Here is a 56,761-nt window from a genome sequence, read left to right on the forward strand (position 1 = left end):
GACGTCACCGACGGCGTCGCCCTGCCGGAGATGGGCGCCTCCAGCGGCTCGATCGGCACCTCCTCCTCGTCGTCCAGCACCTGCTCGGCCTGCTGACCCACCCTCACCACGGATTCCCGGAAGGATTCGACATGAGCACCGACGGCATCAAGAACCAGGACGTGGACCAGGCGTTCGAGGGCTTCGACGCGGACGAGCTGGAGACGCTCGACGTCACCGACGGCGTCGCCCTGCCGGAGATGGGCGCCTCCAGCGGCTCGATCGGCACCTCCTCCTCGTCGTCCAGCACCTGCTCGGCCTGCTGAGCCCGCGTGACCGCTTGAGCACGACAGCGTGAACGCAGAAGGATGCGCCTGCCCGGCCTCGGCCGGTCGGGCACATCCTTGCGTTCGGGCAGTGGGGGACGTCAGCCGCGCACGGCCAGGTGGTACGACGAGGCCCACAGCACCACCGCGCTGCTCAGCCCGACCACGATCCGCACGGTCTCGCTCGACAGGCCGGCGGCGACGAGGACGAAGCCGACGACCGCGACGGCCGTCAGCAGCGCCGCCGTCCACCGGTACTGCCACTGGTCGTACAGCCGGGCGAGCGGAAAGAAGTGCAGTCCGACGACGAGGGCGATGCCCGCCGGGACGGCCTCGGCGTGTCCCGAGGCGTTGGACACGGCGATGACGGCGAAGATGGCCACCAGCTCGACGGAGTTGACGATGCCCACGCCACGCGCCCAGTTCGCCGGCAGGCTCACCATGCGGGGCGAGGGCGAGGCGCCCTGGCGGTACCCCAGGTAGATCGCCACCGCCGTGAGCACGAGCGCCGCCACCTCGATACCCAGCGGGACGACGTCCGTCGCCGAACCGGTCCCGGAGGCCGCCGCGACGGCCCACACCAGGGCGAACACGGAGAGCACGAGAACTCCCCTGCGGCGCAGGTTACGGGTGAGGGCGAGGCACTCGGCGTCCGTCGCGGAAGGGGTGGGGGGCGTTGTGGGGGACGTAGATGTCACTCGCGGAGAATACACCGGCCCATCCGCCTTCTTGGCGGTTTTCGGCCAGCCCTCCGACGCCCCTGAAACGGAATAGAACATTCCGATCACTCGGCTCCGGCCGAGCGTCACGGAAACGATGACGTATGTAAGCGCCGGACCGTTTTCCCTTCCGACTCGAATTTCCGGCGCCAATGATGTGACTCACGTTCTCGAATTCATTGCGGTACTTCTCGGAAGGTGAAAGGACATGGGGGTTGACGCTCCGGAGCGCATTGCCGTGAGGCCGGATTCCGCCGGCCTGACGGGGGTGCGGCTCCATACCCGGATGCCGGTGACACCGGCCTGGCTGGCGCGGCACGTCGTCCCGGTCGCCCGCGAACTGGGCGAGCGGGGCGTACCCGGCGTACAGGTGCGGCGTGGCTGGTTGCACGGACCGCACGTCGACGTGCTCGCCCCGGTCGGGGCGGGGGCGCCCGGCGGTGCCGTCGACTGGGCGGGGATCGAGGCCCGGCTGGACGCCGGCCCCCTCGACCCGGCCCGGGCGCTGACCGAGGAGGTGTACCTGGAGCAGGCCCGGGAGTTCGGCCGGCTCGAAGCGGTGGAGCCCCCGTACCTGCCGCTGCGCGAGCACGGCGCGGTGCTGCACGTCGCCCCCGGCGACCCCGCGCTGCGCTCCCGGGAGCCACGCCTGGACGCCCTGCGGACCGTGGTGTACGGCGCCCTCGCGACGCCGGTGCTGTCCACGATCGAGGACCTGGCCGAGGACCCGGGCAGCGGCACGGTCCGCCTCGCGGAGGCGTTCGCCGCCCTGGTCGACACCCATGCGCTCGGACCGGCCTACGGGGTGTTCTCGCCCCGGTCGCACGTGGAGGCGTTCCTCGCCTGGGCGGCTCCGCGCAAGGACATGCGCCCCGTCTTCCAGGAGCGCCTCGCCAAGGAGGCACCCCGGCTCCGCGAGGTCGTCGAACAGCGGCTGAGCGGCGCGGTGTCCCCGGCGGCCGCCCGGTGGCGCACCGCGTTCGCCTACGGCGCCGGGGTCCTGGACCACGCCGTCGCCACGAGCGCCCTCACCCCGGACCTGCTGGACTCCGTCACCGACGGCGTCGACCGCAGCCGGATGGGCCCGCCCGGGGCGGAGACGGCGGTGCCGCGCGGCGAGCAGCCGGACACCGATTTCCACCGGACCGTGCACGGTTCCGGGGCGATCAGCACCCCGTCCCCGTTCTTCGCCGCCTACCGCCTGCTGACGAACCTCTTCTACCAGCAGCTCCCCCTGCTCACGGTCTCGCCGATGCAGCGCTACTACATGTGCTTCGCCCTGGCCGAGACGGTGGACGAGGTGCTCGGCAGCAGCTGGCGGGAGCGCCTCACCACCACGGAACCGACGGGAGCCACGCGATGACCAGCCCCGAGCCCCAGTGGTTCCTGCGCGTCAACCCGCTGCGCAGGGCCCGCCTCGCCGACCCGGAACAGCGCCGCCTGCTGGATGAACTCGCCTGCGCCGAAGCCGAGTTGGCGGAAGCCGCCGAGGTGTGCTCGCAGGAGCTGTACGAGCGGATCGGCGCGGCCGCCTCGGACACCGAGCGCCGCGAGCTCATCGCCCTGCGCCGCGCCATCCACAACGGCCGCGGCCCCAAGAAGACGCCCGAGGGCCCGGAGGCGACCCCCTCGGTGACCCGCTGGCTGGCCGCGCACGCCGGGCGGGAGCGGCTGCGCGCCGCGATCACGGCGGGCTATCCCGCCGCGGCCGACCGCGAACGCACGGTCCTGGCAGCCCTGTTGGGCGACGGCGACCTGCTGCGTTCCCTCGCCCTCGTCGCGCCCGAGGTGCACCAGGAGGCCGAGCGCTACCGCGCCGCGGTCGAGGGCCCGGGCAAGGTGTCCGCCCGCACCCGCAAGTCGGAGCGCGGACTGATCCAGTACGTGACCCGGGCGATGGTGCGCACCAGCCCGCTGTCCCGGTTCACCGCGGTGGGCATCGCCGAACCGGCCCCGGCCGGCGACCCGGAGGCCGTGCGCCCCGGCGAGGTGCCCTTCACCGGCGCGCGGGCCGTGCCGGGCCTGGACCGGGTCATGCTGCACTACGTGCTCGGCGGCCTGCCCGCCGACGGCACGGACCTCGCGGGCCTGTGGGTGGGGATGCCGCCGACCTCGGCGCCCGACCCGGAGACGGGCAAGCTGTACTTCCTGAAGTTCTCCGACCAGGGCATGCACCGCCTCGCCGTGCCGCTCGACGGGCCCGTGGGCGATCTGCTCGACGCGCTGTCCATGGGGCCGCGCAGGTTCCCGGCGGTCGTCGCCCACGTCGCCCGCCGGGCCGGCTGCCCCGCCGAGGAGGCCGAGCGGCGCGTCCGGCAGGCCCTGCACCAGGGCGTGCTGTGCACCTTCGGCCGGCCCGAGGAGCAGACCGCCGCCGGCGACTACGACGACCTGCTGACGCTGCCCGAGTCCGAACAGCGGCCCGGCGTCCGGGAGCTGGCGGGCCGGGTGCGGGCCGGACTGCCCCGGGTGACCGAGGCGCCGGCCGCCGAGCGGGGTGCGCTGCTGGCGGAACTGCGCGGGGACCTCGGCCGGTTCAGCCAGGCGGTGGGCCGCCCGGCGCACATCACCGTCGAGGAGGACTACGTCATGCCGCCGCTGAAGGTGGCGGCCGCCGACTGGCACGCCCCGCTGGCCGACCTCGGCCCCGCGGTGGAGCTGCTGACGGTCTTCGACTGGCTGCACGACGTACGGGTCCTGATGACCGCCGCGTTCGTGGAGCGGTTCGGCGCCGGGGCGAACGTGCCGCTCGCCGAGCACGCCGCGTTCATCGTCGGGGAGGTCTCCCGGCGGGCCGCCGCGATGGCCGCCGTGTACGGGCCCGAGGGCACCGGGCAGGCCGCCGCGCTGTCCGGGATCGGACCGGCCGACGGCTGCCTGGAGCGCATGTACCTGCTGCGCCGCGAGCTGTCCGAGGAGGTGCACGCCCTCCTGACGAAAACGGCCCAGGCCGGTGAGGAGACCCTGAGGCTCACCGCGGGGGACGTCGCCGAACTGACCCGGTCGCTGCCCGACCGCTTCCGCAGCGACCCGCTGATCTACGGCGTGCTGCTCCAGCAGGCCGGCGACCAGCTCGTCCTCAACGACGGACTGCCGGGCCACGGCATGCTGTACGCGCGCTTCCTGGAGGCCGACCGCCGCCAGGGCGGCCACGCCCTGCCCCGCCTCGCCGATCACCTGCGGCGCTTCTACGGCCACGACGGCACCCGCCTCACCGAGGACCTGGGCCTGCACCGCCTCAACGTCAACGCGCACACGCCGGTACTGCCGGGCGGCCTCACCTCCGAGGACTGGTTCGGCCTGCGCCTCGCACACGACCCGGAGAGCGACACGCTGCGGGTGGAGGACGCCGACGGAGCCCCGCTGCGGGTGCTGCCGCTGGGCACGGGCCACCCCGGTCTGTTCCCGCCGCCGCTGTCGGTCGCCTCCGGCCTGGTGATCAGCGGCCGGCTCTTCAACAGCCTGCCGAACTCCTGGCACGCGGCGTCCCCGTGGGACGCCAAGCGGACCCGCGTCGCGCCGCGCATGGCGGTCGGCGACGTCCTCATCGGGCGGCGGCGCTGGTACGGCGGCGCCGAACTGGACACGGCCGTGGCCGCGGGGCCCGACGAACACGAGCGGCTCCTCGCGCTGACCGCGTGGCGGGCCCGGTACGGCGTCCCCGAAGAGGTCGTCATCAAGTCGGCGCCGGAGGACGAGGGCCCGCTGTCGGTCGGCGCCCCCGACGTCCAGTCCAAGCGCCTCCAGCAGAAGCCGCAGTACGTCGATCTGTCCAGCGCGCTCGCGGTGCGGGTCCTGCCGCGGATGCTGGAGCGCCGCGGGGCCGGTACGAGCTACCTGGAGGAGGCCCTGCCCGGCGTCACGGACGGCACGCACGCGACGGAGTGGGTGCTGGAAGTGGGGCGCAGGGCCGGGGGGCGGTTCGTGTACGACCCGGTGAACAACGGCGAAGCGGAAGGGGTCCGGCCGTGACAGTGACCGATCTGGACAGGAGCCTGGCGGGGACGGTCCGCGCCGCGGTGCTCAAGGCCCGGCCCGGGCTGCACTACGCGCCCGTGCCGGGGGGTGTCTACTTCAGCGGGACACGCGGACAGTTCGTGCTGCGCGGCTCGGAGCTGCTGTACGCGGTGGCGGACGGCTGCGTACCACTGCTCCGGGCCGGCACGACGGAGGACGCCCTGGTCGCCGGGTTCGGCACCGAGCGGGCCCGGCCGGCGGTACGGCACCTGCTCGCCCAGCTCCGCGAGAACGGCCTGCTGCTGGACCCGGCCGCGCTCACCGAGCCGGAGCCGCCGGCCGAGGTGGCCGCCCGCCACGCCGGCACGCTGGCGCGTCTCACCGCCCGCCTCGACGACCCGTACGCGGCGTTCGCCCGCCTGCGCCGTGCCCGGGTACGACTGCACGGCCCCGAGACGGCGACCGCTCCGGCCCTGCGCGGACTGCGCCGGGCGGGCGTGACCGACGTGACGGCGACCACCGTCCCCGACACGTCGAGGCCCCTGGTCCCCGTCTGCGACCCCGCGATGTTCGCCGACCCCTCGCTGCTGTCCGGCGGCGGCTCCGTAGGCGGCCCAGGGCCCCTGATCCCCGCCGGCACCCCGGCGACCCACGGCCCAGGTACCGCAAACCCCGTCGGCGACCCGACGGCGCGCACACCCGAAACCCTGACCCCCGCCGGCGACCCGGCGGCGCGCACACCCCAGACCCTGACCCCCGCCGGCGACCCGGCGGCACACGAACCCACCACCACGACCCCCGCCGGCGACCCGGCGCGGCACGGGCCCACCACCACAACTCCCGTCGGCGACCCGGCGCGGCACGGCCCAGGTATCGGCAATCCCGTCGGCGACCCGGCGGTGTACGGATTCGGTGCTGGAGCTCCCGTCGGCGAACCGGCGGTGACAGCATCCGGAGGAACCGAGGGCGTGCCGCGGGTCGTCGTCGAGTTCCTCGACGGTGACCGGGCCTGGACCGAGCAGGACGGAACGTTGCACGTGCCCGTGCTGCTCGGTCCCGGGCCGGTGCTCGTCGGGCCCGTCGGTGTGGCGCCCGGCGTCTGGGAGGACTTCCGGGACCGGGCCAGGGCCTGGGCGGACGCCGAGGGCGTCGAACCGGCGACCGGGCCCGTCGCCCACGCCCTCGCGGGAGCCCTCGCCGCACAGCTCCTGACCGACACCCTCACGGGTGTCGCGGAGTCCGGTGAGGCCCATGTCGTCCACGGCCCCGATCTGACGGCCGACCGCGTCACCGTCACGGGCGCCCCCGTGCACGAAGCGGTCGCCGTCCGTCTCGGCGACGCCCCCGCCGAGCCCCTCCCCGCACCGGAGGCCGCGCTCGAGGCCGCCGGTGTCCTCACCGCCCGCTGGACCGGCCTGTTCGCCTCCGCGCGGGGCGAGCACCTGCCGCAGATGCCCCTCGCCCTGCGCGCGGCGGAGCACCGGGCCGACCGCACGGGCACGGTCACCGCCTGGGCCGCCCACCAGGAGACGGCGACCATCGCCGCCGCCCTGGCCGCCCTGCGCGACCGCGCCACCGGCACACCCGGCACCCCGGCGGCGGGCCTCACCCAGGAGCACTGGCTGCTCGACGGCGCCCTGCGTCACCTCGCGGGGGACCAGCAGGCCTTCGTCCCCGACGCGGACGCCCCGCTGCACGCCGAAGGCCGGCGCATCCGCGCCGAGTTGCGGTCGCTGCTCGGCGGCACCGCCGCCCTGCTCACCGTGGCCCGGTACCCCGGTGTCGGCTGGCCGCTGGCCCAGGTCACCGTCGACGGGCGGCCGCTCGGCGCCGGCTGGGGCCCGACCCCCGCCGAGGCCACGTACGCCGCCCTGTGCACGGCACTCGCCGCCGCCCAGACCGGCGGCACGGCCGGCCGGCTCTCCACCGACGCCCTGCTGACCGCGGACGACACCGCACGGGCCGCGCTGCGGGAGCAGCTCACCGCGCTCAACGGCTACCGGGGGCAGCCCCGCCGCACCGACCCGGTGCTCGGCGAACTCCCCTTCTGGCACGGCCCGGTGACCGTCCCGACCGACCGCACCGCCGAGGAGTCCGCCGATGCCGACCACTGACCCGACCACCGCGGTGCACGCCGGTCCCGCCCTGCACCCGACGGCGCACGACGACTGGCTGCCCGCCCTCGCCCCACTGGCCCGCGCGAGCGGGGCCACCGTCTCCGTCAACCTCGGCTGGGACCTGGCCTGGGAGCGCGACCGCCTCGTACAGGCGCGTGGACCGCACCTGTCCGTGCGGGTGTACGACGACGAGGTGATGGTCGGCCCGCTGTGGATGCCGGGCACCACCTCCGGCTGTGCCGCCTGCGCCGAGGTACGCGAGCGCACCGTCCTCGACCACCCCCTCGTGGGCGACCTCACCCAGGCCACGCGGGTCCCCGCCGCCCCCGCCCCCGTCCTGCCCGACCTGCTGCGCACCGGCCTCGAGCACCTGGCGGGCCGCCCCCTCGCACCCGGCGAGGCCTACTCGGTGACCGTCCGGGGCACCCGCCGGCACCGCATCGCCCGCAGCTTCCACTGCCCGGTCTGCGGCCCGTCCCCCGAGGACCTGGTGAGCACCGGCCCCCCGGCGCCCCGTCCCCTGCGCTCCCGGCCCGCCGTACCCGGGGACGCGACGCGCACCGCGGCGAGCCGTCTCGTCGAGCCCGGTTTCCTGCGGGACCGGCTCGTGGACGACCGCTTCGGGCCGGTGCGCGCGATCCTGCGCGAGTCGCACGCCCCGTTCGCGATGAGCATGGCGGTCGTCGCGGACGCCCCGGCGATGGGCCACGGCAGGGCGCGTACGTTCGCGGAGACCGAACCGGTCGCCGTCCTGGAGGCGTACGAGCGGCTCGGCGGCTACCCGTACGACATCCCCCTGGTCACCGGCCGCTCCTACCGCGAGGTCGCCGGGCAGGCCGTGGACCCGGGCAGCCTCGGCCGCTACACCGCCGAGCAGCTCGCCCATCCCACCAGCAGGGCCACGCCGTTCACGGACGACACCCCGATGGACTGGGCCTGGGGCCACGACCTGGCCGACGGCACACCCCTGCTGGTCCCGGCCGACCACGCCTTCTACCAGTACGAGTACGCCTTCCGCCGCGACCGGCGCGCCGCCCGCGTGGCCGGTGCCGCGCACCGCAGGCACTACTTCTTCGACTGCTCCAGCGGCTGCGCGGTCGGCGCCAACTACGAAGAGGCCGCCCTGCACGCCCTGTTCGAACTGGCGGAGCGGGACGCGTTCCTGACGTCCTGGTACCGGGCGCGCCCGCTCCCCCACGTCCCGGTCTCCACGCTCGCCGATCCCACGAGCCGGGCCATGGTCGAACTGATCAGGGCCCGCGGTTACGACGTCCATCTCCTGGTCGCCACCCGGGACATCGGCCTGCCGGTGGTGTGGGTGATCGCCGTGAACGAGAAGGATCCCTTCCCGGCGACCTTCTCCTCGGCCGGTTCCGGGGCCGAGCCCGAGTCCGCGATCCGCGGCGCCCTGCGCGAGGTCGCCCAGCTGGTCACGAACCCGGTCGACTGGACCCGCGAGCAGGTCGAGCGGATGGTCGAGGACCCGTGGCGCGTGGAGGAACTGGAGGACCACGTCCGGTTCTCCTCCATTCCCGAGACCCGCGACCGTGCCCTGGCCGGACTCGGCGGCCCGGCCGTCACGCTCGACGAGGCGTTCCCCGACTGGCCGGGCCGACTGGAGCGCGCCGCGCACGGCGATGTGCGCGAGACCCTGCGGTACGTGGCCTCGCTCTTCGCCGACGCGGGCCTGGACCGGATCGTCGTCGTCGACCAGACCAGCCGGGAGCACGCCGACGCCGGCATCGCGGTCGCCCGCGCCGTGGTCCCCGGCATCGTGCCGATGTGCTTCGGCCACGCCCAGCAGCGCCTGGACGGCCTGCCCCGGCTCCGCGCCGCCCTGCGCGGCACGGGCCAGGAGCACCGGGCGATCCCCTACGACCCCCACCCGTTCCCGTGACGGCCCCCGCCGAGACCTGGGTACGGCGCGCCCCGGTCGACCTCCCGGGCCCCGAGGGCGACAACAGCATCGCCCGCGAGCCCCTGTGGTACGCCTACGGTGCCGGGGACGACCGCCCGGAACCACCGCCGTGGACCTGGGCGAGCACCCCGCCCCCCGACGCCCACGTGCCGCCCCCGCCCCCGCGCCCGGCGGGGCCGGCGACCCTGCTGCCGACGGGCACGACCGACCGCCTGTCGGCCCTGCCGTACCCGCAAGTCCCAGCGCCCGGCCCTGCCACACCGGACGCCCTGCTGCACGCCCTGACGGCGACGTTCGCCCCGCTGCGCCGTGAACCGGAGAACCCCTACAACGAGCACCGCCCCTACGCCTCACCGCGCTGCCTCTTCCCCGTCCACGCCTTCGCGGGCGACGACGGGGCCTGGCGCCTCCTGGAACCCACCCACCACACCCTCACGGGCCCCGGCACGGGCACCCCCACCCGTATCGCCCTGACCGGCCGCTACACGTCGATCCCGCTGGCGTACCAGTGGTTCCGGGGCTCACTGGTGGCGATCGAGACGGGCATGGTGCTGCGTGCGCTCAGCCTGGGCCTGGAGCTCTTCGGGGTGCCGGCGACGCTCACGCCCCCGACCGAGTCCGGCCCGGACCTGCTGCGCGAACTGGGCGTGGAGCACACCTGGGAGTGGTCTCTGCCGTGGCTGGTCGACGTGGGCGAGCCACATCCCCCGACAGACCGGCCGTCTTTGCAAGAGACCCCGGCCCCTGCGGATGATCCGTCCCTCAGCCATGTGATCCACGTCAACAGACGTGCCTCCAGGGGCGCGGGGCAGCATTCGATATGCGGCTACCGCCGCGTGGGCGCGACAAGCCACAACACACCTGCACCTTTCACCACAGCCGTACCCCCCACCCTCCCCCCTTCCCCTCACACCCCCACCTGGTCGGAACTCCTCTGGCACCGCCACTCCGGCCGCATGCCGAGATCCCTGCACGGCATGGACTCGGCCCGGTGCCGCACCCCCCTGCCCACCCGAGCCCTGACCACCGCCCTGGCCTGGCTGGGCGTCCCCCCACCGCACCCGACCCTCGCCGCCGCCTTCGACGCGGTCACCGTCACCGCGGTCGTCCAGCACATCGACGGCCACACGCCCGGCGTCCACCGCGTCCACCACGGCACCGCACACCTGCTCCGCGAAGACCCCACCGCCCCGGCCGGCCTGGAGGCCAACTACGGCTACGGCCTGACGCCGGTCAACGGCTGCGGCATCGCCAATGCCCCCCTCACCGTCTTCTTCTCGGTCCGCCCCCGCGAGCTGTTCGCCCGCTTCGGCCCCGCCGGCTGGAGCGCCGCCCAGCACGCCTGCGGCTGGGCGGTCCACGGACTGTGTCTCGCCGCGGCCGCCGAAGGCCTCTTCGCCCGGCCGGTCCGGGCGTTCAAGGAGATCCAGACCAAGGAGGTCGTCGCCCTGGACGAGGACGAGACGATCGTCCTGTCCGCTGTGGTCGGCGTACCGCGCGAGACCGGGGGTGCCGTGCTGGACCTGCGCACGTAAGGCCCTGGAACAGCCCCACCGACCGACAAGGAACGCGTATGCCCACCACCGCACCGCACGACTGGAGCGCCTGGCACCTGCACCTCGCCACCACGGCCCGCAGCGCTCACGACCGGGTCCTGACCGACGTCATCGGCCCGACGGTCGGCGAACTGCCGCCCGGCACGCCCTGGTTCTTCATCCGCTACTGGCAGTCGGGCCCTCACCTGCGGCTGCGGATCGCCGGCCTGTCCCCGGACGCGTACGCGCGCGCGGAGCAGGCCCTGCGCGACCGGCTCGCCGTCGCGGGCCGGCTCGCGCCCGGCGAGGAACCGCTGGCACGGGAGACCTACCAGGAGGGCGCGGCCCGGCTCGCCGCCGCCGGCGAGACCGGTGTCAACGCCACCGTCCAGGCGCTGCTGCCGCCCGGCGTGCACCGCGCCGACTACGACCCCGAGTACGAGCGCTACGGCGGCCGCACGCTGATGCCTGCCGCCGAGGCCCTCTTCCACCGCTCCAGTGAACTCGCCTTGCGGCTGGCCCCGCTCGTCACGAGTGAGGCGCGGCGCGCCCGGCTCGCCCTGCGCGGCACGCTGTCCGCCGCCGTCGCCCTCGGCGGCCCGGCCGAGCGCGCCCACTACTTCGCCCGGGGCCGGGACGCCTGGCAGGCGTGGGCGCGCGACGCCGGGCACCCGGGCGAGCTGCTCGAGAGGATCACCGAGGTCGACCAGGACCCGGCCGCGACGGGCGTCTCACCGGACGCCCATGGGCCGTTCACCGACTGGTACGAGGCCCTGACCGCCCACGCGGCCGAGATCCGGCGCCACTCGCCGGTCCATCCCGGCATGATCCTCTTCTCGCACGCCCACATGCTCCACAACCGTCTCGGCCTGAGCATGCTGGAGGAACTGCGCACCTACGCCTGGCTGTCCCACGTCTTCCCGGCGGCCCCGGTAGCGGCCCGGTCATCCGGCCCGGCGTCCACGTCCGCCCCCGACCCGGCCCCCACGGGGTGAATCCCCCGCCCCCGTGGGCGCCCACGCGAGAGGCCCGGCCGGAATCCCCTCACCGGCCGGGCCTCTCGGCGTGCCCGCTCATCCCTCCCGTACGAACTCGGCCCGCACCCGCACCCGCAGTTCCGCTCCGACCAGGCCGCGCATGCCGCCGACCCCGCACGCGTGCCGGTCGACCAGGGCGCCGGCCCGTACGACGGCCCGCTCACCCCGCACGGTCAGCTCGTCGACCGTGAACGTCACCGGCGTGGCACGGCCCTTGACCTCCAGCAGGCCGGCCAGGCCCAGGCCGTCCTCGTCAAGGAGTCGTTCCCCGGTGAGGCGCAGCTCGGGATAGCGCTCGGCGTCCAGGAAGCGCGGGCCGCGCACGGCCGTGTCCCGTTGCGGGTTGCCGCTCTCGAAGCCCGCCGCGCCGGCCGCGGCGTCGAGGCGGAGGAGCCCACCGTCCGTGCCGAGCTCGGCACGGCCCGAGCGCACCGGGACGGAACCCCGCACGGGCAGGAAGAAGAAGTGGCGGCCGGTGAACTCCACGGTGGAGCCGGCCGGTTCGAGGCGCCAGGTCCCGCGGAGGGCGGGGTTCGGACGGGTGGTGTGGTCCACGGACATGGTGGGGCCCTTCTGATGGCCGGGAAGTGGGGGTCGGCGGCGAAGCGCCGAGGGGGCCTCCGGGAGGCCCCCTCGATGTCGTCGGGTCGCGTCGGCTCTACTCGGGGCGCGGGTCCCAGCGGAAGCTGCGTACGGCGATCAGGGCGCCGACGACGCCCCAGGCCGCCAGCACGGCCAGTTCCTTCCACTGGACGCCGGCGCCGTGCGCGAACGCCGCGAGCATGGCGTCGTTGAACGGCTTCACCGGCAGCACCCCGGCGATGGTGTTCATCACCTCGGAGTGGATCGGGAAGTAGCTGCCGGAGATGAACACCAGCGGGAACTGGATGAACTGCACGACCGCGGGCGCCGCTTCGGAGTTTCGGATCAGCGAGGCCACCCCGACGCCGAGGGCGCAGAAGCTGGCCGCGCCGAGCACCAGGGTGAGTGCGAGGACCGCCCATTCCGCCGGCCACTGCACGCCGTAGAGCCGTCCGACGCCGATCACCAGCGCCACGTCGACGACGCTGACGACGATGCAGTGCACGAGCAGGCCCGCGAAGTACACCCAGGCGGGCAGCGGGGTGGCGTGCAGCCGCTTGAGGACGCCGGTCTGCCGGCGCATGGCGAGGACGATCGCCAGCTGGCCGTAGCAGGCGCCCAGCACGGAGACGGCGGCGATGGTCGGCGTGTAGTACTCGAGGCCGCTCAGGCCGAAGAAGAAGTCCTGGCCCTCGCTGCCGGCGAACACGGCGCCGAAGACCGAGATGATCACGATCGGCAGGACGAAGGTGAACACCATCGACTGCGGGTTGCGCCAGAACGACAGCTGCTCGTAGCGGATCTGATGGACGAGCAGGGCGAGGGAGCCGCGTTCGTCGGGCCGCTCCCGCCCGGCGCGTGGGGCCCGACGTCCGGTGGCGGTGGTCGTGGGGGGCAGGGTGCTGGTCATCGGCTGCTCCGTCCGGGTCGGCGTCCTCGGCGCGCACGCGCCGCCGAGGACGGTGTGCGGTCCCGCCCGGTGGACGGGGACGAGGCGTCCTGCTGTACGTACGAGCTGGTCATCCCCAGGTAGACGTCCTCCAGGGTGGGCTGCTCGACGGTCAGCCGCTCCAGCGGTGTGCCCCGGTCCAGGGCCCAGGAGGTGAGCCGGTGCAGGGCGGCCGTCGGCTCCTTCGCCTCGGCTGTGACGAGACCGTCCTCGGCGTCGCTGACCGGGATCGGCACGTCGTCGATGGCAGCACCGGCCGGCAGCGCGAACCGGATCCGGGCGAGGGCGGTGTCCCGCCCGCCGATGGTGTCGGGCGGGCCCGTGGCGACGATCCGCCCGGCGGCGATGACGGCGACGGAGTCGGCCAGGGCCTGCGCCTCGTCCATGTAGTGGGTGGTCAGCAGGATGGTCGTGCCGGCGTCGCGCAGGCTCCGTACGACCTCCCAGGCCCCGCGGCGGGCGCCCGGGTCGAAGCCGGTGGTCGGCTCGTCGAGGAACAGCAGCTTCGGGTCGCCGATCACGCCGAGGGCGAGGTCGAGCCGCCGCTTCTGCCCGCCGGACAGGTCCTTGACCTTCGCGTCCCGCTTCTCCTGGAGCCCCACGAGGTCGATGACCTCGTCGACGCCGCGCGGGGCCGGGTAGTAGCCCGCGTTGCGGGCGATGGTCTCCCGCACCGACAGGTACGGCTCGACGGCGATGTCCTGGAGGACGAGGCCGATCTGCCCGCGCAGCACGCGCCCGTCCGCCTTGTCGCCGGGATCGCGGCCGAGGACCCGTACGTCACCGCCGTCGCGGTGCCGGAAGCCCTCCAGGATCTCCATGGTGGTGGTCTTGCCGGCGCCGTTCGGTCCGAGCAGGGCGAAGATCTCCCCCTCCTCGACGGTGAAGTCGACGCCGCGTACGGCCTCGTGGTCCCCGTACTTCTTGAGCAGGCCATCGACGGCCACCGCGGTCACCGCGGTCGCTCCACTCGTCGTTCGCGTGTCACGGCGTGCCTCCAGGTGTCGTGCGTCATGGGGTCGTCTTCTCCTGGAAGTTAGGGCCGGGCGGGGGCGCGGCAGCAGGGGTGACGGGGGTTTCGATGACGTCCGTCACGCAAGCGGCGACAGTTGTCAGCACGGCGGGGCGGGACGTTGCCGCCCGGTGGCGGGCGCCACATGCTCGGGACTCGACCGATGACAGTGCGTCCACGTCGACAGCGCGCACCACGGCGGTGCGCGGACGTGGCGCGAAGACCCGGAAGGCGGTCCCTGAGGTGCTGTTGGGCGAAGACACAGAAGGGCGGCGGCAGCCCGGGAACCCCGCGGGCCCGGCCGGCGGGGAGCGGCCGGTGGTCGCCGTCGTCGGCGCGGGCATCGGCGGACTGACCCTGGCGGGCGCGCTGACCGCGAACGGCACGCCGTACGTGATTCACGAACAGACCCGTGAACTGGCCGAGGTGGGGGCGGGCGTCCAGCTCTCCCCCAACGCCATCCGGCCCCTGCTGCGCCTCGGCCTCGGGCCGGCGCTGGAGGAGCACGCGGTGCGGATCGAGGCGATGGAGGTACGCGGCTGGAACGGTCGGCCCATCGCGCGCACGCCGCTCGGCGCGGAGTGCGAGCGCCTGTTCGCGGCGCCGTACCTGACGATCCACCGGGCGCATCTGCACGACGCGCTGCTGTCCCTGATCGACCGGGAGCGTCTCGGCCTCGGCCGGCGGCTGAGCGCGGCGCGCGAACTCCCGGACGGCGCGGGCGTCCGGCTCGCCTTCGACGACGGCACGGTCCGCGAGGCGGACGTGGTGGTCGGCGCGGACGGCATCCACTCCACGGTCCGTGAGACGCTGCGCCGCGACGAGCCGGTCTACTCGGGCCTCGGCATCTACCGCGGTCTGGTCCCGGTGGACGCGTTGCCGGCCGAGGCCCGCGAACGGCTGGTGCGGCTGTGGCTCGGCCCGGGCGGGCACTTCGTGTGTTACCCCGTCGCGTCCGGCGCGTACCTCAGCTACGCCGCGACCGTGCCGCTGCCCTCCGACGCCCCGCCCCGCGAGTCCTGGTCGCGGCCCGGCGACCCGGACGAGCTGCGGGCGGTCTTCGGTACGTGGACGGGCCTGGTGGCCGACATCGTCGACGCGGTCGAGTCGACCCACCAGTGGGCCCTGCACGACCGCCCGCCGCTGCGCACCTGGTCCACGAACCGCATCACCCTCCTCGGCGACGCGGCCCACCCCATGCTGCCGTTCATGGCCCAGGGCGCCAACCAGGCGATCGAGGACGCGATGGACCTGGCCGCCTGCCTGGCGGGAGCGCCGGTCCCGGCGATCCCGGAACGCCTGTCCCGCTACGAGTCCCTGCGCATCCCGCGCACCGCCGAGGTCCAGCGCGGCTCCCGCGGCAACGCGGGCATCCTCCACCTCCCCGACGGCCCCGCCCAGCGCCGCAGGGACGCCCACATGGCGGTCCACGCGGCCCTGCACGACCGGGCGGCGCTGTACGCCCACGAGACGGGGCGCAGTGTGGTGCCGGTGCCGGCGTGAGGACGTGATCCGGAGACCTGGTCCGAAAACCGTCCGAAACATTCGAGTACAGGAACCCTGCCCTCCGCACCACAAGGGCAGGGAACCCACCCACCTGACAGCCCTCCGGCCCACCAACTACCCACATAACTGGGCGAATTCCCCACGACTGCCCCACGACCGCCCCATCGCCGCCGACGAATATTTCGCAAGTCTCACCGAAACCATTGACAGTTGACAGGGCCCGGCCAACACTCCCGATGACACAGGCTCCCCATCGACCGACCCCCACGAGGACGAGGAGGAAGCACCCCCATGAAGAAGTCATCGAGCCGCTTACGGCTGCTCATCAGCAGCGCCTGCACCATGCTGCTGGTCGCCTTCGCCGCCATCGGCATGCCGGGCACCGCCCACGCCGACACGGTCATCACCCAGAACCGGACCGGCACCGACAACGGCTACTTCTACTCCTTCTGGACCGACGCCCCGGGCACGGTCTCCATGACGCTGTCCGCCGGCGGCAAGTACAGCACGTCATGGCGGAACACCGGCAACTTCGTCGCCGGCAAGGGCTGGAGCAACGGCGCCCGCCGCACCGTGAACTACTCCGGCACGTTCAACCCGTCCGGTAACGCCTACCTGACCCTCTACGGCTGGACGGCGAACCCGCTGGTCGAGTACTACATCGTCGACAACTGGGGCACGTACCGGCCCACGGGCCAGTACAAGGGCACCGTCACCAGCGACGGCGGTACGTACGACATCTACAAGACCACCCGGTACAACGCCCCGTCCGTCGAGGGCGTGCGGACCTTCGACCAGTACTGGAGCGTCCGGCAGTCCAGGAGGACGGGCGGCACCATCACGGCCGGCAACCACTTCGACGCCTGGGCCCGGGCCGGCATGCCCCTGGGCAACTTCAAGTACTACATGATCATGGCGACGGAGGGCTACCAGAGCAGCGGCAGCTCCACCATCACGGTGCGCTGACGATGGGAACCACACCACGGTCCCCGCTCCGCGCCCTGCTCACGAGGCTGACCGTCCTCACGGCGGCCGCGGCCGCCGCCCTCGCGGCCACCACCACGACAACCGCGACCGCCACCCCGTCCCGGGCCGAGGCCTGCACCGGATACGTCGGCCTCACCTTCGACGACGGCCCCTCCGGCAACACGACCGGGCTGCTCGACGCACTCCGCCGCAACGGGCTGCGGGCGACGATGTTCAACCAGGGCCAGAACGCCGCCGCCAACCCGTCCCTGGTGCGGGCCCAGGTGTCCGCCGGCATGTGGATCGGCAACCACAGCTACACCCACCCGCACCTGACCGGCCTGAGCCAGGCCCAGATCGACTCCGAGATCTCCCGGACCCAGCAGGCCATCGCCAACGCGGGAGGCGGCACACCGAGGCTGTTCCGCCCCCCGTACGGCGAGACCAACGCGACGGTGAAGTCGGTCGCGGCCCGTCACGGCCTGACCCAGATCATCTGGGACGTCGACTCCCGGGACTGGAACGGCGCGAGCACCGAAGCGATCGTCCAGGCCGCCGCCCGCCTCACCAACGGCCAGACCATCCTCATGCACGACTGGTCCGCCAACAGCCTCGCGGCGATCCCCCGCATCGCCCAGGGGTTGGCGGCCCGGGGCCTGTGCGCGGGGATGATCTCCCCGCAGACGGGGCGCGCGGTGGCCCCCGGCTGAGCGAACGGCGCGATGGCCTCCAGGGGCCATCGCGCCACCCGGGCAGGACCGGGCCGCACGGCCCGTTGTCAGTGCCCGCTCCTACGATGCGGCGCATGCCTGAATGGATGCATGTGCCCGGCCCGGTCCTGGAATCCGGCCGGCACGACGAGGTGAACCTCGTGTTCGCGCGCGGGATGACACCGGAGACGCTGGCCGAGGGGTTGCGCGAGCTGCGGCGGGAGCATCTGGTGGGCGGGGAGGCCGACGGGTGGGTGTGGGTCGTCCACGACATGTTCAACGCCGAGGTCGAGGACTACGACCCCGTGCCCTACGGGCGGATCTGCGCGGGCGCCGAGCTCGTCGTGTTCGTGACCGAGCCGTGCAGCGCGAAGGCCCACCCGCCGCATCTCGAGTACTACCGGGACGGGCGGCTGATCACCTGGTTCAGCTTCGAGGACCTGACGCAGCGGCTGGGGGACAACCCCGACTACCTGTCCGCCGAGTTGCTGGCCGCGAACCTGATCGGGCCGGACGCCGAGTGCGCGGAGGCGGACGATGCCCGGCACGACTGCTTCGACCACCACTACGAGGACCACGACCGCATCGTCAGGGCGGTCGCCGGGTTCTTCGCCCTGCCCTCGCCGCCGCTGTCCCCGGCGGTGACGGACCGATGACCTGGCTCGCTCCCGCCGCCTTCCTCACGTTCTGCCGGGGGATCCCCCTGGCCGGCCTCACCGGCTTCTTCAGCGAGGAGGGCCTGCCGCCCACGGGCTCCGGCACGACCGACGGCTGGGCCTGGCTGACGCACCACCCGGACACCACCCCCGACGGCGGCGCCGTCCAGCAGCTCGGCCAGTACATCACCGGCTTCCGGTACCAGGACCGCGTGCCCGACCAGAGCCATGTCGACATGGTGTTCCTGGCGTCCACGCCCGCCTGCTCGTGCGGCGACCGGTACGCGGTGCCCCACTGCGCCGAGCGCCCGTACCAGTTCGCCTACAGCCGCGGCGGCTTCGCCGTCTCGCTCTTCAACGTCGGCGCGCGTCGCGAGTCCCGCCGCTTCGGCAGCCAGGCCGACCTGTTCATACGGCAGTTCCTGGAGCAAGGGATCGTCGGCCGCACCACCCGGTACGACACCGACCCGGACTTCAACCCGGACGGCGCCCACACGATCCGCATCATCGCCGAGCACTTCGGGCTGCCGACCGCGCCCCTCGGGAGGGGAGGCGAGTAGGGCGCTCCCGCGTGGCCGAAACCCCACGCCGACCCGGTGGCGGGACCGGACACCATCCGTATCCGGCCGGGGAGTTCACCTAGGTTGGTGACCCGGTCCCCCTTCCCCGCCCCCCAGGAGGCCCCGCCGTGCCCGACGACAGCCTGCGTGCCCGTATCGACACGTCCAAGCCGCACTCCGCCCGCTTCTGGAACTACTTCGTCGGCGGCAAGGACAACTACGAGGTCGACCGCGAGATCGGCGACCAGATCAAGTCGATCTTCCCGGGCCTGGTCGACGTGGCGGTCACGAGCCGCCGGTTCCTGGGACGGGCCGTGCGGTACCTGGCCGTGGAGCAGGGGGTGCGGCAGTTCCTGGACGTCGGCACCGGGCTGCCGACCGCCGACAACACGCACGAGGTCGCCCAGCGGGTGGCACCGGACTCCCGGATCGTGTACGTCGACAACGACCCCATCGTGCTGGCCCACGCCCATGCCCTGCTCACCAGCACGCCGGAGGGCAGGACGGCCTATCTGGACGCCGACCTGTACGACCCGGTGGCGGTCCTGAAGGCCGCCGCGGGCACGCTCGACCTGTCCCGGCCGGTCGGTCTGATGATCCTCAACACGCTGGGGCATGTCGCCGACTACGAGCAGGCGCGGGAGCTGGTGCGGCGGCTGATGGCAGGACTGCCGTCCGGCAGCCACCTGGTGATCAGCGACAGCACCGCGACGAGTGAGGGCATGATCGCCGCGTCTCAGGCCTACAACGCGAGCGGGGCCGTGCCGTACTACGTCCGTCCGGTCGCCGAGATCGCCGGGTTCTTCGACGGGCTGGAGCTGGTGGAGCCGGGAGTGGTACGGGTGCCGGAGTGGCGGGCGGAGCCCGCCGATGTCGACGCCGCCGGGGTGGACGCGTACTGCGGCGTGGGCCGCAAGCCGTAGGGGACCTGTAGCGTTTCCGTGCGGCGCCGTGGGGCCGGTCGCGCAGTTCCCCGCGCCCCTGATGATCCCCCACGCGATAATCAGGACATGTCCGCACCACCCCCCGCCCCCGAGCCGGTTCGGCGGCTCGTCGGTGATCTTCTCGCGGCGGGTGAGGCGTACGGCCTCGTCCTCGCGGGCGGGTACGCCGTGCTGGCGCACGGGCTGGTGCGGCGCGGCGGCCGGGACGTGGACCTCGCCACCGAGCACCCCGCCGGGATGGACGGCATCGCCGACACCGTGCGGACGGGCCTGGTGGCGCGCGGCTGGCTCGTGCGAACGCTGGAGAGCGACCTGCTGTCCGCCCAGTTCCTCGTCACCGACGCGGCGACCGCAGAGGAGTACGAGGTCGGCCTCCACAAGGAGGTGCTGTGGCGCCCGCCCGTGACGACCGAGCTCGGGCCGGCCCTCGCGCTCGACGACCTGGTCGGCACCCGCGTGCGGGACCTGGCCGACCGCGGACTCGCCCGCGACCTGGTCGACGTCCACGCCGCCTCCGCCCGCTGGAGCCACCCGGAACTGGAGGAGCTCGGCCGCCGGCACACCCCCGAGCCCTTCGACCTCACCGACCTCCAGGCCCGGCTGACCGGCACGGACTGGCTCGACGACAGCGCGTTCACCGCCCAGGGCCTCGACGCGGAGGCCGTCGCCGGGCTCCGCCGCTGGGCCCAGGAGTGGGCCGACGACATCGCGGAACGGCTCATCGAGGGCGGTGCCCCGGAGGAGAGCACCCCGGACGAGGAGTGAGCCGCGCGGGGACTGGCCCCCGCCGCTCCCGCCGTGCCGCCGCCATCAGTGCCAGCGTCACCCCTGCCGACACCGTCGCCATCGCCGTCATCGCCCCCGCCGGAGAGGTCAGTTGGGCCACCGAGCCCGCCAGTGTCGCCGCCACGCCCTGCATCGTCAGCATGCCGGCCGAGTGCAGGCCCAGGGCGTGGCCCGTCATGGCGTCGGGCGTCAGGGCCACCAGGCGCTCCTGCTGGACCAGGCTCGCCCCGAAGCCGACCGAGGCGAGTGTGACGGCGGCTGCCGCCAGTGGGAGGGGCGGGTGCAGGAGGAAGGGCACGTACGGGGCGGCCAGGAGCAGCAGGAGCGGGAAGCCCAGGCGGGGGCGCAGGCGCGGTGGGACCAGGCGGCCCACCAGGACGTCTCCGGCCAGCATGCCCAGCGCCGCAAAAGCGAACAGGGTGCCGGCGGAGTCGGGGGCGTAGGAGACGTAGAGGGATTCGCAGCCGACGACCAGGCCGTTGGGGATCCACAGGGCCAGATACGCCTGGCGGCGGGGTGCGGACGACCAGAGCAGGGCGTTGGCGCGCCAGGTCGCCGACACCGAGGGCCGGCCGGACGCACGGGGTGGGCGGCTGGTCAGGCCGAGGCGGACGACCGCGGCCGCCAGCAGGTAGAGGGCGGCCGATGCCAGCAGGGAGATCCGCGGGGACAGCAGGGCCACGAGCGCGCCGCCGGTCGCGTATCCGGCGATCTGCATGAGTCCGCTCATCATGTTGAAGACCGAGCGGCCCAGCAGATAGCCGTCCTTGGAGAGGATCTCGTTCAGCAGGCCCCAGCGCACTCCCCCGCCCACCGACTTCGCCAGCCCCATGGCCAGGACGATCGCGAGGAGGGCCCAGATCGGTAAGCCGGGCAGGGCCAGGGCCGCCGTGCCGGCCGCGAAGAGGAGGGGCAGGGCGGTGAGGGCCGCGCGCGGGGGCAGCCGGTCGGCCGCCGAGAGCAGGAGCGTCGCGCCCAGCACCTGCACCAGCGAGGAGCCGAACATGCTCAGCGCGGACAGCAGCGGCGACTCGGTCGCCCGGTAGACCAGGGTGCCCAGCGCCAGTCCGCCCATCGTCTGGGCGACCGTCTGCGCCGACGCGGCCAGGAAGAACGGGGTGAACTCGGGGGTACGGAACAGTTCACGGTAGCTGCGCATGCGGGGAGTCTCCGGCGACCCGGATCGCGTGGTTATTGTTTCGCGCAGGTGCGAAACGTCGGGGGTGCGCGTGGGCTGGTGGCAGATCAACGCCGACACCCTGGCGGCCAGCCGGTTCGTGCTCTCCCCGCTCGCCGAGGCCTTCGCCTGCCTCCAGTTGCTGCACCGGGGCACACCCGCGCACCCGGGCGAGCGGGCCTGGCTGCGCGACCACCTGCCCGGCTACCGGGCCCGGCTGGCCGCCGACCCCGTGACCGCGCTGCTCGTCCGCGCCGGTCTCGGCCGGTCCTGGATCGCCGACTTCCTCACGCCCACCCCGAGAGACCGGGAGACCTTCGAGGAAGGGGTGGCACGAGTGCGGTCGGCCCGCCCCGACGAGGCCCGCGCCCATCTGCGGACCTCCCTCGCCGCCTCGCTTCCCGCCGCCCTGGACCGGGACGACCTCCCCGAGCGCGCGGCCGGCCTGCTGACGTACGTCTGGACCGAGACCGTACGGCCGGACTGGGACCGGCGCCGGCGGGTGCTGGAGGCGGACGTGGTCGCCCGTACCGCGCAGGTGAGCCGGGGCGGCTGGGCGGCGGCGCTGGACGCACTGCGGCCGGGCCGGACCCGGTGGCTCGGTGACAACCGGCTCCAGGTGAATCTGCACGAGTACCCGCCCCGCGAGATCTCCGGCGCCGAGCTCCTGTTCGTGCCGGTGACCCCGAAGACCGGCTGGGTGTCCTGGGAGGAGCCCGACCGGTACGCGGTGATCTACGCGTGCGCGGGCGTGCTCACCGACCCCGGCGGCCGGACCGTGCCGGCGAGCCTCGGCGCGCTGCTCGGGACCGCCCGGGCGGGGGTGCTCGTCCTTCTCGACTCCCCGCTGAGCACCAGCCAGTTGGTCGCCATGACCGGGCAGGGGCTCGGCTCGGTGGGCCGGCATCTGCGGGTGCTGCTGGACGCCGGGCTGGTCGAGCGGCGGCGGGCGGGCCGGTCCGTGCTGTACGCGCGGACGGCGGCGGGGCAGGTGCTGGTGGAGGCCGGAACCGGACGGTCCGGCACCCGCCGGAGCTAGCATCCGCACATGACGACTCACAACGGTTCCTCTCCCCTCGACGTCGAGATCGGTTCTCTCCAGGGCGGTTCCGCCGACCTGTCCCAGTACGCGGGCAAGGCGGTGCTGGTGGTGAACGTGGCCTCCAAGTGCGGCCTGACCCCGCAGTACAACGGGCTGGAGAAGCTCCACGAGCGCTATGCCGAGCGCGGCTTCACCGTCCTCGGCGTGCCCTGCAACCAGTTCCTCGGGCAGGAGCCCGGCAGCGCCGAGGAGATCGCCGAGTTCTGCTCGGCGACGTACGGCGTGACCTTCCCGATGACCGAGAAGGTCGAGGTCAACGGCGAGAACCGGCACCCCCTGTACGAGCGCCTGACCGGCTCCGCCGACGCCGAGGGACACAGCGGGGACATCCGCTGGAACTTCGAGAAGTTCCTGATCGGCCGGGACGGCACGGTCGTCGCCCGCTTCTCCCCGCAGACCGAGCCGGAGTCGGACGAGGTCGTTGCGGCGATCGAGGCGCAGCTGGCCTGACTCCCGTTGACCTTGCCCCTGGGGCAGGGCCGAGCCTCCTCGTCATCGGGCGGAAGAGCCGCCCGATGACGGAGGATGCCGTGGTGGACGTACCGGACCGTGACCTGCTCACCATCGGGGCGTTCGCCGCGCGCGCCCGGCTGTCGGCCAAGGCCCTGCGGCTGTACGACCGGCTGGGGCTGCTGTCCCCGGCGTACGTCGACGAGGCCACCGGCTACCGCTACTACCGCGCCGGCCAGGTCGAACGGGCCCGGCTCGTGGCCCTGCTGCGGCAGCTGGACATGCCGCTCGCCCGGATCGCCGAGGTGGTCGCGGCGGGCGACGGGCCGACGGCGGCCGAGCTGCTCGGCGCGTACTGGGCGGACGTCGAGGCGCGGGTGGCGGGTCAGCGGACGCTCGCCGCGTACCTCCGTGGACGACTGTCGGGGAGGAGCTCCGAGATGTACGGGAAGTTCAAGGTCGAGACGGTGGACGTGCCGGCGCAGGTCGTGATCACCGAGAAGCGGCACACGCTGGCGGACGAGCTGCCCGCGTGGATCGGGGCGTCGCTGGGCCGGCTGGAGGCGGCGGCCCGGGAGTGCGGGGGCGTGGCCGGAGTGCCGTACGTCGCCTACCACGCCGAGGTGTCGATGGAGAGCGACGGCCCCGCCGAGGCGTGCCTGCCGGTCGCCGACGAGACGGCGGCGCGGGCGTGGGCGCGGCGGCACGGGCGGGCCTGGGAGGCGGCGGTGCGGGTGGAGCCGGCCCAGCGGCTGGCGTACACCCGGATCACCAAGGCGCAGGTGGCGCATCCGCAGATCCTGGCCGCGTTCGAAGCGGTGGAGGAGTGGATGGCGGCTCGGGGACTGACCCCGGCCGGCCCGTGCCGGGAGCTGTACTTCGCGGACTGGGAGGCGGCGGGAGCCGAGGATCCGGTGTGCGACGTGGCGTTCCCGGTGAGCTGATCGCCTTCAGGGGCGCGCGGGCACAAGCGGAGCCCTCTCGGCAAGGACGGCGAGGCTGGTCGAGAGGGCTCTTGCGGTGGTGCTTGTGCTGTTGTCGAGCGGTGGCTCAGGCCTTGACCGAGGCCACGAAAGCGCTCCACGCGTCGGCGGGAAACGCCAGCTTGGGACCCTCGGGGACCTTGGTGTCCCCGAGTTCCAGGGCCTCTTCGACGGTCGACCTGACCATCACACAGGCGCCGTTGTTGTTGGTGTAGGAGGACGTCGTCCACGTTTCCGTGGCGCCCAGACGAATTGCCATGTTCGCTCCGTAGCAGTTGCGTTTACGCCAACCCGTGCTGGTGGTTGGCGTGATCGACGCTACTCGCCAACATCCTCGTTCGGAGCAGCCATTCACTCGACTGGATGGCATATTCCAGGGGAGACTTCCAGTCAGGCGTGTCAGGGGTGTAGCATCCCGCACTTTGCCGGACGGAAGGTCCCGCGCCACGCACCTGCGCCACGGACGGTCAGCGCGCGTACTCCTTCGCCCGGCGCTCGATGAGCTGCCGCGACTGGTCCACGTTCAGCGACTGCGCGCGCAGGTGCTCGTACATCACCGTGTACTTCTGCACGTCGAGCGGCTTCTCCAGGTACAGGTCGCTGGTCACGCCCTCGATGTACACCACGCTGGAGTCGGCCGCGTCGGCGAACTCCAGGATGGAGTACTGGCCGTTGATGCCGGCGTGCGCGCCGACCTCGAACGGCAGCACCTGCACGGTGATGTGGGGCAGCTGCGACATCTCGATGAGGTGCTCCAGTTGCTCGCGCATCACCTGCCGGCTCCCCACGGTCCGGTGCAGGGACGCCTCGTCCAGGACCACCCACAGCCGCAGCGGGTCCGTCTCGGCGGTGATACGGCCCTGCCGGCGCAGCCGGACCTCGACGCGCTTGTCGTTGTCCGCCTCCGAGGCCTCGGGCGAGCCGCCCCGGATGATGGCCTCGGCGTACGCACGCGTCTGCAGCAGGCCGGTGATGATCTGGGGTTCGTAGACCCTGAGCGACTCGGCGTCCGTCTCCAGGCCGATGTAGACGCTGTACGGGATGTCCCCGAAGGCATGCCACCAGCCCTGCTGGCGCGAATCCTTGGCCATCTGCATCAGCGAGTCGACGATCCGCTGGTCCTCGACCTCGTAGACCCCGCACAGGTCCCGCACGTCGCGCTGGCTGATGCTGCGCCGGCCGTTCTCCAGCCGGCTGATCTTCGACTGCGACACCAGCAGCCGCTCGGCGACCTCTTCGGCCGTCATGCCCTTGAGCTCACGGAGCCTGCGCAGCTCCTGGCCCAGCCGGCGCCGCCTGACGGTGGGATTGACATTGGACGCCACGGGACGTGCACCTCCGGCTGCGTGCCTCTACTTTGCGTATCTGCTGTTGAGCAGACTGCCACCAAGGTGCTTCCTACCGCTGGGAAACGGTGGATATGCGACGGGTACACGCCAGTTCGGACAGGGCACGCCGAGCGGGGCGGGGAGAGTGTGTGCTCTCCCCGCCCCGCTCGGACAGCGGCTCCCGTGACCGGGTTCTGGGGTGCTGCAGGTGCTGCGTGGTGCTGTGGGTCCGCGGCTCAGTGGGCCACGGCGCGCGCCATGCTCCCGTGGCGCGGCTGCATCGGAACGCCTCGGGCGGGTTCCGCTGCGGACCTGGCTCCGCCGGCGGCCTGACGGCCGGACGGGGCCGGGCTGCGGCGCGGCTGCGCCGCCACGCCGTTCTGGACGTCCATCACGGCGTGCGCGACGAGACCGCCCATGGGGTCGTGCCTGATCAGGTCCCGCAGCCGGGACCGAGAGGAACGCCCCTCGTTGCCCGGGTACAGGTGCTTGCCGAGGCCGACCGCGTGTGCCAGGGCGGCGAGCGCGGCGGTCCGCGGGTCCGGCGGTACGCCGGTGCGGATCGCCGAGTCCAGCCGGGCCCTGATCTCCCGGCTGATCTCCGTGTCCGTCGCCTGGTAGCGGGTCGTCGGCAGCACTCCGCACATCTGGCCCGCCACGGCATGCACCATGCCGCACCGCTCCAGATGCGAGAGGTAGGTCTGGCGGAGCCCGAGACGCGGCCCGCCAATCCAGTTCACTGCCCGCACGGGAGCGCCGCGCCTACGCAGCAACTCCAACGCGCAGTCCAACGTTGGATCTCCTGTCGGCCGTGGTACGACCACGGCGATACGATCCCCGTCTGGGGCTATCCGTCCGGCCAGCGCCAGCTCCACTAGCTGTGCTCCGGCCAGACCGAGGTCGAGCGACTGCGGCTGCGCAGTGGTACCCGTGGTCGGGTCCAATGCCAGCAACAGAAGCTCCTCCGGAAGTGTTCTGCGGCTCCTGCCCATCCATGCCTCCCCGCGTGGATGAATGACAGGGTGACCCCTCTCACATTGGTCTGTCGAGGGTGCGTGACCGGTTCGTAGTGGAACCAGTAGGTATGTCGTTCTCGTCTACCGGGTGGGTTCAGTGCGCGCACAGGACACTGGTACATGGTTCGGACAGCGCCGGGGAGCGGTGTCACGGGCGGCGGTTCACGGTTCGGTACGCGCACGCGGGGAGTGCGGCGCGAGGAGGAGGCATCGGTGGCGGGCGAGTCCCCCGACAGGTCGAAGCAGCGCGAGTCGTCGGCAGAACCGACGTCGGGGAGCGCGAGTCCGGTTCCCGAGGCCAGGAGCGAGGCCCCACCCAAGCGCGATCCGCGCCTCGCGGTGGCCCGGGACACGGAGAGGTCCACGAAGCGCGGCGGCGCCGACACGGCGACCCGAGTGCTCTCCACCCGCACGGCGGACAAGCCGACGGAGTCCCCGGACGCGGAGCGAGCGGCTGACGCCGAGCGGGACGAGGACGACGCGGGCACCGAGGCGACGCCGACTGACGCCGAGCAGGACACCGGCGACACGGACGCCGCGGACGCCGAGCCGGACACCGATGACGCGGACGCCGCGGCCACGTCGGCTGACACGGAACAGGGTGTGAGTGGCGCGGGCATCGAGCGGGGCTCGGGCCAGGAGGACTCGGGGGCGGACGCCGGGCCGGACGACGGCGACGCCGAGCGGGACGAGAGCGACGCGGGCGTCGAGGGGACCGTGGCTGAGGCCGAGCGAGGCGCGGACGAGGCGGACTCGGCGAAGGATGCCGAGCAGGACGCGGACGAAGCGGACTCGGTGACGGACTCCGAGCAGGGCTCCGGTGACGCGGATGCCGATGGCACGGCTGACGCCGAGCAGGACGCGGACGAAACGGACCGGGCGGCTGACGCCGAGCCGGAGGCCGGCGACGCGGACGCCGCGGACACCGCTGACGCCGAGCAGGAGGCGGACGAGGCGGACCCGGTGGCTGACGCCGAGCCGGGTGAGAGTGACGCCGGTGCCGCAGGCTCGGCGGACGGCGCGTCCCAGGAGCAGGAGAAGGGCTCCGGCTCCGGTGAACGCGGGGACGACGCCGCCGCCAGTGACGGGCGGCTGCGGGACGCCGTGGCCGCGTGGGTCGCTACGGCCGACCAGGACGAGGAGCCTGCGGCGGCCGAGGAGGCCGACAAGGACGCCGACAAGAGCTCTGAGGACGGCCAGGAGGCGACTGAGAGGGCGGAAGAGGCCGCAGAGGCCGACACGGACGCCCGGAAGCCTGAGAAGCCTGCTGAGGCCGACGCGGACGCCCGGGAGGACCGAGAGGCGGAAGACGCCGACGAGTCGGAGGCGGACCGTTCCGCCACCGGCGGCACGGGCGATTCCGACGCCGCCTCAGAGTCGGACGACTCGGACACCGACAAGGGCGACGCCGCACCCCCCGTCGACCAGCCCACCGCCGTCTTCAAGGCCGTGCGGCCCCCGGTCGATCAGCCCACCACCATGCTCAAACTCGGCGGTGCCACCAAGGACGCGCCCGAGAAGGAAGCCGAGCGGACCAGCAAGTTCGTCGCGCTCAAGCCGCTGGACGACCCGTCGACGCGGAAGCCGGCGTCCGGCGCACAGTCCGGGCAGGCCGCCCCGGCCGGACAGGCCACCCCGCCTGCCCCCAACCCCGCCCCCGCCGACGCCACCGCCCCCGTGCCCACCGTCGGCCCCGAGCGGACCACCCAGCAGCCCCTGCCGCCCCGGCCGCCGCTGGATCTGCTGGCCGAGCTGACGAACACCCCGCCGCCGCCGGACACCCCGCTGCGGACGGCCGTGCGGCGGGTGAAGATCTGGACGCCGCTGGTGCTGCTGCTGGTGGTCCTCATCGGCGTCGCGCAGAGCGTGCGCCCGCTGCCGGCGCCCACCCTGGACCTCACCGCCGAGGAGAGCTACACCTTCGAGGGCGGCAAGGTCGACATTCCCTGGCCCGCCAAGGGCCAGGCCGCGCTGGACGTGCAGGGCATCGGCTCGTTCGGGTCGTCCGGCGAGCAGAAGCCCGTGCCGATCGCGAGCGTCGCCAAGGTCATGACCGCCTATGTGATCCTGCGCGACCACCCGCTCAAGAGCGGCGAGGACGGGCCGAAGATCGAGATCGACCAGGCCGCCGAGGACCAGTCCGACGCCGGCCAGGAGTCCACCGTCGACGTCACCAAGGGCGACAAGATCAGCCAGCGGGAGGCCCTGGAGAGCATCCTGATCGCTTCCGCGAACAACGTGGCGCGACTGCTCGCCCGCTGGGACGCGGGGTCCGAGAAGGCGTTCGTGGGCAAGATGAACGACGCCGCCGAGGACCTCGGCATGAAGAACACGACGTACACCGACCCGTCAGGCCTGAACAACACCACCGTGTCCACGGCCGTGGACCAGGTGAAGCTCGGCAAGGCGGCCATGGAGCAGCCCGCCTTCCGCGAGGTGGCCGCGATGATGTCGTACGTCGACTACAAGGGCACCAAGCACGACAACTGGAACCGCCTGGTCGGCTACAACGACGTCACCGGCATCAAGACCGGCACCACCACCTCGGCGCTCGGCAACCTCGTCTTCTCGGCGAGGAAGGACGTCGGCGGCGAGACCCGCCGGATCGTCGGCGCCGTGGTGCGCCAGCCCGCCGGCGGCCCGGACAACACCATCCTGGGTGCCGCGCTGTACGAGGGCGACAAGCTGATCAAGGCCGCGCAGGGCGCGCTGGAGTCGGCGACGATCCTGAAGAAGGGCACGGTCGTCGGGTACGCGGACGACGGTCTCGGCGGCCGTACGCCGGTCGCCGTCACCGAGGACGTCACGGCCGTCGGCTGGGCGGGCCTGTCGGTCAAGCTGACGTTCGCCGCGGACGAGCTGCCGCACACGGCGAAGGCCGGCACGAAGGTGGGCACGCTCACCGTCGGTGACGGCAGCGCCAACGCGGTCAAGGTTCCGGTCGCTCTCCAGAAGGACCTCGTGGAGCCGGGCTTCGCGGACAAGCTCACCCGCCTCGGCTGAGAGCCGGGCCGGCTCGCCGGCCCACAGCACCGCACCCCGCCGGTAACGGCCCGTCCGGGCGCCGCCCGGCGGGGTGCGTGCTAGCGTCGCGAACCGGGCAGGCCGCCGCCCGCGGCGGCGCGGCCGTGGACCGCTGACCGACGGGACACGGCCGGCGGGACCGGTATGAGAAGACGAGAACAGAAGACGGGACAACGGGGAGTGCCTTCGAGTGGCCACTGCGGAGCCGACACGCGCCGACGACGCCGATCCGGGCCCGGTATCCGCCGGCCCGCGAATACCCCTGCCCGCAGCCGGGGAAAGCGGCAGCCGGGACGGCCGTGAGAACCGGCTGCACACCCTCGTACTGACGCTGCGTGAGCGCATGCTGCGCCACCCGGTCCTGTCCGTCACGGGGCTCGCCGGACTGCTCCACGTCCTCTGGTTCTTCACGTTCGCGAACAGCGGCGGCGATCTGGCCGCGCAGGACGCCTGGGCCGAGTTCGTCGGCCGGCACCCGGACTCGGCGTACAACCTCGCCTGGTACGGCGGGATGCACCCGGTGTCGTACAGCGTGGTGTCGCCGTATCTGATGTCGGTGCTCGGCGTGCGGACGACGATGATGATCGCGGGGACGGTCTCGGCGGGGCTGCTGACCCTGCTGCTCCTGCGCAGCCGGTCCGTCCGCAACCCCCTGTGGGCGTCCCTGGCGGGCGTGTTCGGGCTGTTCTGCAACGCGGTGTCCGGGCGGGTGACGTTCGGTCTGGGCATGATGTTCGCGCTCGGCGCGGTCGCGGTCGTGTTCTGCTGGCCGTACCGGTGGCGGTACAAGCGCTGGGCGAAGGCCCTGTCCGCGGCACCCCTGGCCGCGCTGGCCACCATGGCGTCGCCGGTCGCGGGCCTGTTCGTGGGCCTGGTCGCGGTGGCGTTGTTCCTCCAGAAGCGGCGGCCGGGCGCGTGGGCGCTGGGGCTGGCGCCGAGTGCGGTGGTGGGGGTGTCGGCGTGGCTGTTCCCGTTCTCGGGGACGCAGCCGATGACGATCGGCTCGGTGCTGCTGCCGCTCGCATTCTCGGTCCTCGTCTTCCTCCTGGTGCCGCAGGACTGGAAGACGGTCCGGCTGACGGCCGCGGTGTACGGGCTGGGCGTCGTGCTGGTGTGGCTGGTCAGCTCCCAGATCGGTTCGAACATCACGCGGCTGGCGATGCTGTTCGCCGGGGTGGCGCTGGTCGCCGCGCTGCCGTTCACGGTGCCGCGGAGCCGCAAGTGGTACGCGGCCGTCGTCGCGCTCGTCGGTTTCGCCGTGTGGATCGGCTTCAAGACGGTCGACGACATCGTGCACACGGCCCCGGCGGCGTCCTGGTCGCGGGAGCTGGCGCCGCTGGTGAACGAGTTGCAGGAGGTCGGCGCCGAGAAGGGCCGCGTGGAGGTCGTCCCCGCCCGCTCCCACCGCGAGGCCTCCGCCCTCGCCCCGTACGTCAACCTGGCCCGCGGCTGGAACCGGCAGGCCGACATGGAGCGCAACCCCCTCTTCTACGACGACACGCTCAACTCGGCGAACTACCACGAGTGGCTGAAGCGCTGGGCGGTCCACTACGTGGTGCTGCCGAAGGACGAGCCGGACGGTGACGGGGGTCAGCGGGAGCGGGCCCTGGTGCGGCGCGGGCTGCCGTATCTGACCCAGGTCTGGGGCGATGCCAACTGGCAGCTGTTCAAGGTGACCGCCCCGACGCCCCTCGCCGAGCCGAACGCCGTCGTCGACCGGGCCGAGCAGGGCGAGATGATCCTCCGGGTGAAGAAGCCGGGCCGCGTCCTGGTCCGCATCCCGTACTCCCCCTGGCTGAGCATCGTCGACGCGGAGGGCAAGAGCCTGAAGCCGCCCCAGGAGACGCGGGCCTCCAGGGAGCGCCCCGAGGACGAGCCGAAGACGTACGTCAACGTCAACGGCTGCCTGACGGAGACCGAGGAGGACGCCCAGGGCGACAAGTGGACGGAGCTGCTGGCCCCCAAGGCGGGCACGTACCGCCTGGCGGCCCCGTACCAGCTGCCCAGGGGGACGCCCTGCCCGGAGGAACTGCGCTGACCCTCAGCGGAGCCGGTCCACGTGGGTGTCGGTGCCCGGCACGGTCGGGATGAACGGCGCCACCAGCTCCACTCTCCCCAGCCCCGACTCGGCCACCGCCGCGTCCAGGCCCGTGAAATGGGGGTCCCAGCACTCCCTGGGGTCCGTCTGGAGGAACCACAGCAGGGTCAGCCGGGTGTCGACGCCCTCGACCTGCTTGACGTAGGTCATGCGGTCGCCTGGCAGCGGGGTCGGGCGGAAGACGGTCACCAGCGCCGCCGGGGAGCCGGTGAGCCGCTTGGGCAGGTGGCGGGAGCGCAGCCACTCCAGCAGTTGCGGGCGCTGTTCGGGGGCGCCGGCCTCGACGACCTGGAGGACCAGGCCGGTGTAGGGGTGGTCGAGGGCGTGGACGTCGCGCGGGCCGGCCGCCCCGTCCCGGTAGACCGTCGCCTCGTGGTCCTGGAAGGCGGTGAGGACGTGGGTACGGTCGTGGTAGACGCGGCCGTCGCGGTTGAGGCGCTTGTTGATGGCGACCGTCCAGCGCATGTGGTCGTCGTAGCGGCCGGCGGTGATCCAGTACGTGGAGAGGTAGCAGCCCGTGGTGACGGGCTGTGCGATCGCCGACTTCTCGGGGTAGCGCAGGAGTTGCAGGTCGCGGGTGGCCACCCAGCGGCGGCCGGCGTACATCCAGGGCATGGCCATCGCGCCGGCGTAGTAGTGGTCGTCCTCGTACCAGCGGTTGTAGGCGTACTCATGGCCCGGGTGCGGTTCGACCATGGTGATCAGGGCGTGGCCGGGGTGGGTGCCGTAGGGGCCGACGGCGGCCAGTTCGGCGTACAGCTCGCTGCGGGTGTCGTCGCTCATGCCCTTCCCCTCTGTTGGCGGCTGGCTCATACTCTGACGCTCCGTCAGATAATGCGCCAGGTTCCGGGTTCCGGGGAGGCTTCGATGTCACTGCTCGCGGGGAAGACGGTCGTCGTGTCGGGGGTCGGGGCCGGGCTGGGGCGGCAGGTGGCGGCTGCCGTCGTGCGGGACGGCGGGCGGGCCGCGCTCGGGGCCCGTACGGAGGCGAATCTGGCGAAGACGGCGGCCGAGTTCGATCCGGACGGGTCGCGCACGGCGTACCGGGCGACCGACATCACCGACGAGGCGCAGTGCGAGGCGCTGGCGGGGCTGGCGCAGGAGCGGTTCGGGCGGATCGACGCGGTGGTGCACGTGGCCGCGCTGGACGGCCACTTCGGTGGCCTGGAGGACGCGGACTTCGAGGCCTGGCGCTCGGTCCTGGACGTGAACCTGCTGGGCACGCTGCGGATGACCCGGGCCTGCCTGCCGTCGCTCAGACAAGGCGGCGGGGCCGTCGTGTTCATCGGGACGCAGTCGGCGGTGGCGGCTCCGTCGCAGGTGCGGCAGGCGGCGTACGCGGCGTCGAAGGGGGCGCTGACGAGCGCGATGTACTCGCTGGCGCGGGAGCTGGGGCCGTACCGGATCCGGGTCAACACCGTGCTGCCGGGCTGGATGTGGGGACCGCCGGTGCAGGCGTACGTGCGGTTCGCCGCCGGTTCGCAGGGCGTGTCGGAGGCGGAGGTGCTGGGCAGGCTGACGGATCGGATGGCACTGCCGGAGCTGGCGACGGATGCGGACGTGGCGGACGCGGCGGTGTTCCTGGCCTCGGACCGGGCTCGGGCGATCACGGGCCAGTCATTGCTGGTGAACGCGGGTGAGCTGATGCACTGAGGGTGATTTCCGGCCACGCGACGTAGTTCACGTACATAAACGCAAGTCATCTCACCGAACTTTTTTACGGTCTCTTGACCTTCCTCTTCCTTGCCGTGCGCACGTCACCGAACCCAGAGTTCACATGCCTGACCCTGGCGGCGCACCCGTGGAAGGGGACTCATGAACGGTCTCGACTGGGCCGTGCTCATCGGCTACTTCGCCGTGATGGTCGCGATCGGCGTCTGGTCGCACAAACGCGTGGACAACGTCAGCGACTTCTTCACCGCCGGCGGCAAGATGCCGTGGTGGCTCTCCGGCATCTCGCACCACATGTCGGGCTACAGCGCGGTGATGTTCACCGGGTACGCGGGCATCGCCTACACCTACGGCGTCACGTCCTTCGTCACCTGGTCCTTCCCGATCGCCCTCGGCATCGCCATCGGGTCGAAGCTGTTCGCCCCGCGCATCAACCGGCTCCGCTCCCGGCTCCATGTGGCCTCCCCGCTGGAGTACCTGAAGAACCGGTACGACCTGAAGACGCAGCAGGCGCTGGCCTGGTCCGGCATGCTGCTGAAGATCGTGGACGTGGGCGCGAAGTGGGCGGCGATCGCGACGCTGCTGTCCGTCTTCACGGGGATCTCCCTCAACCAGGGCATCCTCATCACCGGCGGCATCACGGCGGTCTACTGCACGATCGGCGGCCTGTGGGCGGACGCGCTGACCGAACTCGGCCAGTTCATCATCCAGTTGCTGGCCGGCGTCGCGATGTTCGTGGCGGTGTTCGTACGCCTCGACGACCACGGCGGCTTCTTCGGCGTCTGGGACTCCCCCGAGCTCCAGGGCCACGAGAAACCGCTGGTCGGCCCGTACGGCACGGTGTTCCTGCTCGCCTTCCTCTTCATCAAGCTCTTCGAGTACAACGGCGGCATGCTCAACCAGGCCCAGCGCTACATGGCCACCCCGAACGCCAAGGAGGCCGAGCGGTCGGCCCGGCTGTCGGCGATCCTCTGGCTGGTCTGGCCGCTGGTGCTGTTCTTCCCCATGTGGATGTCCCCGCTGCTGGTCGAGTCGCAGAAGGCCGACGGCTCCGACTCCTACGCCCTGATGACCGAACAGCTCCTCCCCCACGGCCTGTTGGGCCTGGTCATCGTCGGCTTCTTCTCGCACACCATGGCCATGTGCTCCTCGGACGCCAACGCCATCGCGGCCGTCTTCACCCGGGACTGCGCGCCGGTGATCTGGGCACGGGCCCGGGCCTGGAACCAGAGCCAGGGGCTGCGGGTCGCCCGGGTCGCGACGGTCGTCTTCCTCGGCCTGTCCATGGCGGCGGCGACCCAGGTCAACTCCCCCGCGTTCAAGGACATCATCACGGTCGTCATCAAGTGGGTGGCCGGTCTGATGGGCCCGATGGCGATCCCGATGATGCTCGGCCTGCTGCGGGCGTTCCGCCGCTCCGGCCCGACGGCGGCCCTCGTCAGCTGGTCGATGGGCCTGCTCGCCTTCTGGCTCGTGAACTACCCGATCCACTGGAACGTCGAGGGCGGTGTGCCGCTGCAGTACCAGGTGTCGATCCCGCTGGCGGTGTCGCTGGTCCTCTACATCCTCGTCGGCTACATCAAGCCGGAGGACACCCCGGAGCGGCTGGCGCTCATCGAGAAGATCAACACGGACGGCGACGGAGCGGCCTCGGCCGCGATCCCGACGCCGGCCGGGGCGGCGGACGGCGTCGTGGGGGCGGCGCGCAAGGAGTAGCGCGGAGTAGTACGCCGGGAGGGGCGGCCGTCCTGCGGGGCGGTCGCCCTGCGGCGCAAGCGCTGACGGTTCGGCTGTGGGGAGCTGCGGGTCCGTCGTGGCTGGTCGGGCAGTTCCCCGCGCCCCTGGTGAAGAGGCGCTTCGCGCCCTTCACGATGCCCCGGCCGGCGCGGGTGCGGCGGACGCGCCGGGCCGCGCGCGTCCAGCACCACCGTGGCCGCCAGCGTCCCGTCCCGCTCGTCCACGGCGACCAGGAGCGTGGGCCGTGGCGGCAGGACGCGCGGCGCGGTCGCCCTGCCGCGCGGGCCGTCCAGCCGGGGGGTCCTGCACCTGGGTCGTCCAGCGGCGGGCATCCGGTGGGGGCCATCCGGCGGGGGCCGTCCGATAGTGGGCCGTCCTGCGGTTCACGCCCGGGGGTGGCCCAGGTTCACGCCCGGGGGCCCAGGTTTACGCCCGGGGGCCCAGGTTTACGCCCGGGGAGTGGCCCCGGTTTACGCCCGGGGGGTTGGCCCAGGTTCACGCCCGGGGATACCGCGCCAGCCAGCCCGGGGAGGCGCCCGCCGGGCTGTGCAGGGCCGGGCCCTGGGTCATCTCCATGGCGAAGTCGTCGGCCAGCTCCAGCATCGTGGGGCGGCCCTCCAGCTCGGCCAGCCAGGCCGGGGGGAGGGCCGTCTCGCCGTGCAGGGCGCCGAGCAGCGCGCCCGTCAGCGCGCCGGTGGCGGCGGAGGGGCCGTCGTGGTTCACGGCGAGGGTCAGTCCGTGCCGGACGTCGGCGGCGACGAGGGCGCAGTACACGGCGGCACCGACGAGGCTCTCCGCCGTCCCGGCCCCGCACAGCTCCGCCACGCGCTCCGGCCCGGGCAGCCCCTGCCGTACGGCACCCAGCGCGTGCTGGAGCGCGTCCGACACGGGCTGGTGCCCGGGCCGGGCGGCCAGCAGCGCGAAGCCCCGCTGCACCGCGCCGTCGAGACTCTCCCCGAGGGCGAGCGCGTGCACGATCACGGCGTACGCGCCCGCCGCGAGATACGCCGTCGGATGACCGTGGGTCTGCGCCGCGCACTCCACCGCGAGCTGGACGACGAGCTGCGGCTCCCAGCCCACGAGCAGCCCGAACGGGGCGGACCGGGCGGCGGCCTCGGGCCCGAGCTCACCGGGGTTCTTGGGCGCCTCGGGCGTCCCCATGGTCGCGTCGGCGAGCCCGAGGAGCAGCGCCTTGCTCGGGTCCCTGCGCGCGTACAGCCACTCCTCCCGCGCGAGCCACCCGTCGTCCTTGCGCCGCAGGTCGGGCCCCCAGTCCCGCTGGGTTGCGGCCCAGCGCAGGTAGGCCCGGTGCAGGTCGGTGGGCGGATGCCAGGCGCCGGTGTCCCGCCGCACCTGGGCGCGGATCAGCCCGTCCACGGAGAAGAGGGTGAGCTGGGTGAGATGGGTGACGGCGCCGCGTCTGCCGTAGGCGGGGGCCAGATCGACCAGCCCCTCCGCCCCGTACGCCTCCCTGATCCCGTCGATGCCCAGCCCGTCCACGGGCGCGCCCAGCGCGTCCCCGACGGCCAGCCCGAGCAACGTGCCGCGCACCCGGCTGCGAAAGTCCTGCTGCTCCGTACGCCCCCAGACGGCACCGGCAGTCGCACCCACCTTGACCTCCCAGGGACCGTCCATACGTACGACGACAGCACTGTAATCGAACGGGGACGGCGGGCCGCCCGCAGTGCATTCAGTTTCGATCTATTGCAACGCACCTTCTCGGATTGTTGCTTTCTCTTTGACTCGTTGCAACGATTCTGCGCCTCTCACCTGCATCTACGATGGCAATACGCAACGAACATGTTGCCTATTCTGCGAACGCAACGTAGCTTTTCTGTTGTCGGAAACGACAAACCCAGAGGAGATCACGATGCAGAAGTTCGCCACTCCCGCCCCGGTCACCGCCGTCCTTGACATCCCCGCCGGACGTGTCCAGTTCATCGCCGCGGACCGTGCCGACACCACCGTCGAGGTGCTGCCCGCCGACGCTTCCAAGAGCCGGGACACCAAGGCCGCCGAGCAGACCGCCGTCACCTACGCCGACGGTGTCCTGCGGATCAGGGCCTCGGCCACCACCGGCCGGCTCCTCGGCCCTTCCGGGGCCGTGGAGGTCACGGTCCGGCTGCCCGCGGGCTCCCGCGTCGAGGCCAGGGCCGACAGCGCCGAGCTGCGCGGCGTCGGGCGGCTCGGCGACATCGTCTTCGAGGGCGCGTACCGCAGCATCAAGATCGACGAGGCTGCGAGCGTCCGGCTCACCGCGAGCGACGGCGACGTCGAGGTGGGCCGGCTGGGCGGCCCCGCGGAGATCAGCACCGCGAGGGGCGACATCCGGATCGCCGAGGCCCTGGGCGGCACGGTCGTGCTGCGCACGCAGTCCGGTGACATCTCGGTCGTCGCCGCCGCCGGCGTCTCGGCCGCCCTGGACGCGGACACCGGCTACGGCCGTGTCAGCAACTCCCTCAAGAACGACGGCAGCACCGCACTCGACATCCGCGCCACCACCTCGCACGGCGACATCGCCGCGCGCAGCCTCTGAACCGACAGCGCCAGAACTGTCCGGCCGAGCCCATCACCAGGGGGAAACATGACGAAGAACAGCACGTCCGCGACCGGTTCGACCTGGACCGGCATGGTGCCGGTCGACGACACGGCCCTGGCCGTCACCGACACCGGCGGGCCCGGGATCCCGGTGGTCTACCTCAACGGCCAGTTCGCCACCCAGGGGTACTGGCGGCGGGTCATCTCCGAACTGGGGTCGGAGTGGCGGCACATCACCTACGACGAGCGGGCCCGCGGCAAGTCGAAGCGGTCGGCGGACTATTCCTTCGAGGCCGCCGTCCGCGATGTCGACGCCGTTCTCGCGGCCCGGGGTGTGGACCGGGCGCTGGTGGTCGGCTGGTCCTACGGGGCGGTCGTCGCGGCGCACTGGGCCCACCGGAATCCGGAGCGTGCCGTGGGGGCGGTCCTGGTCGACGGCGCCTTCCCGTACGACTGGCTGGACGAGGCCATGGAGCAGCGGATCCGTAAGCTGTTCCGGCGGCTGGGCTGGTTCATGCCGCTGCTGCGCCCGACGGGCCTGACCCCGCGGATGACGGCCGCGCAGCAGGCCGAGAGCAACATCGAGCTCGGCAGGCTGTCGCGGGAGCGGGAGCTGGGTCCCGTGCTGGGCGGCATCACCGTCCCGGTGCGGTACGTGATCGCCTCGGGGACGTCCTTCGGCAGCCGCGGCGACGAGCAGGAACGGATCCGCACCGGCCTCGACGCGGCGACGGCCCAGAACCCGAACATCCGGATCGCCGCGAAGGTCGCCAGCAACCATGGCGCGATCCTCAAGAAGGACTTCCGGGCCATCGCCGATGCCACCCGCGAGGTCGCCGCCCTCGACGGCGCAGGGCGCTGAGGACCCGCCGCCCGGCTTCCGATTCCGGTGGGCCCGTACGTCGTACGCCGTTCACCCGGCGAGGACCGGCCCCAGCACCGCACGGTCGGCGTCCGGAAGGCGTTCCAGCGCACCGGAGTCCCGTTCACGGACCGTCTCCACATCGGTCCGGGCCTCCTCGATCCGCCCCATGAGCGCGTGCAGCACCGCACGGCGGCACAACGCCCAGACATATCCGGGCCGGAGTTCCACCGCCCGGTCCAGGTCGGCGAGGGCCTCCGTGTGGCGGCCGAGGTGGGCGAGGGACGCGCCCCGGCTCGCGTACGCCGAGGCGTAGGCGGGGTCCAGGGACAGCGCACGGTCGAAGTCGGCGACGGCCTCCTCGTCGCGGCCCTGGGCGCGCAGCGCGTCGCCGCGTTCGCAACGGGCCCAGGGCCAGTCGGGGCTCAGGGCGAGGGCGTGGTCGAGGTCGGCAAGCTGGCGTCGGGGGTCGCCCAGGGCGCGCCAGACCCGGGCGCGGCGGGCGAGCGCCCAGGCGTAGTCCGGCTTGAGGTCCAGGGCCCGGCCCAGGTCGCGGAGGGCGGCGTCCAGGTCTCCGCGGCGTTCGTGCGTGGCTCCCCGGGACGCCCAGGCGAACTCGTTGGCGGCATCCAGGCGGATCGCTTCGCTCAGGTCCCGGAGGGCTTCGGCGTCGTGCCGGGCGAGCCGGTGGTGCTCGCCGCGCAGGGCGACGTACCAGGAGTTGTGCGGCTCCAGCGCCACGGCCCGGTCCAGGTCGGCGATCGCGGCCTCGTCGTCGCCCAGCTCCCTGCGGATTCCGGCCCGGTGACGGTAGGCGACGGCCAGTTCCGGATCCAGGGCGACGGCCCGGTCGTACTCGGCGAGGGCCTGCGGGTACGCGGCCCGGCCGCGCAGCTCGTCGCCCCGTACGGCCCGGGCCCGGGCCTGAGTGGGCGCGTCGAGCACCGCGCGGCGCAGGAGCAGGTCGAGTGCGGTGAGGATGCCCTCCGCGTCGAGGGCCGCGGTCAGTTCGGTGCCCCACTCGGCCACCGCCGCCGTGTCCGCGTCCTGTCCGGCGTCGACCAGCACCCGCGCCCACTGCCCGGCCGCGCCCGCACCGGCGTCGCAGGCGTGGACGAAGTCCCGTAGCGCCTGCGGCAGCGCGTCCCGCTCACCGGCGCAGAGGAGGTGGTACACCTCGGCCAGGCGCAGGTTCCGCCACGTCTCGTCGGCCCACGGCTCGGCCCCGCCGGCCTCGGTCTCCTCCCGCCAGCCGCCGAACGTCCGCGCCAGGTGCCGCTGTCGTTCGGCCCACCCGCGCGGCGACCGGCTGCGCTGCGCGCGCAGCATCGGTGCACGTACGACGTCGTGGTAGCGCAGGCGTCCCCCGCCGCGCTCGCCGACGAACGGCATGCCCCGCAACCACCCGTAGAGGGACTCCAGTTGGCCCTGAGGGCAGTCGGTGACCACCCGGAACACGTCCTCGTCCAGCCATCTCGGCAGCGCGCAGGCCAGTGCGGCCGCCCGTCGTGCCGGGTCCCGCTCCCACCGCAGGAAGCGTTCCACCGCCGTGGCGCTCGGGTCGCCCACGTCGTCCGGGTCGGCGGGGCGGGATTCGGCGAGGGTGGAGACCAGGACGGGGAGGCCGCCGGTGAGGCGCAGCACCTCCTCGACGACCGGTTCGGCGGTCACGCCCTTGGCGGCGAGCAGTCCGCGTGCCTCCGTCTCGGTGAAGGGGGACAGCGCGACGTCCGTCACGAAGTCCGTCAGACCGCCCCACAGGGCCGTGTCCAGGGGGCGCTGGCCCGCCGTGACCACGACGGTCGTGGCCGGCATGGCGCCGTAGCGGTCGGTGACCATCGTCTGGTGCAGCCAGTGGTCCAGGTAGGGGGCCGTCCGCTCGTAGGTGTCGAGGAAGAGGGCGATCCAGGGAGCCGAGGCGGCGGCCTCCGTGAGCTCGCGCAGGAGCACCGGTGTGAGCACCTGCTCCGGGGCGAGGACCAGCCGCACGTCCTCGTGGTCGCGGAAGCGGGCCAGCACGCTCTCCCGGAACCGGTCGACTCCGCCCGCGAGTTCCTCGGCGTCGAGCAGGCCCGCGAGTGGGCCGACCACCGGGACCATCCCCAGCGCGACCGTCCCGGCCCGGGCCACGATCCTGCCGCTCGCCGTGGGGCCCGCGTCCTCGGCCTGCGCGTCCAGGGCGGCGAGCGCGGCCAGTTCCGCCTCGTGTCTGCGTTCGTCGTGGGCGGCGAGCATGCGGTCGAGTTCCTTCAACCGGCGGCCCTGCGCGGTGAACTGGCGGCTGATCTCCGCCATCACCTCCGGCACGCCGCCGGCGCTGTCGTCCACGTACGCGGTCAGCGCGCCCTGTTCGCGGGCGATCTGTTCCAACTCCCGCAGGAGGAAGGTCTTTCCGACGCCCGCGTTGCCGTGGACGTGGAAGCGGAAGCGGTGGCGTTCGTCCTGCGCAGGAGTGCCGAAGTTCGCGCGGAACAGGGCCCGTTCGGCGGCCCGGCCGACGAAACCGGCCCGGGTCCGCTGCCGTATCAGGTCCTGCATCGAAGGCCTGGCCTGCGCCATCCGTACGTCCCCTCGCCTCGCCCGTCCGGCTTCCGCCGTCATTGTGTCGCGTCGGCCGCCGCCGCTCGGGAAGAATGATCGCCATGGCCACCTCCCCAACCTCACGCCGCGGCGCGCTGCCTCTGGCCGCCGCCCTGCTCACCGCCTCGGTCGCGCTCTACATGGCGCTGGTCGCGTTCGGGAACATCACCGACTTCGGCACCAACCAGCAGTTCGTCCGCCATGTTCTCGCCATGGACACCACGTTCAAGGACGAGGACCTGATGTGGCGGGCCGTCACCAGTACGGCACTTCAGGACACCGCCTACGTCCTGATCATCGTCTGGGAGACCGTCGCCGCGCTCGTCCTCATATACGGGACCTGGCTGTGGGCCAGACGGGACCAGCAGCAGGCGCGGCGGATGTCCACCTACGGGCTGCTGATGGTGCTGCTGCTGTTCGGGGCCGGGTTCATCGCGATCGGTGGTGAGTGGTTCTCGATGTGGCAGTCGAAGAGCTGGAACGGGCTGGACGCCGCGACCCGCGTGTTCCTGTTCAGCGGGCTCGTGCTGATCGTCAACCACCTGCCGTCCAGGCCGTCGGACCCGGCTGCCTGACGCCGACCGACTACTTGACCACGGTAACCGTCGTGCCGACCGTGCCGAACGCCCACAGTGCCGTGCCGTCCGCCTTCCGCATCCTGACCCCGCCCGTCTTGGCGCCGGAGTCGGCGGGCGGCGGCGAGGCGCCGTCGACCGCGTTGGAGAACGCGACGGAGACGCCGGACTTCGCGGCGAAGTACATGATGTGCTCGATCCGGACGCCGTCCGAGCCGGTCGTGGCCTCGGCGCGGGACGACACCGTGTAGGTGCCCGGGTCGGGGCTGACCGTGCCCGGCCACACGGCGAACGTACGGCGGGTCGCCTCGCTCGCGTCGACCAGCCACACCCGCTTCTCGCCGAGGGAGTAGACGATGCGGCGGCCGGTGCCGGAGCCGTCGGGCACCCTCGCCGGGACCGAAGCCGTGGGTGTGGGCTCCGCCGACACCGAGGCGCTCGGCTTGGCCGAGGTGGCGGCGGGCTGGGGGCCCTGGTCCGCCTGCACGGCCAGGACGGTCACCGCGGCTATCGCTCCCACGGTCAGCCCGGTCGCCCAGGCCCACGAAGGAAGTCGGGCAGGCACGGGCACGCATCTCCTCAGTCACGGGACCCCGCGGAACGGGGGTTCCGATCATCGTACTGCGAGCCCGTCGCTCCCCAGGCGGATCAGGGTCCGTCGACGGTCTTCCGGACGGGCACGGGGCCGGTACCGGCTCCATGGGCGGTGTAGAGGGAGGCGCGGACGGGGGCCGGGTAGGAGAGGTGCACCAGCCGGGTCTGTTCCTGCCGCATGTGCGTGAGCGATTCGAGGATGTAGCCCACGAGCAGGACGAGCGCGGCGATGGTCATGATCGCGGCGGCGAGGATCGCCGTGGGGACGCGGGGCACCGTGCCCGTGCGGACGAAGTCGGCGATGACGGGGATGCCGAGGACGACCGAGATCAGGGCCAGGACGCCGGCGATCACGGTGTGGACGAGGGAGGGGCGCTCCCGGCGGGCCAGGTCGAGGATGACCCGCAGGATGCGCCAGCCGTCCCGGTAGGTGCGCAGCTTGCTCTCGCCGCCGGCGGGCCGGACCCGGTAGTTCACGACCACCTCCGCCGTGGGCAGGCGCAGGTGGAGGGCGTGGATCGTCATCTCGGTCTCGGTCTCGAACTCCCGGGCCAGCGCCGGGAAGGACTTGACGAAGCGGCGGGAGAAGACCCGGTAGCCGCTGAGCATGTCGGTCACGTCGTTGCCGAACAGGGACCGCACGGCACCGGTGAGCACCTTGTTGCCGACCGCGTGGCCGGTCCGGTAGGCGCCGTCGTCCGTCACCCGGCGGGCGCCGACGACCTGGTCGTAGGGCCCGTCGAAGAGCAGGTCCACCATGTCCCGGGCGCGGGAGGCGTCGTAGGTGTCGTCGCCGTCGATGATGAGCAGGGCGTCGGCGTCGACGTCGGCGAAGGCGCGGCGGATGACGTTGCCCTTGCCCTTGCGGGGCTCCTGCCGGACGATCGCGCCCGCCGCGCGGGCGACCTCCACGGTGCGGTCGGTGGAGGCGTTGTCGTAGACGTAGACGACGGCCTCGGGGAGGGCCGCGCGCAGGTCGCGGACCACCTTGCCGACGGCCGCCTCCTCGTTGTGGCACGGCACGACACACGCGATCGTCGGTTCCACGACCACTCCCCACTCCTCATCCGAGCATCCGAGCCGGTGCCGAACAGTCACATATGGGGGAAATCATGCGGTATGAGCGCGCCCATGAGGTGGGGGCGCGCCGGGTGGCTACTCTCGCTTTGTGCCGGTTCTCACCTCTGTGACACGTTCCGTCCGTGATGCCGTCCGGGGTATCTGGCGTGAGGCCGCGAAGTTCTCCGTCGTCGGGGCGCTGGCCTTCGTCGTGGACAACGGCGGCTACAACCTGCTGGTCTTCGGTCTGCCCGGCGGCGCTCGGGGCGGGCCGATGGGGAGTTCTCCCGTCCAGGCGTCCGTCGTCGCGACGAGCGCGGCCGCGCTCTTCAGCTGGGCCGGGAACCGCTACTGGACCTATCGCCACCAGCACCGCGAGCAGGTCTCCCGCGAGCTGGGCCTGTTCCTCGTCGCGAACGGCGTCGGGCTCGCCATCACCGCCGGCACGGTCTTCGCGTCCCGGCAGCTGCTCGGGCTCGACTCGGCGCTCAGCGACAACACCGCCCGCATCCTCGGCTGGGTGCTCGCGACGCTGTTCCGCTTCTACGCCTACCGGCGCTACGTCTTCGTCGCACCCTGAGTCGTGGGCCAGCAGCCACCCGCTAGCATCCGGCATATGGGACAAATGCCTTGGCTGCCGCGTGCGCAGCGCTGGGTCTGGGGGCTGGCCGCCGTCGCCGCGGTCTGCTGCCTGGGCACGATCCTCGTGTTCGCCCCCGGCTACCTGAGTCCCGACAGCCTCGACCAGCTCCGGCAGGCCGAGGGGAAGACGCCCCTGACCGACTGGCACCCGCCCGTGCTGAGCCTGGTGTGGCGTGCGCTCATCGCGGTGACCGGCTCGATCACGTCCATGCTCGTCCTCCAGGCCGTTCTCTTCTGGGGAGCGCTCTGGGTGCTGGCCTGGTGCGTCTGGGAGCTGACCGCGAGCCGCGGCGGTTCGCTCGCCGTGCTCGGCCTCGGTCTGGCTCCCTTCGTGCTGACGTTCGTCGGGGTGGTGTGGAAGGACGTCCACGCGGCGGTCGCACTGCTCGCCGCGTGCGCGGTCGCGCTCACCGGGCTGCGGCTGCGGGACGACCGGCCTCCTCGTCCCGCCGTGCGGTGGGGGCTGCTCGGGCTGGGCGTGCTGTTCCTCGCGTACGCCATGCTGGTGCGCAAGAACGCCTTCTTCGCCGCGCTCCCCGTCTTCGTCATGCTGGTCCTCGCCCTGTGGCGCGCTCCCGGACGCCGTACGTGGGTGACGTGCACGGCGGCGCTCGTGGCCGCCCTGGTCGTACCGAGCGCCGCCATCTCCCTGTTCGCGCGGCCTCTCGGGACGAAACAGGCCGCACAGATCATGCTCGACGACCTGGTCCACGTACTGAAGGCGGACGAGCTCCGGACGGCGGACGTGCCACCCGGTCTCAGGGACCGGCTCGTGGCCTCCGCGCAGGAGTGCGAGCGCGTCGGGGCCCTGTCGGACGCCTACTGGGCCTGCTACGAACGCCCCGCGGACGGGCTGCGCGGGGACTCGGGGGAGATCACGTCCCTGTGGCTGCGCGAGATGAGCGGGCATGTGCCGGACTATCTCCAGTACCGGCTGCGGCTCTTCACGACCCTGCTGTTCGAGACCGACGATCCGTACAAAGCGGGGATCAGCCGCAACGACATGGGCCTCGAGGTGGCGCATCCCCGGCTGGAGGACATGCTCGGCACGTACGTCAAGGGCATGGTGACGGACGTGCCGTGGCTGTTCCGCGGGTGGTTCTGGCTCGCCGTCGCGCTGGTGCTGGCCATCCGCCCGGGCAACGGCCGGTTCTCGATGCCGGTCCGGGCACTGGGCATCAGCTCGGCGGCCTACATCCTCGGCTATCTGCCGATCATGCCCGCGACGGACTTCCGTTACGTCTACTGGCCGGCGATCGCCTGCACGCTCGGCCTGCTCCTGCTCTGGCTGGGCCGGGGCACGGCTCTCCCACCGCCGAAGAGCCCCGGCGCCGCGCCCGACCGTGTCGTGAGGGCAGAACAGGCGGCGGACGCCGGGGGCCGGTAGGTCCTGGCCGGTAACTCAGTCCAGCACCGGCAACAACTCCGGCAGACGCCCGTCCGACGCCTCCGCCGCCCGCTGGCGCTCCCGCGGGACCTCCCCCAGCAGGGCGTTCCGGTGGCTTCGCCACACGGGCCGGACGGCCTCGCGCCCACGCCCTCGACCCGACCGCGGCGCGGCGGCACCGCCACCCCAGGCCCCGCCGCCACGGCCCACCCCCACCGTGACGGCGCACCAGCCGGCCGACGCCGGGGGCCCGTAGACCGTCGGCCACTCAGTCCAACACCGGCAACAACTCCGGCAGACGCCCGTCCGACGCCTCCGCCGCCCGCTGGCGCTCCTGCGGGACCTCTCCGTACAGGGTGTTGCGGGGCTTCGCCGGGCGGCCCGCGGCGTCGGCCACCGCGATGAGGTCCTTGACCGACTTGTACGAGCCGTAGGAGGAGCCCGCCATCCGGGAGATGGTCTCCTCCATGAGCGTCCCGCCGAGGTCGTTGGCGCCGGAGCGGAGCATCTCGGCCGCGCCCTCGGTGCCCAGCTTCACCCAGCTGGTCTGGATGTTGGGGATGTACGGGTGCAGCAGGAGCCGGGCCATGGCCGTGACCGCGCGGTTGTCCCGCATGGTCGGGCCGGGGCGGGCGATGCCCGCGAGGTACACGGGCGCGTTGGTGTGCACGAACGGCAGCGTCACGAACTCGGTGAAGCCGCCCGTGCGCTGCTGGATGCCCGCGAGGGTGCGCAGGTGGCCGAGCCAGTGCCGGGGCTGGTCGACATGGCCGTACATCATCGTCGAGGACGAGCGGATGCCCAGCTCGTGGGCCGTCGTCACGACGTCGATCCAGTCGGCCGCGGGCAGCTTGCCCTTGGTCAGGATCCAGCGGACCTCGTCGTCGAGGATCTCGGCGGCCGTGCCCGGGATGGTGTCCAGGCCGGCCTCCTTGGCCGCCGTCAGCCACTCCCGGACGGACATGCCGGTGCGGGTCGCGCCGTTGACCACCTCCATCGGCGAGAAGGCGTGCACGTGCATGCCGGGGACGCGTTCCTTCACCGCCCGCGCGATGTCGAAGTACGCCGTGCCGGGCAGGTCCGGGTGGATGCCGCCCTGCATGCAGACCTCCACCGCGCCGACGTCCCAGGCCTGCTGGGCCCGGTCGGCGACCTGGTCCAGGGACAGGGTGTAGGCGTCGGCGTCGGTGCGGCGCTGGGCGAAGGCGCAGAAACGGCAGCCCGTGTAACAGACGTTGGTGAAGTTGATGTTGCGGGTGACGATGTAGGTGACGTCGTCACCGACGACCGACCGGCGGACGTCGTCGGCGATCCGCGCGAGGGCGTCCAGGGCCGGGCCGTCCGCGTGCAGCAGGGCCAGCGCCTCGTCGTCGGTGAGCTTCGTGGGGTCGTCGGCCGCCGTGCGCAGGGCCTGCCGTACGTCGGTGTCGATGCGCTCCGGTGCCATGCCCGGGGCGGCCGCCTCCCGCAGGGCGCCCCAGTCCCCGTACACCTCGTCGAAGTCGTCCCGGCGGTCCGAGCTGCGGCCCTCGCTGTCGATCGAGGAGTGCAGATCCGTGCGGCCGGACGCGACGAAGACCTCCTCCGGCTCCTGCCACGGCAGGCCCTCGGGAAGGGCCTCCGGGCGGGCGAGGCCGGTCTCCGGGTCGGCCAGCGCGGCCACGTGCGGGCGCAACCGCGGGTCCAGCCATGGCTCGCCGCGCCGGACGAACTCCGGGTACACGCACAGCCGTTCCCGAAGTTCGAAACCGGCCACGCGGGACTTCTCGGCGAGCTGGTCGATCTGCGGCCAGGGGCGCTCGGGGTTGACGTGGTCGATGGTCAGCGGGGACACCCCGCCCCAGTCGTCGATACCGGCGCCGATCAGCCGCTCGTACTCGTCGTCGACGAGGTTGGGCGGGGCCTGGATGCAGCCGCTCGGGCCCATGAGGAGCCGGGCGACGGCCACCGTGGCGACCAGTTCGTCCAGTTCCGCGTCCGGCATGCCGCGCATCGCGGTGTCCGGCTTGGCGCGGAAGTTCTGGATGATCAGCTCCTGGACGCCGTGGTAGGCCCGGGAGACCTTCCGCAGCGCGAACAGGGACTCGGCGCGCTCCTCGTAGGTCTCGCCGATGCCTATGAGCAGCCCGGAGGTGAACGGCACGGAGGAGCGGCCCGCGTCCTCCAGGACGCGCAGGCGGACAGCCGGTTCCTTGTCGGGGGAGCCGTAGTGGGGGCCGCCCGGCTCCGACCAGAGGCGGGTCGCGGTCGTCTCCAGCATCATGCCCATGCTGGGGGCGACGGGCTTCAGCCGCTGGAAGTCGGTCCAGCTCATGACGCCCGGGTTCAGATGGGGCAGCAGGCCCGTCTCCTCCAGGATGCGGATGGAGATGGCGCGGACGTAGGCGATGGTGTCGTCGTAGCCGTGCGCGTCGAGCCACTCGCGCGCCTCCGGCCAGCGGTCCTCGGGCTTGTCGCCGAGGGTGATGAGGGCTTCCTTGCAGCCCAGGGCCGCGCCCTTGCGGGCGATGTCCAGCACCTCGTCGGGGGACATGAACATCCCGTGGCCCTCCCGGCGCAGCTTGCCGGGGACGGTGACGAACGTGCAGTAGTGGCACTTGTCCCGGCACAGCCGGGTGAGCGGGATGAAGACGCTCTTGGAGTACGTGATGACGCCGGGCCGGCCGGCCGCCTCCAGCCCCGCGTCCCGCACCCGGGCCGCCGAGGCAGCCAGGTCCTCCAGGTGCGCGCCCCGGGCCTGGAGCAGGACGGCCGCCTCGGCGACGTCGAGGGAGACGCCGTCCCTGGCCCGTTTCAGGGCGCGACGCATGGAGTTCTCGGTGGGGCCGGTTCCGGGGGTCGCGGAAGTCGTCATCCTTCGAGCATACGATCGCGCTGATCAACTCGGCCGGACCCCGTCAGTGGAAGGCCAGCCACCCGATACCCAGGGCGGACACGAGACCGCTGAGGGCCACGGCGAAGGGCCTGTTGCGGTGCTGCAGGCCGAACCAGACCAGCGCGGCGGTCACCAGCACGGCCGATGTGCCGATCGAGGCGCGCAACAGCCCTTGACTGTAGCCATATTCGGTGAAATGCCGCGCGAGCCACGATAACCAGGCAAGCCTCATGACGCCGTGCTCTCCCCCTGTGTCCGGACCGAGTGGTCAGCTCGGCGAGTTGTCAGATACCTGGAAGATCAGGTACCCGGAAGATATCGCGTGAGCGCGTCGAGTGCCTTCAGCACCTCCGCCTCCCCCGCCGGCGGCAGTTGCGCCACGACCTCCTCGATGCCCAGGTCCGCGTAGTGCGCGAGCTTGCCCGGGGTGGGGTGGACGGCGTACGGGACGACGTGCAGGGCTTCGGGGTCGCGGCCCGCGTCGGTCCACGCGGTGCGCAGCAGCGGCAGGGACTCGGCAAGACCGCGCCCGCCGATGGGCAGCCAGCCGTCGGCGTACTCGCAGACATGGGCGAACAGCTTCGGCCCCGCCGCCCCGCCGAGGAGCGTGCGCGGGCCGACGACCGGGCCACGCGGCGTCCGGACCGGCTTGGGGTACGCGTCACTGGCCCGGACGCTGCCGAACTCCCCCTCGTACGCGACCGGTTCCGGTGACCACAGCGCCCGCATCAGCGCCATCCGGTCCCGCACCAGCTCGCGCCGGGTGCGCCACGTCACGCCGTGGTCGGCGGCCTCCTCGACGTTCCAGCCGAAGCCGACGCCGAGCGTGAACCGGCCCCCGGACAGGTGGTCTACGGTCGCGACCTGCTTGGCCAGGTCGATCGGGTCGTGCTGGGCGACGAGCGTGATGCCCGTGCCGAGCCCGAGCCGCTCGGTGACGGCGGCGGCCTGGCCGAGCGCCACGAAGGGATCGAGCGTACGGCCGTACTCGCGCGGCAGCTCGCCGCCCGCCGGGTACGGCGTGGTCCGCTCGACGGGGATGTGCGTGTGCTCGGGCAGGTACAGCCCGTCGAAACCACGGTCCTCCAGCTCGCGTGCGAGCCGGGTCGGGGAGATCGTCTCGTCGGTGAGGAAGATCGTCACGGCGATGCGCATGAGCTATCTGTACCTGAGGGGCACGGGGCTGTCGATACCGACCGGTCGGCATCGACAGGTGCCGACGCGACGTTGTTCGGCTGTTTCCCGCCCCCGGATTCCCTTCCCTTGCACGCCGGTTCACGGCTCAATACAAGGATTGCACCGCACCACCCCCGCACCACCCATGCCATGTCAGCGGACGACACCTGGGGAGCAGCAACATGTGCGAGGACCACCACGGCGGGCTCGGCCGGCGCGCTCTGTTCGTGACGGGAGCGGCCGCCGCGCTTACCTTGGGAAGCGTGAGCTTCGCCGCAGCGGCCGACGGGGACCAGGAGAGCAGAACGGTGCGCGGCACCCTGCCGCCCGGCTCCCCCGACTTCGTGTACGTGCCCGTCGAGGTCCCGGCCGGTGTCCGGGAGCTCAAGGTCGCCTACACCTACGACCGCCCGTCCGTCCCGGCCGGCACGACCGGCAACGCCCTCGACATCGGCATCTTCGACGACCGCGGCACCGAGCTCGGCGGCCGGGGCTTCAGGGGCTGGTCGGGCGGGGCGCGCACGGACTTCTTCATCCGCGCGGACGAGGCGACGCCCGGCTACATTCCGGGCCCGGTGCGCGAGGGCACCTGGCACATCGCGCTCGGCCCGTACACGGTCGCCCCGCAGGGCCTGTCGTACGAGATCACGATCACGCTGACGTACGGCGAGCCGGGTGAGACCGTCCGGCCGGTGTACCCGCCGGACCGGGCCAGGGGCCGGGGCCGTGCCTGGTACCGGGGCGACTGCCACCTGCACTCCTGGTACTCCGACGGCCGCCGCACTCCCGCGGAGATCGGGGCGCTGGCGCGGGCGGCGGGCCTGGACTTCATCAACTCCTCCGAGCACAACACCCACTCGGCGCACGCCCATTGGTCGAACGTGGCCGGGGACGACCTGCTGGTCATGCTGGGCGAGGAGGTCACGACACGCAACGGCCACGTCGTCGCCCTCGGCACCGACCCGGGCACCTTCGTCGACTGGCGCTACCGGGCCCGCGACAACCGCTTCGGCCGTTTCGCCCACCGCATCCGCCGGGCCGGAGGCCTGGTCGTCCCGGCCCACCCGCACGCCACGTGCGTCGGCTGCAACTGGAAGTTCGGCTTCGGCGAGGCGGACGCGGTCGAGGTGTGGAACGGCCCCTACACGCCCGACGACGAGGTGACCCTCGCCGACTGGGACAGCATGCTGGTGGCGTCGGTGCGGGACGGGCGCGACTGGATCCCGGCGATGGGCAGCAGCGACGCCCACCGCGACCCGGACGCCGTCGGGCACCCCCAGACGGTCGTCCTGGCCGACGACCTGACCCGGCAGGCCATCCAGGAGGGCATCCGGGCGGGACGGTCGTACGTCGCCGAGTCCGCCAAGGTCGAGCTGTCGTTCCGGGCGTCCGGCGGGCGCGGCGCACACGCGGGCATCGGCGAGCGGTTGCGGGTGGACCGCGACACCCCGGTCACCGTCCGCCTGGAGGTCACGGGCGCCCCACGCTGCACGGTCCGCTTCGTCACCGACCAGGGCGTGCTGCACACGAGCGCCCCGCTGCCGGTGTCCGGCTCGGGTGCCGTCGAGTGGCGGACGACGCCGTCGTACGCGGCGTACGTACGGGCGGAACTGCGGCACGAGGCGGCGGCGGGTCCGGTGCCGGGGGCGCTGGCGGCGTTCACCAACCCGATCTTTCTCGGGCGTCAGTGAGACCACGGCCCGCACAGCCCCACTCACCACGCCGCCGCCCCGCCCCCGCACTCGGCCCACAGCAGTTTGCCGCCCTTCGACGCGCCCAGCTCGCGGAACACCGAGGCGCCCCACGCGTCCGCGCAGGCGCGCACCAGGGGGAGGCCGCGGCCGTGCTCGGCGTCCGGTGGGGGTGCGGCGGCCCTTTCAGTGGAGAATCCGGGCGGGACGCGCGGATCCGTGTCCCATACGGCCACACGGAGTCGGCCGGGATCCGCCGAGCGGACGCGGAGGGCGTACGGCCCCTTGGTGTGGCAGTGCGAGTTCGCCAGCAGTTCGGCGGCCAGGAGTTCCGCCGTCGGGACGAGTTCGGGCATGTCGTGAGCGGCGAGAATGAGTCTGAGGGTGCCGCGTGCGATGCCGGGTGCGCGTGGATCGTGCGGCAGGTGCAGGGTGTAGTTCCAGGACGGGGATACGGTGGCCATCGGAAGTCTCCGGGCTGAGGGGAGCTGGACGGGTGCCTGGTGTCTCTGCCGTGGCGTCCCACGGTGCGCTTCCAGGCGGGGCGCCTGAGGAGGAAGATAGGGCCTCGACAAATGACATTTGCGCGATCCGGAGATACTTCGGCCAACTTCCCTTCGTGTGGGTGACTTGCGACGGAACGTATGTCCAGGAGGCGTTCACATGCCCGCAAGACCGCCTCTGACGGCCCGCCGCCTCCGGCTCGCCGTGGAGCTGCGCAAGATGCGCGAACGTGCGGGCATGACGGCGACCGAGGCCGCACGTGCGCTCGGCACGAGCCAAGGTCAGCTCAGCAACGTGGAGTCGGGACGCTTCGGGGTGAGCCCCGAGCGCATCCGGGCTCTGGCCCGCATCTACTCCTGCGCGGACCAGGGGTTCATCGAGGCACTGGTCGACATGGCGACCGACAAGACGTTCGGCTGGTGGGAGTCGTATCGCGAAGTACTGCCATCAGGGCTCCTCGACCTGGCCGAACTGGAGCACCACGCCATCGCCCTACGCACGGCGTACACCTCCCACATGCCGGGTTTGCTCCAGACCGCCGATCATGCGCGTGAGATCTTCCGGCACGTCATCCCCTCACCGACACCGCCCGAGGTCGAGCACCGCGTCTCCCACCGGATCAAACGGCAGGGAGTGCTGTACGGGGACCATCCGACTCCGTACGGGACGACCGTGCACGAGGCTGCCCTGCACATGCGCGTCGGCGGCCGGAACGTGGCGCGTGCCCAGTTGCAGCACTTGCTCGACATGAGTGAACGCGAGCACATCACGATCCGCGTGCTTCCGTACGACGTCGGCGCGTTCCCCGGGGCCGGTCAGTCGATCAACTACCTGTACGGCGCCGTGCCGCAACTCGACACCGCTCAACTCGACCAGTTCCACGGCCCGGCCCTCCTCGACGCCGAGGCCCTCCTGGAGAAGTACCGGAACCTGCTCGACATCGTGGAAGCCACCGCACTCAGTCCAGAAAAGTCCCGGGATCTGATCCACTCCATCGCCCAGAACCTGTAAGGGAGCCGACATGTCCCCGCACCGCTGGCAGAAGTCGTCCTACTGCCAGGAAGGCGACGCCTGCGTCCACATATCCGTCAGCCCCGGCTCCGTCCACATAACCGACCGCCCCGACCCGCCCCGGGTCATCATCACCACCAGCCACACCGCATTCCGCGCCCTGCTCTCCTACGCCAGGTCGGCCAGGACCGCCGCGTGATCCGAGGGCCGCACCCCGTCCACCGGGCAGACAAGGAGACCCCCGACGATGTCCCGCGTCGCCGACCTGAGGTTCCGGGCCGCCACGTCCTTCCAGCGCCGCGTCAACCCGCTCATGCGGCGCCTTCCCCTCCAGACCGTTCTGGAGACGAACGGCCGTGTCTCGGGCCTGCCCCGCCGCACCCCGGTGGGCGGTCGCCGCGTCGGTGACTCCTTCTGGCTGGTGTCGGAGTTCGGCGAGCGGTCGCAGTACGTGCGCAACATCAGGGCCGATCCGCGGGTGCGGGTGCGGATCCGGGGGCGGTGGCACACCGGGGTCGCGCATCTGCTGCCGGACGACGACCCGGTGGCGCGGCTGCGGCGGCTGCCGAAGGTCAACGGCCTGGGCGTGCGGGCGTTCGGGACGGATCTGCTGACGGTGCGGGTGGATCTGACGGACTGACCACGCCCTGGCGCGCGGGCCTCACCCCGGCCACACGATCGCCTGCACCTCGCTGTACGCGTGCAGGGCGTACGAGCCGACGTCCCTGCCGACGCCGCTCTTCTTGAAGCCGCCGAAGGGGGCCTCCATGTTGCGGCCCACGGTGTTGATCCCGACCCCGCCCGCCCGCAGACGCCGGGCCAGCCGGAAGGCCCTGGCCACGTCGCCCGACCAGACGTAGTCGATGAGGCCGTAGTCGGTGTCGTTGGCCAGGGCCACGCCCTCCTCCTCGTCGTCGAAGGGGATGACGACCACGACCGGGCCGAAGATCTCCTCGCGCGCCACGCGCATGTCGTTGGTGCAGTCGGCGAGGAGGGTCGGGGTGACGTAGAAGCCGGTCGGCAGGGCGGGGCGGTCGCCGCCCGTGACGACCGTCGCGCCTTCCTTCCGGCCCAGTTCGACGTACGACTCCACCCGGTCCCGGTGCGTCGCCGAGATCACCGGGCCGACCACCGTGTCCGGCTCGCGAGGGTCGCCCACCTTCAACCGGCGCGCGTACGCGGCCAGTTGCTCGACCAGGCGGTCATAGATGCCCCGCTGCGCCAGCACCCGGGTCGGTGCCGTGCAGATCTGGCCGCTGTAGAAGGAGAATGTCGTGCCGATGCCGGCGACCGCCGAGCCGAGGTCGGCGTCGTCGAGGACGATCGCCGCGCCCTTTCCGCCCAGCTCCATCAACTGCCGCTTCATGCCGCGCCCGCACACCTCGGCGATGCGCTGCCCGACCGCCGTGGAGCCGGTGAAGCTGACCATGTCGACGTCCGGTGAGTCCACGGCCGCCTCGCCGGCCTCGGTCCGCGCACCGCTGACCACGTTCACCACGCCGCGCGGTACACCGGCGGCCTCCAGCGCCTCCGCCATCCGGTACACCGACAGGGGATCCTGGGGTGCCGGCTTCACCACGACCGTGTTGCCCATCGCCAGGGCGGGGGCGATCTTGCCGGCCGGGTTGGCCCAGGGGTTGTTGTACGAGGTGATGCACGTGACGACCCCGACGGGCTGGCGGACGGCGAGTGCGCCCATGACGCCCGCCCGCCCCATCGGCCCGGCCTCGTTGATCTGCGGCGGGATCGGCCACTCGGCGGGCTCCACGCGCGCGTAGCGACGGAAGCGGGCGGCGGCGACCCCGACCTGCATGCCGCGTGCGGTGCCCGTGGTCGCGCCCGTCTCCGCCCGGGCCAGCTCGGCGTACGGCACGAGGCGGTCCCGGATGATGTCCGCGGCGCGGGCCAGGACCGCGGCCCGCTCCTCCGCGGGCGTGGCCGACCACGGCCCGAAGGCCTCGCGGGCCGCGGCGCAGGCCGCGTGCACCTGATCCCGCGAGGCCTCCGGCGCCCGCCCGACGGTCTGCTCGGTCGCCGGGTCGATCACCTCGTAGTGGCCGCCGTCCGGCTCCACCCAGGAGCCGCCGACGAAGAGTGACTGCCGGGCCGTCACCTCGTGCTCACCGTCTCCGTGTCCCGGCCGGAGCGCAGCACCCGCCCCGGCACGGCACCCGTCACCACGTCGTCCCGGATCGCCTCGACCCCGTTGACCCACACGGCCCGCACGCCCAGCGCCCGGGAGTCCAGCCGCGGGCTGTCCCCCGGCAGGTCGTGCACCAGGGTGGCCGGGCCGGCGTCGATCCGCTCCGGGTCGAACAGGACGAGGTCGGCGTGCCAGCCCTCCCGCACCTGCCCGCGCTGCCGCAGGCCGAAGAGCCGGGCCGGGTCGTCGGTCAGCATCTTCACGGCCTGCTCCAGACCGACCAGCTTCCGGCCGCGCAGACAGTCCCCGAGGAACCGGGTCGTGTACGGCGCCCCGCACATCCGGTCCAGATGCGCGCCCGCGTCGGATCCGCCGAGCAGCACGTCCTCGTGCCGCCAGGTCTCCGCCCGCAGCGCCCAGGACGCCGGGTCGTTGTCGGGCGGCATCGGCCACAGCACCGTGCGCAGATCGTCGTTGGCGCAGATCTCCACCAGGCACGTGAAGGGCTCCTGGCCGCGCTCCTCGGCGATGTCCTCGACCACGCGCCCGGTCAGCCCGGCGTTCGCCTCGCTGTAGGTGTCGCCGATGACGTACCGCCCGAAGTTCGCCAGCCGCCGGAAGACGCCCGCCTCCTTGGACCGGGCGCGCCGCAGCATCTCGTCCCGTACGTCCGGGTCGCGCAGCTTCTCGATCCGCTCGGGCACGGGCAGCCCCAGGATCGGCCCCCACCCGGGGATCAGGTTCAGCGCGCAGAAGGTCCCCAGCGACATGTTCATCGGCGTGAGGATCGGCATGGTCAGCGCCACGACCCGGCCGCCCGCCTTGCGCGCCTGCTCGCTCGCCAGGAGCTGCCGGGGCACCCGCTCGGGCACGGCCGCGTCGATGGTCAGGACGTTCCAGTTCAGCGGCCGCCCGGCTGCCGCGCTCATCTCCACGAACAGGTCGATCTCCGCGTCGCTGAACTGGTCGAGGCAGCCCGCGACGATGGCCTCGATCTGCGTGCCCTCGTGCTCCCCGACGGCCCGCGACAGCGCCAGCAGCTCGGCCGGTCCGGCGTGCCGGGAGGCGACCGGTTTCCCGTCGCCGTCTGAGTGGCTGGTCGACTGGGTGGTGGACAGCCCCCAGGCCCCGGCGTCCATGGACTCCCGCAACAGCCGGACCATCGCCGCCAGCTGCTCCCCGGTCGGCTGTCCGCCGATGGCCTGCGGACCCATCACGTACCGCCGCAGCGCACAGTGCCCCACCATGAACCCGGCGTTGACGGCGATCCGACCCTCCAGGGCGTCCAGGTACTCCCCGAAGGAATGCCAGTTCCAGGGCGCCCCCTCCTCCAGCGCCACCAGCGACATGCCCTCGACCTTCGACATCATCCGCCGCGTGTAGTCGGCGTCCCCGGGCCGGTCCGGGTGCAGCGGCGCGAGGGTGAACCCACAGTTCCCGCCGGCGACGGTGGTGACCCCGTGGTTGAGGGAGGGCGTGGCGTACGGATCCCAGAAGAGCTGGGCGTCGTAGTGCGTGTGGGGGTCGACGAAGCCGGGGGTGAGGACGAGGCCGGTGGCGTCCTCGCTTGTGCGCGCCTCCTGAGTCACTTCACCGATGACGGCGACACGCCCGTCCCGTATGCCCACGTCGGCGGTACAGGCGGGCGCACCGGTCCCGTCCACCACGGTCACACCCTTGATGACGTGATCGAGCATGAGCCCTCAACTCCCTTGAGATGATCGCCCTTCAGGGGCGCGGGGAACTGCGCGACCAGCCACAACGCACGCCGCACCCGCCAACGACGCTCAGGCACCCCTCCGGAACCGCGAAGTCCGATGCACAGGATCCGTATCGATCTTGGGAATCACATGCTCCCCGACCAGCCGAATCGTCTGCAGGGTCTCCTCCTTCGGCACCCCCACCGGCAGCCCGAAACTCAACTGGTCCGCCCCCGCCTGCTCCCACCGCTTGCACTGCGTGAGCACCTCGTCCGGATCGCCGCAGATCAGCAGCTCCTCCTCGATGAGAACCTCCACCAACTCCTCGGTGTACTCCGGCAGCGTCTCCGGCCACACCGGAAACCCCTCGGGCCGCGGGAACGTGTCGTGGTACCGGAACACCAGCGACGGCAGATAGTGCAGCTGCCCGTTCGCCGCGATCCGCACCGCCTCCTCGTGCGTCGGCGCGCAAATCGCCGTCGTCGTCACCATCACGTTGTCGTTGACGAAGTCACCGACCGGCTCGGCGTCCACGATCGCCGTCTTGTACTGCTCCAGCACCCACTCCATGTCGGAGAC

Annotated in this window: 51 protein-coding genes and 1 pseudogene (1 of these 52 only partly in view); 31 read left to right on the forward strand and 21 right to left on the reverse strand. The window is 72.6% G+C overall.

Annotated elements, in window-relative coordinates; all coding sequences use genetic code 11:
- On the forward strand, positions 1-96 hold a 96-nt coding region (locus tag ABZ192_RS20960), incomplete at its 5' end, for a thiazolylpeptide-type bacteriocin (protein WP_356926046.1).
- A 35-nt stretch (positions 97-131) separates the two neighbouring features.
- Positions 132-305 (forward strand): thiazolylpeptide-type bacteriocin, encoded by a 174-nt coding sequence (locus ABZ192_RS20965; RefSeq protein WP_086563659.1) that lies wholly within the window; start codon positions 132-134, stop codon positions 303-305.
- A 101-nt stretch (positions 306-406) separates the two neighbouring features.
- On the opposite strand, the gene ABZ192_RS20970 is transcribed toward ABZ192_RS20965, so the two are convergent.
- On the reverse strand, positions 407-1,003 hold the full coding sequence (locus tag ABZ192_RS20970) for a hypothetical protein (RefSeq protein WP_356925947.1): 597 nt from the start codon (positions 1,001-1,003) through the stop codon (positions 407-409).
- A gap of 307 nt (positions 1,004-1,310) precedes the next feature.
- On the opposite strand from ABZ192_RS20970, the gene ABZ192_RS20975 reads away from it, so the two are divergent.
- From ABZ192_RS20975 to ABZ192_RS21000, 6 genes are read left to right on the forward strand one after another with little or no spacing between them, the layout of a single operon-like run.
- Positions 1,311-2,387, forward strand: coding sequence for a hypothetical protein (locus ABZ192_RS20975; RefSeq protein ID WP_356925948.1), 1,077 nt, complete (start codon positions 1,311-1,313; stop codon positions 2,385-2,387).
- On the forward strand, positions 2,384-4,996 hold the full coding sequence (locus tag ABZ192_RS20980) for a lantibiotic dehydratase (RefSeq protein ID WP_356925949.1): 2,613 nt from the start codon (positions 2,384-2,386) through the stop codon (positions 4,994-4,996). Before ABZ192_RS20975 ends, ABZ192_RS20980 begins: the two co-directional genes overlap by 4 nt.
- On the forward strand, positions 4,993-7,095 hold the full coding sequence (locus ABZ192_RS20985) for a hypothetical protein (protein ID WP_356925950.1): 2,103 nt from the start codon (positions 4,993-4,995) through the stop codon (positions 7,093-7,095). Before ABZ192_RS20980 ends, ABZ192_RS20985 begins: the two co-directional genes overlap by 4 nt.
- Positions 7,082-8,995, forward strand: a complete 1,914-nt coding sequence (locus ABZ192_RS20990) for a TOMM precursor leader peptide-binding protein (protein ID WP_356925951.1) — start codon at positions 7,082-7,084, stop codon at positions 8,993-8,995. The genes ABZ192_RS20985 and ABZ192_RS20990 overlap by 14 nt, the downstream gene beginning before the upstream one ends.
- Positions 8,992-10,551 (forward strand): nitroreductase family protein, encoded by a 1,560-nt coding sequence (locus ABZ192_RS20995; protein ID WP_356925952.1) that lies wholly within the window; start codon positions 8,992-8,994, stop codon positions 10,549-10,551. The genes ABZ192_RS20990 and ABZ192_RS20995 overlap by 4 nt, the downstream gene beginning before the upstream one ends.
- Positions 10,552-10,589: 38 nt before the next feature.
- Complete coding sequence (locus ABZ192_RS21000) at positions 10,590-11,546, forward strand: thiopeptide-type bacteriocin biosynthesis protein (RefSeq protein WP_356925953.1); 957 nt, start codon at positions 10,590-10,592, stop codon at positions 11,544-11,546.
- A gap of 78 nt (positions 11,547-11,624) precedes the next feature.
- Here ABZ192_RS21000 and ABZ192_RS21005 read toward each other — a convergent pair whose 3' ends face one another.
- The 3 genes from ABZ192_RS21005 to ABZ192_RS21015 all read right to left on the reverse strand — a co-directional run bounded on the left by ABZ192_RS21005 (position 11,625) and on the right by ABZ192_RS21015 (position 14,075).
- Positions 11,625-12,149: a YceI family protein gene (locus ABZ192_RS21005; protein ID WP_356925954.1), complete on the reverse strand. Its 525-nt coding sequence runs from the start codon at positions 12,147-12,149 to the stop codon at positions 11,625-11,627.
- Positions 12,150-12,246: 97 nt separating this feature from the next.
- Complete coding sequence (locus ABZ192_RS21010) at positions 12,247-13,080, reverse strand: ABC transporter permease (protein WP_356925955.1); 834 nt, start codon at positions 13,078-13,080, stop codon at positions 12,247-12,249.
- Positions 13,077-14,075 (reverse strand): ABC transporter ATP-binding protein, encoded by a 999-nt coding sequence (locus ABZ192_RS21015; protein WP_356925956.1) that lies wholly within the window; start codon positions 14,073-14,075, stop codon positions 13,077-13,079. Before ABZ192_RS21015 ends, ABZ192_RS21010 begins: the two co-directional genes overlap by 4 nt.
- Positions 14,076-14,374: 299 nt before the next feature.
- On the opposite strand from ABZ192_RS21015, the gene ABZ192_RS21020 reads away from it, so the two are divergent.
- The 7 genes from ABZ192_RS21020 (at position 14,375) to ABZ192_RS21050 (ending at position 20,238) form a co-directional block, all read left to right on the forward strand.
- Positions 14,375-15,634 carry an FAD-dependent monooxygenase gene (locus ABZ192_RS21020; protein WP_356925957.1) on the forward strand — a complete coding sequence of 420 codons (1,260 nt, stop codon included), beginning with the start codon at positions 14,375-14,377 and terminating at the stop codon, positions 15,632-15,634.
- Between the two features lie 345 nt (positions 15,635-15,979).
- Complete coding sequence (locus tag ABZ192_RS21025) at positions 15,980-16,603, forward strand: glycoside hydrolase family 11 protein (protein ID WP_356926047.1); 624 nt, start codon at positions 15,980-15,982, stop codon at positions 16,601-16,603.
- Between the two features lie 2 nt (positions 16,604-16,605).
- Complete coding sequence (locus tag ABZ192_RS21030) at positions 16,606-17,313, forward strand: polysaccharide deacetylase family protein (protein ID WP_356925958.1); 708 nt, start codon at positions 16,606-16,608, stop codon at positions 17,311-17,313.
- Between the two features lie 95 nt (positions 17,314-17,408).
- On the forward strand, positions 17,409-17,969 hold the full coding sequence (locus ABZ192_RS21035; RefSeq protein ID WP_356925959.1) for a hypothetical protein: 561 nt from the start codon (positions 17,409-17,411) through the stop codon (positions 17,967-17,969).
- Complete coding sequence (locus ABZ192_RS21040; RefSeq protein WP_356925960.1) at positions 17,966-18,529, forward strand: hypothetical protein; 564 nt, start codon at positions 17,966-17,968, stop codon at positions 18,527-18,529. The genes ABZ192_RS21035 and ABZ192_RS21040 overlap by 4 nt, the downstream gene beginning before the upstream one ends.
- 128 nt (positions 18,530-18,657) lie before the next feature.
- Positions 18,658-19,452 carry an SAM-dependent methyltransferase gene (locus ABZ192_RS21045; RefSeq protein ID WP_356925961.1) on the forward strand — a complete coding sequence of 265 codons (795 nt, stop codon included), beginning with the start codon at positions 18,658-18,660 and terminating at the stop codon, positions 19,450-19,452.
- An 87-nt stretch (positions 19,453-19,539) separates the two neighbouring features.
- On the forward strand, positions 19,540-20,238 hold the full coding sequence (locus tag ABZ192_RS21050; protein ID WP_356925962.1) for a hypothetical protein: 699 nt from the start codon (positions 19,540-19,542) through the stop codon (positions 20,236-20,238).
- On the opposite strand, the gene ABZ192_RS21055 is transcribed toward ABZ192_RS21050, so the two are convergent.
- Entirely contained in the window at positions 20,192-21,418 is a 1,227-nt protein-coding gene (locus tag ABZ192_RS21055; RefSeq protein ID WP_356925963.1) for an MFS transporter, read from the reverse strand. The genes ABZ192_RS21050 and ABZ192_RS21055 overlap by 47 nt on opposite strands.
- 70 nt (positions 21,419-21,488) lie before the next feature.
- Here ABZ192_RS21055 and ABZ192_RS21060 point away from each other — a divergent pair, with 70 nt between their 5' ends.
- The 3 genes from ABZ192_RS21060 (at position 21,489) to ABZ192_RS21070 (ending at position 23,932) form a co-directional block, all read left to right on the forward strand.
- The gene (locus ABZ192_RS21060; RefSeq protein WP_356925964.1) at positions 21,489-22,475 is read left to right on the forward strand and encodes an ArsR family transcriptional regulator; all 987 of its coding nucleotides are present in this window, start codon (positions 21,489-21,491) and stop codon (positions 22,473-22,475) included.
- A gap of 9 nt (positions 22,476-22,484) precedes the next feature.
- Complete coding sequence (locus ABZ192_RS21065; protein WP_356925965.1) at positions 22,485-22,988, forward strand: glutathione peroxidase; 504 nt, start codon at positions 22,485-22,487, stop codon at positions 22,986-22,988.
- Positions 22,989-23,053: 65 nt separating this feature from the next.
- A complete protein-coding gene (locus ABZ192_RS21070) occupies positions 23,054-23,932 on the forward strand; it encodes a MerR family transcriptional regulator (protein ID WP_356925966.1) in 879 nt (292 codons plus the stop codon).
- A gap of 106 nt (positions 23,933-24,038) precedes the next feature.
- Here the strand turns inward: ABZ192_RS21070 and ABZ192_RS21075 are convergent, their stop codons facing one another.
- From ABZ192_RS21075 to ABZ192_RS21085, 3 genes are all read right to left on the reverse strand, one after another.
- Positions 24,039-24,230, reverse strand: coding sequence for a DUF397 domain-containing protein (locus tag ABZ192_RS21075; protein ID WP_086564378.1), 192 nt, complete (start codon positions 24,228-24,230; stop codon positions 24,039-24,041).
- 208 nt (positions 24,231-24,438) lie between these two features.
- Complete coding sequence (locus tag ABZ192_RS21080) at positions 24,439-25,296, reverse strand: helix-turn-helix transcriptional regulator (RefSeq protein WP_307175801.1); 858 nt, start codon at positions 25,294-25,296, stop codon at positions 24,439-24,441.
- 239 nt (positions 25,297-25,535) lie between these two features.
- Positions 25,536-26,291: a GPP34 family phosphoprotein gene (locus ABZ192_RS21085; RefSeq protein ID WP_306966089.1), complete on the reverse strand. Its 756-nt coding sequence runs from the start codon at positions 26,289-26,291 to the stop codon at positions 25,536-25,538.
- Between the two features lie 237 nt (positions 26,292-26,528).
- Between ABZ192_RS21085 and ABZ192_RS21090 the strand changes: the two genes are divergently transcribed.
- Both ABZ192_RS21090 and ABZ192_RS21095 read left to right on the forward strand, forming a co-directional pair.
- Positions 26,529-29,318, forward strand: a complete 2,790-nt coding sequence (locus ABZ192_RS21090; RefSeq protein ID WP_356926048.1) for a D-alanyl-D-alanine carboxypeptidase — start codon at positions 26,529-26,531, stop codon at positions 29,316-29,318.
- Between the two features lie 211 nt (positions 29,319-29,529).
- A complete protein-coding gene (locus ABZ192_RS21095; RefSeq protein WP_356925967.1) occupies positions 29,530-31,377 on the forward strand; it encodes an MFS transporter in 1,848 nt (615 codons plus the stop codon).
- A 3-nt stretch (positions 31,378-31,380) separates the two neighbouring features.
- Here ABZ192_RS21095 and ABZ192_RS21100 read toward each other — a convergent pair whose 3' ends face one another.
- Positions 31,381-32,220: a hypothetical protein gene (locus ABZ192_RS21100; RefSeq protein ID WP_356925968.1), complete on the reverse strand. Its 840-nt coding sequence runs from the start codon at positions 32,218-32,220 to the stop codon at positions 31,381-31,383.
- An 84-nt stretch (positions 32,221-32,304) separates the two neighbouring features.
- Between ABZ192_RS21100 and ABZ192_RS21105 the strand changes: the two genes are divergently transcribed.
- Together ABZ192_RS21105 and ABZ192_RS21110 are read left to right on the forward strand one after the other, a co-directional pair.
- On the forward strand, positions 32,305-33,090 hold the full coding sequence (locus ABZ192_RS21105) for an SDR family oxidoreductase (RefSeq protein ID WP_356925969.1): 786 nt from the start codon (positions 32,305-32,307) through the stop codon (positions 33,088-33,090).
- Positions 33,091-33,252: 162 nt separating this feature from the next.
- Complete coding sequence (locus ABZ192_RS21110; RefSeq protein ID WP_356925970.1) at positions 33,253-34,824, forward strand: sodium:solute symporter family protein; 1,572 nt, start codon at positions 33,253-33,255, stop codon at positions 34,822-34,824.
- 167 nt (positions 34,825-34,991) lie between these two features.
- Here the strand turns inward: ABZ192_RS21110 and ABZ192_RS21115 are convergent.
- Both ABZ192_RS21115 and ABZ192_RS21120 read right to left on the reverse strand, forming a co-directional pair.
- A pseudogene (locus ABZ192_RS21115) lies at positions 34,992-35,102 on the reverse strand (GNAT family N-acetyltransferase); the annotation flags it as partial.
- A 238-nt stretch (positions 35,103-35,340) separates the two neighbouring features.
- On the reverse strand, positions 35,341-36,456 hold the full coding sequence (locus ABZ192_RS21120) for an ADP-ribosylglycohydrolase family protein (RefSeq protein WP_306966081.1): 1,116 nt from the start codon (positions 36,454-36,456) through the stop codon (positions 35,341-35,343).
- Positions 36,457-36,715: 259 nt separating this feature from the next.
- On the opposite strand from ABZ192_RS21120, the gene ABZ192_RS21125 reads away from it, so the two are divergent.
- Together ABZ192_RS21125 and ABZ192_RS21130 are read left to right on the forward strand one after the other, a co-directional pair.
- On the forward strand, positions 36,716-37,381 hold the full coding sequence (locus ABZ192_RS21125; protein ID WP_356925971.1) for a DUF4097 family beta strand repeat-containing protein: 666 nt from the start codon (positions 36,716-36,718) through the stop codon (positions 37,379-37,381).
- A 48-nt stretch (positions 37,382-37,429) separates the two neighbouring features.
- Positions 37,430-38,245 carry an alpha/beta hydrolase gene (locus tag ABZ192_RS21130; RefSeq protein ID WP_356925972.1) on the forward strand — a complete coding sequence of 272 codons (816 nt, stop codon included), beginning with the start codon at positions 37,430-37,432 and terminating at the stop codon, positions 38,243-38,245.
- Positions 38,246-38,296: 51 nt separating this feature from the next.
- On the opposite strand, the gene ABZ192_RS21135 is transcribed toward ABZ192_RS21130, so the two are convergent.
- Complete coding sequence (locus tag ABZ192_RS21135; RefSeq protein ID WP_356925973.1) at positions 38,297-40,804, reverse strand: tetratricopeptide repeat protein; 2,508 nt, start codon at positions 40,802-40,804, stop codon at positions 38,297-38,299.
- A gap of 83 nt (positions 40,805-40,887) precedes the next feature.
- Between ABZ192_RS21135 and ABZ192_RS21140 the strand changes: the two genes are divergently transcribed.
- Complete coding sequence (locus ABZ192_RS21140; RefSeq protein ID WP_356925974.1) at positions 40,888-41,400, forward strand: DUF2165 domain-containing protein; 513 nt, start codon at positions 40,888-40,890, stop codon at positions 41,398-41,400.
- 10 nt (positions 41,401-41,410) lie between these two features.
- On the opposite strand, the gene ABZ192_RS21145 is transcribed toward ABZ192_RS21140, so the two are convergent.
- Together ABZ192_RS21145 and ABZ192_RS21150 are read right to left on the reverse strand one after the other, a co-directional pair.
- Positions 41,411-41,965 (reverse strand): hypothetical protein, encoded by a 555-nt coding sequence (locus ABZ192_RS21145; RefSeq protein WP_356925975.1) that lies wholly within the window; start codon positions 41,963-41,965, stop codon positions 41,411-41,413.
- A gap of 83 nt (positions 41,966-42,048) precedes the next feature.
- Complete coding sequence (locus ABZ192_RS21150; protein ID WP_356925976.1) at positions 42,049-43,047, reverse strand: glycosyltransferase family 2 protein; 999 nt, start codon at positions 43,045-43,047, stop codon at positions 42,049-42,051.
- Positions 43,048-43,180: 133 nt separating this feature from the next.
- Between ABZ192_RS21150 and ABZ192_RS21155 the strand changes: the two genes are divergently transcribed.
- Both ABZ192_RS21155 and ABZ192_RS21160 read left to right on the forward strand, forming a co-directional pair.
- A complete protein-coding gene (locus tag ABZ192_RS21155) occupies positions 43,181-43,633 on the forward strand; it encodes a GtrA family protein (protein WP_356925977.1) in 453 nt (150 codons plus the stop codon).
- Between the two features lie 45 nt (positions 43,634-43,678).
- The gene (locus ABZ192_RS21160; protein WP_356926049.1) at positions 43,679-45,082 is read left to right on the forward strand and encodes a hypothetical protein; all 1,404 of its coding nucleotides are present in this window, start codon (positions 43,679-43,681) and stop codon (positions 45,080-45,082) included.
- 268 nt (positions 45,083-45,350) lie between these two features.
- Here the strand turns inward: ABZ192_RS21160 and ABZ192_RS21165 are convergent, their stop codons facing one another.
- From ABZ192_RS21165 to ABZ192_RS21175, 3 genes are all read right to left on the reverse strand, one after another.
- Complete coding sequence (locus ABZ192_RS21165) at positions 45,351-47,936, reverse strand: bifunctional FO biosynthesis protein CofGH (protein WP_356925978.1); 2,586 nt, start codon at positions 47,934-47,936, stop codon at positions 45,351-45,353.
- A 43-nt stretch (positions 47,937-47,979) separates the two neighbouring features.
- A complete protein-coding gene (locus ABZ192_RS21170; protein ID WP_020275131.1) occupies positions 47,980-48,189 on the reverse strand; it encodes a hypothetical protein in 210 nt (69 codons plus the stop codon).
- A 68-nt stretch (positions 48,190-48,257) separates the two neighbouring features.
- Positions 48,258-49,112: an LLM class F420-dependent oxidoreductase gene (locus ABZ192_RS21175; RefSeq protein ID WP_356925979.1), complete on the reverse strand. Its 855-nt coding sequence runs from the start codon at positions 49,110-49,112 to the stop codon at positions 48,258-48,260.
- A 203-nt stretch (positions 49,113-49,315) separates the two neighbouring features.
- On the opposite strand from ABZ192_RS21175, the gene ABZ192_RS21180 reads away from it, so the two are divergent.
- Positions 49,316-50,824, forward strand: coding sequence for a CehA/McbA family metallohydrolase (locus tag ABZ192_RS21180; RefSeq protein ID WP_356925980.1), 1,509 nt, complete (start codon positions 49,316-49,318; stop codon positions 50,822-50,824).
- A 23-nt stretch (positions 50,825-50,847) separates the two neighbouring features.
- On the opposite strand, the gene ABZ192_RS21185 is transcribed toward ABZ192_RS21180, so the two are convergent.
- Entirely contained in the window at positions 50,848-51,288 is a 441-nt protein-coding gene (locus ABZ192_RS21185) for an ATP-binding protein (protein ID WP_356925981.1), read from the reverse strand.
- 199 nt (positions 51,289-51,487) lie between these two features.
- On the opposite strand from ABZ192_RS21185, the gene ABZ192_RS21190 reads away from it, so the two are divergent.
- From ABZ192_RS21190 to ABZ192_RS21200, 3 genes are read left to right on the forward strand one after another with little or no spacing between them, the layout of a single operon-like run.
- Positions 51,488-52,339: a helix-turn-helix transcriptional regulator gene (locus ABZ192_RS21190; protein WP_356925982.1), complete on the forward strand. Its 852-nt coding sequence runs from the start codon at positions 51,488-51,490 to the stop codon at positions 52,337-52,339.
- Between the two features lie 10 nt (positions 52,340-52,349).
- Positions 52,350-52,538 (forward strand): DUF397 domain-containing protein, encoded by a 189-nt coding sequence (locus ABZ192_RS21195; protein ID WP_356925983.1) that lies wholly within the window; start codon positions 52,350-52,352, stop codon positions 52,536-52,538.
- 48 nt (positions 52,539-52,586) lie between these two features.
- Positions 52,587-52,979, forward strand: a complete 393-nt coding sequence (locus ABZ192_RS21200; RefSeq protein WP_356925984.1) for a nitroreductase/quinone reductase family protein — start codon at positions 52,587-52,589, stop codon at positions 52,977-52,979.
- A gap of 21 nt (positions 52,980-53,000) precedes the next feature.
- On the opposite strand, the gene ABZ192_RS21205 is transcribed toward ABZ192_RS21200, so the two are convergent.
- The 3 genes from ABZ192_RS21205 to ABZ192_RS21215 all read right to left on the reverse strand — a co-directional run.
- The gene (locus ABZ192_RS21205; protein ID WP_356925985.1) at positions 53,001-54,452 is read right to left on the reverse strand and encodes an aldehyde dehydrogenase family protein; all 1,452 of its coding nucleotides are present in this window, start codon (positions 54,450-54,452) and stop codon (positions 53,001-53,003) included.
- Positions 54,449-56,179, reverse strand: coding sequence for a D-aminoacylase (locus ABZ192_RS21210; RefSeq protein WP_356925986.1), 1,731 nt, complete (start codon positions 56,177-56,179; stop codon positions 54,449-54,451). Before ABZ192_RS21210 ends, ABZ192_RS21205 begins: the two co-directional genes overlap by 4 nt.
- 90 nt (positions 56,180-56,269) lie before the next feature.
- Positions 56,270-56,761, reverse strand: the 3' end of a protein-coding gene (locus ABZ192_RS21215) for an LLM class flavin-dependent oxidoreductase (RefSeq protein ID WP_356925987.1). Its footprint extends 627 nt past the window's final position; only the last 492 of its 1,119 coding nucleotides appear in the window; its start codon lies off the right edge, out of view; the stop codon is at positions 56,270-56,272.

The organism is Streptomyces sp. NPDC006235, assembly GCF_040613735.1.
Taxonomy (GTDB): domain Bacteria; phylum Actinomycetota; class Actinomycetes; order Streptomycetales; family Streptomycetaceae; genus Streptomyces.

Bases quoted from the DNA above. Each gene is read 5' to 3' on its own strand.
- ABZ192_RS20965 (WP_086563659.1), top strand. From the start codon at position 132: ATGAGCACCGACGGCATCAAGAACCAGGACGTGGACCAGGCGTTCGAG.
- ABZ192_RS20975 (WP_356925948.1), top strand. From the start codon at position 1,311: ATGCCGGTGACACCGGCCTGGCTGGCGCGGCACGTCGTCCCGGTCGCC.
- ABZ192_RS20980 (WP_356925949.1), top strand. From the start codon at position 2,384: ATGACCAGCCCCGAGCCCCAGTGGTTCCTGCGCGTCAACCCGCTGCGC.
- ABZ192_RS20990 (WP_356925951.1), top strand. From the start codon at position 7,082: ATGCCGACCACTGACCCGACCACCGCGGTGCACGCCGGTCCCGCCCTG.
- ABZ192_RS21000 (WP_356925953.1), top strand. From the start codon at position 10,590: ATGCCCACCACCGCACCGCACGACTGGAGCGCCTGGCACCTGCACCTC.
- ABZ192_RS21005 (WP_356925954.1), bottom strand. From the start codon at position 12,149: ATGTCCGTGGACCACACCACCCGTCCGAACCCCGCCCTCCGCGGGACC.
- ABZ192_RS21010 (WP_356925955.1), bottom strand. From the start codon at position 13,080: ATGACCAGCACCCTGCCCCCCACGACCACCGCCACCGGACGTCGGGCC.
- ABZ192_RS21025 (WP_356926047.1), top strand. From the start codon at position 15,980: ATGCTGCTGGTCGCCTTCGCCGCCATCGGCATGCCGGGCACCGCCCAC.
- ABZ192_RS21030 (WP_356925958.1), top strand. From the start codon at position 16,606: ATGGGAACCACACCACGGTCCCCGCTCCGCGCCCTGCTCACGAGGCTG.
- ABZ192_RS21035 (WP_356925959.1), top strand. From the start codon at position 17,409: ATGCCTGAATGGATGCATGTGCCCGGCCCGGTCCTGGAATCCGGCCGG.
- ABZ192_RS21040 (WP_356925960.1), top strand. From the start codon at position 17,966: ATGACCTGGCTCGCTCCCGCCGCCTTCCTCACGTTCTGCCGGGGGATC.
- ABZ192_RS21050 (WP_356925962.1), top strand. From the start codon at position 19,540: ATGTCCGCACCACCCCCCGCCCCCGAGCCGGTTCGGCGGCTCGTCGGT.
- ABZ192_RS21055 (WP_356925963.1), bottom strand. From the start codon at position 21,418: ATGCGCAGCTACCGTGAACTGTTCCGTACCCCCGAGTTCACCCCGTTC.
- ABZ192_RS21065 (WP_356925965.1), top strand. From the start codon at position 22,485: ATGACGACTCACAACGGTTCCTCTCCCCTCGACGTCGAGATCGGTTCT.
- ABZ192_RS21070 (WP_356925966.1), top strand. From the start codon at position 23,054: ATGACGGAGGATGCCGTGGTGGACGTACCGGACCGTGACCTGCTCACC.
- ABZ192_RS21075 (WP_086564378.1), bottom strand. From the start codon at position 24,230: ATGGCAATTCGTCTGGGCGCCACGGAAACGTGGACGACGTCCTCCTAC.
- ABZ192_RS21085 (WP_306966089.1), bottom strand. From the start codon at position 26,291: ATGGGCAGGAGCCGCAGAACACTTCCGGAGGAGCTTCTGTTGCTGGCA.
- ABZ192_RS21100 (WP_356925968.1), bottom strand. From the start codon at position 32,220: ATGAGCGACGACACCCGCAGCGAGCTGTACGCCGAACTGGCCGCCGTC.
- ABZ192_RS21105 (WP_356925969.1), top strand. From the start codon at position 32,305: ATGTCACTGCTCGCGGGGAAGACGGTCGTCGTGTCGGGGGTCGGGGCC.
- ABZ192_RS21110 (WP_356925970.1), top strand. From the start codon at position 33,253: ATGAACGGTCTCGACTGGGCCGTGCTCATCGGCTACTTCGCCGTGATG.
- ABZ192_RS21125 (WP_356925971.1), top strand. From the start codon at position 36,716: ATGCAGAAGTTCGCCACTCCCGCCCCGGTCACCGCCGTCCTTGACATC.
- ABZ192_RS21130 (WP_356925972.1), top strand. From the start codon at position 37,430: ATGACGAAGAACAGCACGTCCGCGACCGGTTCGACCTGGACCGGCATG.
- ABZ192_RS21135 (WP_356925973.1), bottom strand. From the start codon at position 40,804: ATGGCGCAGGCCAGGCCTTCGATGCAGGACCTGATACGGCAGCGGACC.
- ABZ192_RS21140 (WP_356925974.1), top strand. From the start codon at position 40,888: ATGGCCACCTCCCCAACCTCACGCCGCGGCGCGCTGCCTCTGGCCGCC.
- ABZ192_RS21160 (WP_356926049.1), top strand. From the start codon at position 43,679: ATGCCTTGGCTGCCGCGTGCGCAGCGCTGGGTCTGGGGGCTGGCCGCC.
- ABZ192_RS21165 (WP_356925978.1), bottom strand. From the start codon at position 47,936: ATGACGACTTCCGCGACCCCCGGAACCGGCCCCACCGAGAACTCCATG.
- ABZ192_RS21170 (WP_020275131.1), bottom strand. From the start codon at position 48,189: ATGAGGCTTGCCTGGTTATCGTGGCTCGCGCGGCATTTCACCGAATAT.
- ABZ192_RS21175 (WP_356925979.1), bottom strand. From the start codon at position 49,112: ATGCGCATCGCCGTGACGATCTTCCTCACCGACGAGACGATCTCCCCG.
- ABZ192_RS21180 (WP_356925980.1), top strand. From the start codon at position 49,316: ATGTGCGAGGACCACCACGGCGGGCTCGGCCGGCGCGCTCTGTTCGTG.
- ABZ192_RS21185 (WP_356925981.1), bottom strand. From the start codon at position 51,288: ATGGCCACCGTATCCCCGTCCTGGAACTACACCCTGCACCTGCCGCAC.
- ABZ192_RS21190 (WP_356925982.1), top strand. From the start codon at position 51,488: ATGCCCGCAAGACCGCCTCTGACGGCCCGCCGCCTCCGGCTCGCCGTG.
- ABZ192_RS21195 (WP_356925983.1), top strand. From the start codon at position 52,350: ATGTCCCCGCACCGCTGGCAGAAGTCGTCCTACTGCCAGGAAGGCGAC.
- ABZ192_RS21200 (WP_356925984.1), top strand. From the start codon at position 52,587: ATGTCCCGCGTCGCCGACCTGAGGTTCCGGGCCGCCACGTCCTTCCAG.
- ABZ192_RS21210 (WP_356925986.1), bottom strand. From the start codon at position 56,179: ATGCTCGATCACGTCATCAAGGGTGTGACCGTGGTGGACGGGACCGGT.